This is a genomic window from Streptomyces sp. NPDC056169 (assembly GCF_042268445.1).
Classification (GTDB): domain Bacteria; phylum Actinomycetota; class Actinomycetes; order Streptomycetales; family Streptomycetaceae; genus Streptomyces.
On sequence record NZ_JBHJUO010000018.1, the window covers coordinates 53,557 to 110,650 of the forward strand.

Here is a 57,094-nt window from a genome sequence, read left to right on the forward strand (position 1 = left end):
GTCGACGCTGCTCGCCGCCCTCCTCGGCCGTCTCCCGCTGGACTCCGGCGACACGGTCGTCGGCTCGGGTGTCGTCGTCGGCGAGGTCGACCAGGCCCGCAAGCTCTTCCACGGCACCGAGACGCTCCTGGAGGCGTTCTGCGCGGCCGTGCCCGACACCGAGCCCGCCGAGGTCCGCACCCTGCTGGCCAAGTTCGGGCTGAAGGCGGAGCACGTCATGCGGCCCGCCACCACGCTCTCCCCGGGCGAGCGGACGCGCGCCGCGCTCGCACTGCTCCAGGGCCGGGGCGTGAACCTGCTCGTGCTCGACGAGCCGACCAACCACCTGGACCTGCCGGCCATCGAGCAGCTGGAGTCCGCCCTCGACTCGTACACCGGCACCCTGCTCCTGGTCACCCACGACCGGCGCATGCTCGACGCCGTCCGCACGACCCGCCGCATCGAGGTCGCCGACGGCAAGGTGACCGAGCTCTGATGGCGACCTCATGACGATCTCCTTCGGCTGGGGGCCCGTCGAGGCACGGGCCCTCGCGCCGGCGGCGGCCTGTGTCGTCGTGGTCGACGTGCTCTCCTTCACCACGTCCGTCGGCGTCGCCGTGGAGGGCGGCACCGCCGTCCTCCCGTACCGCTGGCGGGACGCCACCGCGGCGGCGTTCGCGCGGGAGCAGGACGCGGTGCTCGCCGTCGGCCGGCGCGAGGCCACCGAGGCGCACCCGTGGACGCTCTCCCCGGCCGCTCTGCGCGCCGCCCCGACGCCGCCGCGCCTGGTCCTGCCGTCCCCGAACGGCTCCACGATCGCGGCGGAGGCCGCCTCGGGCGGGGCGACCGTGGTCGCCGCCTCCCTGCGCAACCCCACGGCCGTCGCCCGCTGGCTCGCGGACCGGGGATACGGCTCCGCGGACCGCCCGCTCGCCGTGATCGCCTCCGGCGAGCGGTGGCCCGACGGCTCGCTGCGCCCCGCCCTGGAGGACCTGCTCGGCGCGGGAGCGGTGCTCTCCGCCCTCGCGCGTACGGGCGTCCCGACCCCCGAGGCGAGCGCGGCGGCCACGCTCTGGGCGGCGACGGAGGACCCGGTCGCCGCCTTGCACGGCTGCGACTCGGGCCGTGAACTGTACGAGTACGGCTATCCGCAGGACGTGGCCGTGGCCGCCGAGATCGACAGCTCGACGACCGTCCCCGTCCTCGTGGACGGTGCATTCCAGGAGGCAGCACCATGACCGACCTACTGACCCGGCTGACCGCGATGCTGGACGATCTCGACGCGGACGTCGACGAGACGATCGACCTCGCCGACGAGGTCGCCGCCTCGGGCGACGCCGGTCTCCTTCCCCGCCTCCAGGCGGAGCTGGACCGCGCCCTCACCGAGCGGAACGCCTACGCCCGTGAACTCCTCGGCGGCGTCCTCGCCGCCATCGGCGGCCCTGACGCCCTCCCGACCCTGATCCGCGCCTCGGCCGTCGACCTCGGCGACGACCAGGACGGCCTGGCCGCCGAGATCGTCGACCTGGTCCAGGCGGACCCGAAGACGGCCACGCGGGTGCTCCGGCCGCTGACGGAGGACGACGACCTCGACGTCGCCAACCGCGCCGAGTGGGCCCTGCGCTTCGTGCCGTAGGGCTGTGACGTGCGACGAGGCCGCGACCCCGGTGGGGTCGCGGCCTCGGTCGTTCACGCGGTGGGCGGGGTGGGCCCGGAGCGCGCCCTACTTGCGCTTGCCGCCGCCCTCACCCAGGAGACCGGCCTTGCGCAGGGCGTCCGCCATCGCGCTGTTGCCCGGCGCCGGGGCCGACGAGCGGTCCCGTCCGCCCCTCTCGTCCCGGCCGCCGCGCTCGGTCCGACGGCCACCACCGCCACCGCCGGATCCGCCGGATCCACCGCCCTGCCGCTGCTGCGGCGGACGGCCACCCCGGTCGCCGCGGGCGCTTCCGTCGCCGCGCTCGCCCCGCTCGCCCCGCTTGGGCGCGCCGCCCGACGCGTCCGCGCCCGCCTCGTCGTCGAGGCGCAGGGTCAGGGAGATCCGCTTGCGCGGGATGTCCACGTCCATGACCTTGACCTTGACCACGTCACCGGGCTTCACGACGTCGCGCGGGTCCTTGACGAAGGTCTTCGACATCGCCGACACGTGCACCAGGCCGTCCTGGTGCACACCGATGTCGACGAACGCCCCGAAGGCGGCCACGTTCGTGACGACCCCCTCCAGGACCATCCCCGACGCCAGGTCGCCGATCTTCTCGACGCCCTCCTTGAAGGTGGCCGTCTTGAACGCCGGCCGCGGGTCGCGGCCGGGCTTCTCCAGCTCGCGCAGGATGTCCGTCACCGTCGGCAGACCGAAGCTCTCGTCGACGAAGTCGTCGGCGCGCAGCGACCGCAGCGTGCCCGTGTCGCCGATCAGCGCGGCGACCTGGCCGCCCGTCGTCTTCGCCATCCGGCGCACCACCGGGTACGCCTCCGGGTGCACCGACGAGGAGTCGAGCGGGTCGTCGCCGCCCCGGATGCGCAGGAAGCCCGCGCACTGCTCGTACGCCTTCGGGCCGAGCCTGGCCACGTCCTTCAGCGCCTTGCGGGAGCGGAACGGGCCGTTGGCGTCGCGGTGCGCGACGATGTTCTCGGCGAGACCGGTGCTGATGCCGGAGACCCGCGAAAGCAGCGGCGTGGAGGCGGTGTTGACGTCGACGCCGACGCCGTTCACACAGTCCTCGACCACGGCGTCGAGCGAGCGCGAGAGCTTCACCTCGGCCAGGTCGTGCTGGTACTGGCCGACGCCGATCGACTTCGGGTCGATCTTCACGAGCTCCGCCAGGGGATCCTGGAGGCGCCGCGCGATCGAGACGGCGCCGCGCAACGACACGTCGAGGTCGGGGAGTTCCTGCGAGCCGAAGGCGGAGGCCGAGTAGACCGAGGCGCCGGCCTCCGAGACCATCACCTTGGTCAGGTTCAACTCGGGGTGCTTGGCGAGGAGTTCGGTCGCCAGCTTGTCGGTCTCGCGGGAGGCCGTGCCGTTGCCGATCGCGATCAGCTCGACCGCGTGCTGCTTCGCGAGACGCGCCAGCCGGTCGAGCGCCTGGTCCCACTTGTTGGCGGGGACGTGCGGGTAGATCGTGTCGGTGGCCACGACCTTGCCGGTCGCGTCGACGACCGCGACCTTCACGCCGGTGCGGAAACCGGGGTCGAGGCCCAGCGTCGCCCGGGTGCCGGCGGGTGCGGCGAGCAGCAGGTCCCGCAGGTTCGCGGCGAAGACCCGGACGGCCTCGTCCTCGGCGGCCGTCCGCAGCCGCAGCCGCAGGTCGATCCCGAGGTGCACCAGGATGCGGGTCCGCCAGGCCCAGCGGACCGTGTCCTGGAGCCACTTGTCGCCGGGGCGCCCCCGGTCGGCCACGCCGAAGCGGTGCGCGACGATCCCCTCGTACGAGGACGGTCCCGGCGTCTCGGACGGCTCCTCCGGCTCCAGGTCCAGGCTGAGGACGTCCTCCTTCTCGCCGCGCAGCATGGCGAGCACGCGGTGCGAGGGCAGCGCCGTGAACGGCTCGGCGAAGTCGAAGTAGTCGGCGAACTTCGCCCCGGGCCCCTCCTTGCCGTCGCCCTGCCCGTCCCGAACCTTCGCGACCAGCCGGCCCCGGCCCCACATGCGCTCGCGCAGCTCGCCGATCAGGTCGGCGTCCTCGGAGAACTTCTCGGTGAGGATCGCCCGCGCGCCCTCCAGGGCCGCGGCGGCGTCCGCGACGCCCTTGTCCGCGTCCACGAAGGCGGCCGCGGCGGACGTCGGCTCCACCGAGGGGTCGCTCAGCAGGCCCTCCGCGAGCGGCGTCAGACCGGCCTCGCGGGCGATCTGGGCCTTCGTCCTGCGCTTCGGCTTGAAGGGCAGGTAGATGTCCTCAAGCCGTGCCTTGGTGTCGGCGGCCCGGATCCGGGCCTCAAGCTCCTCCGTCAGCTTGCCCTGCTCGCGTACCGAGTCGAGGATCGCCGACCGGCGGTCCTCCAGCTCGCGCAGATAGCGCAGCCGCTCCTCCAGGGTGCGGAGCTGCGCGTCGTCGAGCATCTCGGTCGCTTCCTTGCGGTAGCGCGCGATGAACGGCACGGTCGAACCGCCGTCGAGCAGCTCGACGGCCGCCTTCACCTGTCGCTCGCGTACGCCGAGTTCCTCGGCGATCCTTGCTTCGATGGACGTCGTCACGGTGTCCCGACTCGCCTTCTCGTGCCTCAAGCTTGCGAGTGCATTGTGCCGGGTCGGTCACCCGGATGCGGCAACCGACCCGTCCCGCGCGCGTCCCCGCGCCCGCGCCGGCCCCCGCTCAGCCCTTGCCGACGAGGTCCGCGGGGAAGGCGCCCGCGACCGCCGCCGTCATCAGGAAGCCGCGCCCGAGCTCGGTGAGCCGCTCGACCCCGGCCGCGCCGAGGTGCTCGTACGGGGCGGAGTCCAGCCGGTCGGTCCGCTCCTCCAGCTCGTCGCGGAGGGCCGTACCGGCCTCGGTGAGCTCGCCGTCGGCGGCGAGGAGCCCGCGCTCGCGCAGCCGCTCCGCGGCCGCCTCCCAGTCGGCGCGCTGCCAGCCGCGCGAGCCGAGGACCCAGCGCGGGGACATGCCCTTGCCGGTGGCGGTGTGGGAGACGAGGGCCTCGACGGGGTCGAGCCCGGCGGTCAGCAGGGCCGCGAGGTGGCCGTCGCCGCGGTGCTCGCGCAGCAGGGTGGCGGCGTACCAGTAGGCGAGGTGCGGGGCCTCCGGCACCGGCAGGTCCGCGTGGGCCGAGTAGAGCGGCCGGGCGTGCCGGGTGCAGGCCTCCGTGGCGCGCAGGGCGAGCATCGCGGCCTCGGCCATCTCCGGGGAGGAGACGGTGTCGTCGCCCAGGAGACGGCGCAGGGTCGCGTCGACGGTGCGCAGCCGCGCGTCCAGGACGTCGGCGGGGGAGGCGGTCTCCCAGACGGCGGGGAGGTGCCGGGCGAGCAACTCGTGGCTGTAGTTGTAGAAGGTCGCGGCGACCGTGCCCGCACCCACCGCGCCGAGGGCGGCGCTCCGCGCGGCGAGCCGCATCGCACTCCGGTCGGTGAAGCCGAGGGCGCCGAACTCGCGGTCCAGGTCCGGCGAGAAGTAGAGCGTGGAGTGCAGCGGGTTGAGGGCGTTGTGGCAGCGGCGTCCGGCGCGCGGCGGCAGGGCAGTCGTCATGACCCGAAGGTTACCGACTGGTCGGTACGACGGGAACAGGCCGACGGACGGGAACAGGTGGTGACCGACGGGAACAGGCCGACCGACGGGAACAGGTGGCGACCGACGGGAACAGGTGGACCGACGGGACCGCGGCGGCCGATGGCAGAAAAAGTGGGATGTGCGTCGTTGCGGACGCCCCCGGCGCCGCCAAGGATGGGGGCATGACGCAGCGACCCGTACTCGTCGTCCTCTTCGACGGCGTGCAGAGCCTCGATGTCACCGGCCCCTTCGAGGTGTTCGCCGGTGCGGGCCGCGCCGCAGGCGACCCCGCCGCGTACGCGATCCGCACCGCCTCCCTGGACGGCGGACCGGTCCGTACGCACAGCGGGCTGCGGATCCTCCCCGACACCACCCTCGCCGAGGCGGTCGCCGACGGCGCCCCGCACACCCTCGTCGTCCCCGGCGGCGAGGGCACGCGGGACCCCGACCCCGCCCTCGTCGACTGGCTGCGCACGCACGCCCCGGACGCCGGGCGCCTGGTCTCCGTCTGCACGGGGGCGCTGCTCCTCGCCGAGGCCGGGCTCCTCGACGGACACCGGGCGACGACCCACTGGATGGCCTGCGACCACCTCGCCCGCCGCTACCCCGAGGTCGACGTCGAGCCGGACCCCATCTTCGTCCGGGACGGCCGCCTCTCCACCTCCGCCGGCGTCACCGCGGGCATCGACCTGGCGCTCGCCCTCGTCGAGGAGGACCTCGGCCGGGACGTCGCCCTCACCGTCGCCCGCCACCTGGTCGTCTTCCTGCGCCGCCCCGGCAACCAGGCCCAGTTCAGCGCCCAGCTCGCCGCCCAGACCGCCCACCGGGAGCCGCTGCGCGACCTCCAGCAGTGGATCACCGAGCACCCCGGCGCGGACCTCTCCGTCGAGGCTCTCGCCGCCCGCGCCCGGCTCTCGCCCCGGCACTTCGCCCGCGCCTTCCACGCCGAGACCGGCACGACCCCCGGCCGCTACGTCGACCGGGTCCGGCTCGAACACGCCCGCCGCCTCCTGGAGGAGACCTCGCGCGGCGTCGAGGAGGTCTCCCGCACCACCGGCTACGGCACCCCCGAGGCGATGCGCCGCGCCTTCGTCAAGGCGCTCGGCACCGCCCCGGCGGAGTACCGCCGCCGCTTCCACGTACCTGCCGGCTGACCACGCCCACTGCCATCGAAAGGGTTCACCATGCAGATCGCCGTCCTGCTCTACGACCGCTTCACCACCCTCGACGCCGTCGGACCGTACGAGCTCCTGGCCCGCCTCCCCGGCGCCGAGACCGTCTTCGTGGCAAAGGAGGCCGGCCCCGTCCGCAACGACCAGGGCAGCCTCGCCCTCGTCGCCGACCGGACCCTCGCCGAGGTCCCGCACCCGGACATCGTCCTCGTCCCCGGCGGCCCCGACGCGCGGGTGGCCATGGACGACCCGGAGATCCTCGACTGGCTCCGCGCCGCCGACGCCACCAGCACCTGGACCACCTCCGTCTGCACCGGCTCGCTGATCCTCGCCTCGGCGGGCCTGCTCAAGGACCGCCGGGCGACGACCCACTGGCTGGCCTTCGACGAGCTGCGGGCCCTCGGCGTCGAGCCCACCGGCGAGCGGGTCGTCTTCGACGGCAAGTACGTCACCGCCGCCGGGGTCTCCTCCGGCATCGACATGGCGCTGCACCTGCTGGGCCGGATCGCCGGCGACGAGACCGCCCAGACGATCCAGCTCCTCACGGAGTACGACCCGCAGCCGCCGTACGACGCGGGCTCCCCGGAGAAGGCCCCGGCCTCGATCGTCGCGCACTGGCGCGGAACGCCCGTCGAGTCGCTCGCGCGGGACTGAAGCTCAGAGCCAGTACGTGAAGCGGGGCGCGCGGCGCTCCAGGAAGGCGGCGACCCCCTCTGCGATGTCGCCGCTGCCGCGTGCCTGCTCCGCCCAGTGGGCGTCCCGGTCCGTCCGTCCGTCGGCGAACTCCTTGGCCGCGGCCTGGGTCAGCAGCGAGCGCGAGACGAGCACCTGCCCGAACTCGGCCACCCGCTTGTCCAGTTCGCCCGCCGGGTGCACCTCGTCCACGAACCCCGTCCGCAGCGCCCGCTCCGTGTCCATCAACTCGCCCGAGAACAGCAGGTACTTGGCGGTCGAAGGCCCCACGAGGGCGGTCAGCCTTCGGGTCGACGAGGACGCGTAGACGATGCCGAGCTTGGAGGGGGTGATCCCGAAGCGGGCGCCCTCCTCGGCGAAGCGCAGGTCGCAGGCGGCGGCGAGCTGACTGCCGCCCCCGACGCAGAAGCCCCGGACCGCCGCGAGCGTCGGTTTCGGGAAGGCCGCGAGCGCCTCCTCGGCCCGTACCGCGAGGCTCTGCTGCTCGTCGCCCGGCTCCCGCAGCGCCGAGATGTCCGCCCCGGCGCAGAAGGTGTCGCCCTCGCCGGTCAGAACGAGGGCCCGCACGGTGCGGTCGGCGGCGAGCCGGTCGAGCACGCCGGGCAGCGCGCGCCACATGGCGGCGCTCATCGCGTTGCGCTTGGCGGGGTTGGCGATGACGACGGTGGCGACCCCGTCGGTGACGCTGTCCTTCAGCTGCGGCTCCATGGGCCGGATGCTATCCGCCGTACCGAACGTACGATCAGGAAGGGCCGCCGGATCCGGGGCCTTCAGAAAGCGCGCAGGAGCAGTCGAACAACTGACGTTGGCATACCCACCCGATCAGAAGGTGGCCGATAAGTGTCGACTTCTGGTCAGTAGGCCGGTCCGCCCGCGCGGATTGCCAAGACTCGATCCGTGGCGAGAATCGAGCACGAGGGTGGGAACCGGACCGTGGACACCCACGGAGGTGTACCCGCCCGGTCACCGTCCTACGAAGGAGTCTGGCGCTTCACCGCACCCGCGGTCGACGTCTCCGTCCCGCAGGCCCGGCACGCCGTACGCGACCTGTTGGTCCGCCAGGGAGTCCCCGTCCATGACGAGATCATGGACGGCCTGCTGCTGATCGTCTCCGAGCTGGTCACCAACGCCGTGCGGCACGCGGCGCTGCTGTCGCCGGAGATAGCGGTGGAGGTCGCGATCGGCCCCGAGTGGATCCGGGTCTCCGTCGAGGACAACCATCCGTACCGCCCCAAGGCACTGGAGGCGGACTACGGACAGACCGGGGGGCGCGGACTGCTCCTGGTCCGGGAGATCGCCCAGGAGGCCGGCGGCGCCTGCGACGTCGAGCACACGGCGAGCGGCGGCAAGATCATCTGGGCGGCGCTGCCCCTGGCCCCGATGGCACCGGGGCCGGGGGGCGCACCTCAGGAGGCGGCGGTCACCAGCCCCCGGACGGACCCGTCAGTTCCCTGACGGCCGGACGCGCCGCGTCGAGCACCGTCATGAACCAGGCGGAGAACGGCGCGGCGGCGTGCCGCTCGGCCAGTTCGGCGGCGGTCACGAAGACGGTGTCCTCGATCTCCTCCGGGTCGGGCCGCGGTTCGGCCTGCACCAGGCCGACGAAGAGGTGGTTGAACTCCTGCTCCACCAGGCCCGAGGCCGGGTCCGGGTGGTTGTAGCGGACGGTGCCCGCCTCGGCGAGCAGCGTCGGCGAGACACCGAGCTCCTCGAAGGTCCGCCGGGCGGCCGCGGCGAACGGCGCCTCGCCCGGGTAGGGGTGGCCGCAGCAGGTGTTGGACCAGACACCGGGGGAGTGGTACTTGCCCAGCGCCCGGCGCTGGAGCAGCAGCCGACCGGACTCGTCGAAGAGGAAGACGGAGAAGGCGCGGTGCAGCTGGCCCGGCGCCTGGTGCGCGGCGAGCTTCTCCGCCGTGCCGATGGTCGTCCCGTCCTCGTCGACCAGTTCGAGCATGATCGGCGCCGGGGCTCCGGACGGCTGGACGCCGTTCGACGTGATCTCCGGCGAGATCTGAGCCACTGTGGCTGGTGTGGTCGGCATACCCGTCCTTCGCTTCGGTCCTCGGCCCGGTGGGGCCACCCCAGTCTGCCGTACAAAAGAGGCTTGTCCCCACTTCGTCGGCCGGACGTCGCCGCTCCCACCGCACCGGAGTACACCCGGCGCGGCGGGAGCGGAAGGGGCTCAGGCGGCCGTCAGACCCCGAAAGCCGCCGGATAGACGAGCGTGCCCGACGGGACGGACGCGGAACCGTCCAGGACGAGCGCCATCATGACCTCGTCCGGAACCTCGAAACCTGGCTTGATTCCATATGCGGACGCCCGTACGAACCCGAACCGCGGGTAGTACTCCGCATGCCCCAGGACGAGGACGAGCGGCTCGCCCCGGAGCCGGGCCGCGTCCAGCACCGCCCGGACGACGGCCTGCCCGGCCCCCGTCCGCTGGTGCTCCGGAGCCACCGAGACCGGCGCGAGCGCGGCCGCGGGGGCGCCGTCCACCCGGCAGCGGGTGATCAGGGCGTGCGCCGCGACCGTGCCGTCCGGGGCCTCCGCCACGTACGACAGGCCCGGCAGCCACGCGTCGGCGTCCCGCCGGAGGGCGTCGACCAGATCGGCCTCCGTCTCCGACGGGGTGTCCACCGACCCGAAGGCCGTCGACACGACCCGCCGGATCGCCGGGGCGTCCTCGGCGGTCTCCTCGCGGACGCGCCAGCGCGGATCGGCCGGCCGCAGGACGAAGCCGGCGTAGCCGTAGTCGGTGCCGTGCTCGCGCCGCAGCGCGATCTCGGCGCGCGCCCCGGCCACGGCCTCGGCCATGCCCGGCACGGTGGTGTCCGCCGCCTCGGCGTGCGCGGCGAGCGGGACGTAGTACTCGTCCCAGTCGCTCTCCGGCTGCGGGACGGTTCCGAGGACGTGGTAGCCGGCCCCGACCGCCGCCGCCGCGTTCCCGGCGACGGTACGGAGGGCGTAGTGCTCCTCCCAGAAGGCGCGGGCCTCGGGGCCCGGCTCCTCGGCGGTCCACACGCACTCGGTGAGCACGAGGGTGCCGCCCGGCGCGAGCAGCCTGCGCCACTCGGCCAGCGCCCGGTCGAAGCCGAGGACGAAGACCGAGCTCTCGGCCCAGACCAGGTCGAAGGAGCCGTCGGGGAACGGCAGTGCGCCCATGTCGGCGCGGAGGGTGCGGATCGAGCCGTCGAGCCCGCGCGCGGCGGCGGACTCCCGCAGCTCGGCCAGGAACGGCTCGTGGGTGTCGACGGCGGTCACCTCGGCGCCCGCCTCGGCGGCCAGGAGCAGCGCGGAGCGGCCCGGGCCGCAGCCGAGGTCGAGCACGCGCGGGCGCTCCGGAAGCCGCCCCCCACGCCCCTGGGGGGACCCCCACGCGAGCGCGAGGAGCCGACGGGTGGTGGTGTCGGAGCCGGGGCCCTGCCGCGGAAGACCGTGGTGCAGGGCGAAGAAGGAGTCGTGCAAAGCGTTGTCGGACAACGTGGGAAACCCTTGTGTGAGAGGGCCCCGGCCGACGACGTGACGTACCGGTGGGAAGACCGGGATCAGGTCAGCCGGTGACCCGGAAGCCGAAGCTGGACCGGGCGCTGCCGCACTGGGCAGCCTCCATCGCGACGGTCATCAACCTCAGCTCCTCTCTCCACGGGTGCGTTCGAAAAGGCTAACAGGCCGGGTGCCTCAGAGGCAGAGCTTGGCCTCGTGCTGTGCGTGGCCGGCCGGCTCCAGCTGGAAGGTGCAGTGCTCCACGTCGAAGTGGGAGCCCAGGCACCCCTGGAGGTCGTGCAGCATCTTCTCGTGTCCGACCGAGTCCAGCGCGCCCTGGTCGACCACCACGTGGGCGGAGAGCACCGGCATGCCGGAGGTGATCGTCCAGGCGTGCAGGTCGTGGACGTCCTCGACGCCGGGCAGCGCCAGTATGTGGGCCCGTACCTCGGCCATGTCGACGCCCTTGGGCGCCGCCTCCAGGAGCACGTCCAGGGTCTCGCGCAGCAGCTTGAGCGTCCGGGGCACGATCATCAGGCCGATCACGATCGAGGCGATCGGGTCGGCGTACTGCCAGCCCGTGGCCAGGATGATGCCGGCCGCGATGATCACCGTCACCGAGCCGAGCGCGTCCGCGAGCACCTCCAGATACGCCCCGCGCACGTTGAGGCTGTCCTTCTGTCCCCGTGCGAGCAGGGAGAGGGAGATCATGTTGGCCACGAGGCCGACGACGGCGAAGGCGATCGTCAGGCCGCCCTTGGTCTCGGCGGGCTGGACGAACCGCTGGATCGCCTCGTACAGCACGTAACCGCCGACGACGAGCAGCAGCAGACAGTTGGCGAGCGCCGCCAGGATCTCGGCCCGGGCGAATCCGAAGGTGCGGTTCCCGGACGGCGGCCGGTTGGCGAAGTGGATCGCGAGCAGCGCCATCGCGAGGCCGACGGCGTCCGTCGCCATGTGGGCCGCGTCGGCGATCAGCGCGAGCGAGTCGGCGACCACACCGCCGATGATCTCGATCACCATCACGGAGAGCGTGATGCCGAGCGCGATCCGCAACCGGCTCTTGTGCGCGGCCCCCGCGGTGCCCGTGGGGGGCGCTCCGCCGTGGCTGTGCCCGTGGTCGTGTCCAGCCCCCATGAGATGGCCTCCCGATCGCGTCGTTCCGTCTGCCCCAGGTGGCAAGTGAACTACGGGTGGGGGGTATGTGCAACACGGTACTGAACACCGTTGTCATATGCTCTGACCTGCGACGATGCCATCAGGACCGGCCATGGCGGGAAACGCTCGGCAAGGGCTCTCCGGGTGGTCTCCGGCCGGGGGCCGCGGTGCGGGCGGCCGATCGCCCATGATGATCTTCACGGGGGACGGCGCACCCGTGAGGCCACGGGTGGGCCCGGGGGAGTCCTGCCCGCGAAGCCTCGGTGAACTCACGCTCCGTTCATCCGATAGCCTCAGCCGACGTGCCGCCGCCCGGCGCCGGGCCGCACCGCCGCGCCCCGGGCCGCCACGGCCCGCAGGCCCCTCGTCAGCTCCAAGGAGTGAGTTCGTCTGTCGACCGCCATCCTCACCGGCCCGCCGGCACCCGGATCCTCGCTCGACGCTGATCTGCGGTCGCTCGGCTTCGACGTCCGGATCGCCACCGGCGCCGAGGAGACCGGCTCCCTGCTGGCAGCCGTCCCGGCGGGCGAGCGCGTCGCGCTCGTCGACCCCCGGTTCGTCGGCCACCTGCACGCCCTGCGCCTCGCGCTCACCGACCCCCGGTTCCCGGCCGCGGCCGCGCCCGGCGCGCTCACCGCGCAGAGCGAGGCCCGCCCCGCGCTCACCCGCGCGCTGACCACCGCGACCGCCGTGACCGTGCCCGCGGGGGCCGCCGGCGCCGACGGCCCCGCCGACGACCTCACCGGCACGGTCGCCGCCGCCCTCGACGCCGACGGCGTCGCCGTGCACCGGCCCCAGCTCGGCACCCTCGTCGCCACCGTGCCCACCGACGCCGAGGCCCGCCACGAGGCGCGCGCCGCCGTCGCCGCCGTCGACGAGGAGGCCGTACGCCTCCGCTCGGCCGTCAAGGCCCAGGACGGCTTCTTCACCACCTTCTGCGTCAGCCCGTACTCCCGCTACCTCGCCCGCTGGTGCGCGCGCCGCGGCCTGACCCCCAACCAGGTCACCACCGCCTCGCTGCTCACCGCGCTGATCGCGGCCGGCTGCGCCGCCACCGGCGAGCGCGGCGGCTACGTCGCCGCCGGCGTCCTCCTCCTCGTCTCCTTCGTCCTCGACTGCACCGACGGGCAGATCGCCCGCTACTCGCTGCAGTACTCGACGCTGGGCGCCTGGCTCGACGCGACCTTCGACCGCGCCAAGGAGTACGCCTTCTACGCGGGCCTCGCCCTCGGCTCCGCCCGCAACGGCGACGACGTCTGGGCCCTCGCCCTCGGCGCCATGGTCCTCATGACCTGCCGGCACATGGTGGACTTCGCGTTCTACGAGGCCACCCACGACGCCACGGCGGGCACGAGCCCCTCCGCCGCCCTCTCCGGCCGCCTCGACAGCGTCGGCTGGACCGTCTGGGTCCGCCGGATCATCATCCTGCCGATCGGCGAGCGCTGGGCGATGATCGCCGTCCTCACCGCCGTCACCACCCCCCGGATCGTCTTCTGGGCGCTGCTCGCCGGCTGCGCCTTCGCCGCCTGCTACACCACCGCGGGCCGCGTCCTGCGCTCCGTGACCCGCAAGGCGAAGCGGACCGACCGGGCCGCCCGGGCGCTCGACGACCTCGCGGACTCCGGCCCGCTGGCCCGGATCGCCGGCCGGATCTTCGGCGGCTTCGGGCTCGGGCTGCTCCCCGGCTTCGTCCTCGCGCTGATCGCCACGGGCATCCTGCTCGCCGCGGTCCTCGGCCGCCCCTTCGGGGACCCGCAGACCGTCGTCGCCGCCGCCCTCTCCGTGGTGTTCGCCGGCGTGGCCGTCCGCCGCCCCCTCAAGGGCGCCCTGGACTGGCTCGTCCCCCCGCTCTTCCGCGTCGCCGAGTACACCACCGTCCTCGTCCTCGCCGCCCGCTCCGACGCGGCGCACGCCCTCCCGGCGGCGTTCGGGCTGGTCGCGGCGGTCGCCTACCATCACTACGACACGGTGTACCGCATTCGCGGTGGCACCGGCGCGCCGCCCACGTGGCTGGTGCGCGTCACCGGCGGACACGAGGGGCGCACGCTCCTGGTGGTCGCTCTCGCCGCCCTCCTGGCGGACCGCGGTGACGACTTCACCCTGGCACTGACCGCCCTCGCGGTCGCCGTCGCGCTCGTGGTGCTCGTGGAGTCCATCCGTTTCTGGGTCTCCTCCGGAGCACCCGCCGTTCACGACGAAGGAGAAACAGCATGATCGGCCTCGTACTGGCAGCCGGTGCCGGACGCCGTCTGCGCCCCTACACCGACACCCTGCCGAAGGCCCTCGTGCCTGTCGACGGCGAGACCACGATCCTCGACGGGACGCTGAAGAACTTCGCCGAGATCGGTCTCACCGAGGTCGCGATCGTCGTCGGCTACCGCAAGGAGGCCGTCTACGCCCGCAAGGAGGCCCTGGAGGCGAAGTACGGCCTCACCATCACCCTCGTCGACAACGACAAGGCCGAGGAGTGGAACAACGCCTACTCCCTGTGGTGCGCCCGTGAGGTCCTCAAGCGCGGTGTGATCCTCGCCAACGGCGACACCGTCCACCCGGTCTCCGTCGAGGAGACCCTCCTCGCCGCCCGCGGCAACGGCCAGAAGATCATCCTCGCCCTCGACGCGGTGAAGAGCCTCGCCGACGAGGAGATGAAGGTCATCACCGCCGAGGGCAAGGGCGTCCAGCGCATCACCAAGCTGATGGACCCGGCGACCGCCACCGGCGAGTACATCGGCGTCACGCTCATCGAGGCCGAGGCCGCCGAGGAGCTCGCCGACGCCCTCAAGGCCACCTTCGAGCGCGACCCCGACCTCTACTACGAGGACGGCTACCAGGAGCTCGTCAACCGCGGCTTCACCGTCGACGTGGCCCCCATCGGCGACGTCAAGTGGGTCGAGATCGACAACCACGACGACCTCGCGAAGGGCCGTGAGATCGCGTGCCAGTACTGACCCGGCTGATCCCGTCGCCGGTCGTCGTCGACATCCGCCGAGGAGCGCTGGACGACCTCTCCGCGCTCCTGGCGGACCAGCGGATCTCCAGCAACGGCAAGATCGCCGTCGCCATCAGCAGCGGCTCGGGCCTGAAGCTGCGTGACCAGTTCGCGTCCGAGCTTCCGGGCGCGGACTGGTACCCGGTCTCCGGCGGCACCATCGACGAGGCCGTGAAGCTCGCCGACGCCATGCGCGGCAAGCGGTACGACGCCGTGGTCGCCCTCGGCGGCGGCAAGATCATCGACGTGACGAAGTACGCGGCGGCCCGGGTCGGCCTGCCGCTGGTGGCCATCGCCACCAACCTGTCGCACGACGGGATCTGCTCGCCGGTGTCCACCCTGGACAACGACAACGGGCGCGGCTCCTACGGTGTGCCGACCCCGATCGCGCTGGTCATCGACCTCGACGTGATCCGGGACGCCCCGGTGCGCTTCGTCCGCTCCGGCATCGGCGACGCGATCTCGAACCTCTCCGCCATCGCCGACTGGGAGCTCTCCCACCAGGAGACGGGCGAGCCCGTCGACGGGCTCGCGGCCGCCATGGCCCGCAGCGCCGGCGAGGCCGTGCTCCGCCACCCCGGCGGGGTGGGCGACGACGACTTCCTCGTCACGCTCTCCGAGGGCCTGGTGATGTCCGGCATCGCCATGTCCATCAGCGGTGACACGCGCCCCTCCTCGGGTGCCTGCCACGAGATCAGCCACGCCTTCGACCTGCTCTTCCCGACGCGGGCCGCGAGCCACGGCGAGCAGTGCGGTCTCGGCGCGGCCTTCGCCATGCACCTGCGCGGCGCCCACGAGGGCTCCGCGCTGATGGTCGAGACCCTGCGCCGGCACGGGCTGCCCGTCCTGCCGGAGGAGATGGGCTTCAGCGTGGACGAGTTCGTCCAGGCGGTGTCCTTCGCCCCGCAGACCCGGCCGGGCCGGTTCACCATCCTGGAACACCTCGACCTGTCCGACGACGAGATCAGGGACGCGTACGCCGACTATGCAAAAGCCATCGGTAGCTGAGCTCCGACCGGTCGTCCACCCTCCGGGTGTGAAGGACCGGCGGAGCGGTGAGCACTGGGGCGGCCGCCTGTACATGCGGGAGATCTCCCTGCGGATCACGCGGCGGCTGGTGACCACGAAGGTCACGCCCAACCAGCTGACCTACCTGATGACCGTCTTCGGCGTGCTCGCCGCTCCGGCCCTCCTCGTGCCGGGCATCCCTGGCGCCGTCCTCGGCGTCGTGATGGTCCAGATGTACCTGCTGCTCGACTGCGTCGACGGCGAGGTGGCCCGCTGGAAGAAGCAGTTCTCGCTCAGCGGCGTCTGGCTGGACCGGGTCGGTGCGTACCTCTGCGACGCGGCGGTGCTCGTCGGCTTCGGCCTGCGCGCCGCCGATCCGTGGGGTACGGGCCGGATCGACTGGCTGTGGGCCTTCCTCGGCACCCTCGCCGCCCTCGGCGCGATCCTGATCAAGGCCGAGACCGACCTCGTCGGCGTCGCCCGGCACCAGGGCGGACTCCCGCCGGTCAAGGAGGCGGCCGCCGAGCCGCGTTCCTCCGGCATGGCGCTGGCCCGCAGGGCCGCCGCCGCGCTCAAGTTCCACCGCCTGATCCTGGGGATCGAGGCCTCCTTCCTGATCCTGGCCCTCGCCATCGCGGACCAGATCAGGGGCGACCTCTTCTTCTCCCGGCTCGGCGTCGCCGTCCTCTGCGGCATCGCCCTGCTCCAGACCGTGCTGCACCTGGTGTCGATCCTGGTCTCCAGCAGGCTGAAGTGAGGTCGGCCGTGAGTTCTCCGCTCAAGGTGGGGGCCGTCGTCATCACGATGGGCAACCGCCCCGACGACCTGCGCGCGCTCATCGACTCGGTCGCCAAGCAGGAGGGCGACCCGGTCGAGGTCGTCGTCGTCGGGCAGGGCACCCCGGTCACCGGGGTGCCCGGCTGGGTCCGTACCGTCGACCTGCCGGAGAACCTCGGCATCCCCGCCGGCCGCAACGTCGGCATCGAGGCCTTCGGGCCCGGCGGCACCGACGTCGACGTCCTGCTCTTCCTCGACGACGACGGTCTGCTCGCCCACGCGGACACCGCCGAACTGGTCCGCCAGGCCTTCACGGCGGACCCGCGGCTCGGCATCATCGGCTTCCGCATCGCCGACCCCGAGACCGGGGCCACCCAGCGCCGCCACGTGCCGCGACTGCGCTCCGCCGACCCGATGCGCTCCTCGCGGGTGACGACCTTCCTCGGCGGTGCCAACGCCGTCCGCACCAAGGTCTTCGCCGAAGTGGGCACCCTCCCGGGGGAGTTCTTCTACGCGCACGAGGAGACCGATCTCGCCTGGCGCGCGCTCGACGCCGACTGGATGATCGACTACCGTTCCGACATGGTGCTGTTGCACCCCACTACAGCGCCTTCCCGCCACGCCTCGTACCACTTCAACGTGGCCCGTAACCGAGTGTGGTTGGCACGTCGCAATCTGCCCGCACCCCTGGTGCCGGTGTATCTCGGCGTCTGGCTGCTGCTCACCCTGGCACGTCGGCCCTCGCTCTCCGCGCTCAAGGCGTGGTTCGGCGGTTTCCGCGAGGGGTGGACGACTCCCTGCGGGCCGCGCCGCCCGATGAGGTGGCGTACGGTGTGGCGCCTGACCCGGCTGGGTCGCCCCCCGGTCGTCTGACATCGTGGTACCCGACGTGCCGCGCATCTTGAACACGAAAGTTTCGACTGTGAGTGACACACACCAGGGCGGGGCGGTCGCGACGAGCGCGCCCCCGTCCGTCGACGAGGGCCTGGCCCCGGCCGAGCTGGCCGCGAAGTACGGTCTCGCGGTCAGCGGCGCCCGGCCCGGGCTGTTCGAGTACGTACGCGAGCTGTGGAGCCGCCGCCACTTCATCCTGGCGTTCTCCTCGGCCAAGCTGACCGCCCAGTACAGCCAGGCCAAGCTGGGCCAGGTGTGGCAGGTGGCGACCCCGCTGCTCAACGCCCTGGTCTACTACCTGATCTTCGGGCTGATCCTGGGCGCCGGGCAGGGGATGTCCAAGGAGGTCTACATCCCCTTCCTGGTCACCGGCATCTTCGTGTTCACCTTCACCCAGAGCTCGGTCATGGCCGGCGTCCGGGCGATCTCGGGCAACCTCGGCCTCGTGCGGGCCCTGCACTTCCCGCGGGCCAGCCTCCCGATCTCGTTCTCGCTCCAGCAGCTCCAGCAGCTGCTGTTCTCGATGATCGTCCTCGTGGCGATCGTGCTGTCCTTCGGCAGCTACCCGACGCCCCGCTGGCTGCTGGTGGTCCCGGCGCTGTTCCTGCACTTCGTGTTCAACGTGGGACTCGCCATGATCGTGGCCAGGATGGGCTCCAAGACGCCCGACCTCGCCCAGCTGATGCCGTTCATCATGCGGACCTGGATGTACGCGTCCGGCGTCATGTTCTCGATCCCGGTGATGCTCGCCGACAAGCCGGCCTGGATCGCCGACATCCTCATGTACAACCCGGCGGCGGTCTACATGGACCTGATCCGCTTCGCCCTCATCGACGGCTACGGCGCGCAGAACCTGCCGGACCACGTCTGGGTGACCGCCCTCGCCTGGGCGGTCATCGTCGGCGCCGGCGGTTTCGTCTACTTCTGGAAGGCCGAGGAGAGGTACGGCCGTGGCTGACCCGAACCCGAGCAACGTCCCCACCGTCATCTGCGACGACGTCCACATCGTCTACCGGGTCAACACCGGTGGCGGCGGCAAGGGCAGCGCCACCGCGGCGCTCAGCCGGATCGTCGGCCGCGGCAAGGCCGAGGTCACCCGCGGCGTCCGCAAGGTCCACGCCGTCCGCGGCGTCACCTTCACCGCCTACCGGGGCGAGGCCATCGGCCTCATCGGCTCCAACGGCTCCGGCAAGTCCACGCTGCTGCGCGCCGTCGCCGGTCTGCTCCCCACCGAGAGCGGCAAGGTCTTCACCGACGGCCAGCCCTCGCTCCTCGGCGTCAACGCGGCCCTCATGAACGACCTGACGGGCGAGCGCAACGTCATCCTGGGCGGCCTCGCCATGGGCATGAGCCGCGAGGAGGTGCGTGAGCGCTACGACGGCATCGTCGACTTCTCCGGCATCAACGAGAAGGGCGACTTCATCAGCCTGCCCATGCGCACGTACTCCTCCGGCATGGGCGCCCGCCTCCGCTTCGCCATCGCGGCGGCCAAGAACCACGACGTCCTCCTCATCGACGAGGCGCTCGCGACGGGTGACCGCAAGTTCCAGATCCGCTCCGAGGAGCGCATCCGCGAGCTGCGCAAGGAGGCCGGCACGGTCTTCCTCGTCAGCCACAGCAACAAGTCCATCCGGGACACCTGCGACAGGGTGCTCTGGCTGGAGAAGGGGCAGCTCCTGATGGACGGCCCCACGGACGAGGTCCTCAAGGCGTACGAGCGGGAGACCGCCCGCTAGAGGCCGATCCGAGCTGTGCGGAACCCCTGCCGATGTCATCCGGTAGGGGTTCTTCCGCCCTCCCGTCGCCCGCCGCCACCCTTGCCGGACGGTGCTTCGCACCGGCCCCTTTCTTCCCCGCGCGTCGTGTTGCCACCTGGAATGTTCATGCGGTCAACATCGGGCAGGATGATCCCCATGGCAGCGATCTCGGGGGGAAAGACCTACCACCACGGCGATCTGCGGAACGCGCTGATCTGCGCCGCCGTCGACCTGGCCACCGGCGGAGGCCCCGAGAGGGTGGTGCTGCGCGAGGCCGCCCGCAGAGTCGGTGTCTCGCCCACCGCCGCCTACCGGCACTTCGACGGACGCGGCGAACTGCTCCGTACCGTCAAGGCCCACGCCCAGTGCCTGCTCGCCGACTCCATGGAGCGGGCCGCCGCCCGCGAGCCCGGCGCCGACGACCCCGCCCTGGCCGCCGAGCGCAGGCTCGTCGCCCTCTGCCGGGGGTACGTCGGCTTCGCCGTGGAGCAGCCCGGCCTCTACCGGGCCGCGTTCTGCGTCGCCCGACCCGCCGAGGCCGACGAGCCGGCCTCCGGGCGGCAGCCGGCCGAGCCCGAGATCCGCGCGTTCACCCTGCTCAGGGAAGCCCTGGAGGGGCTCGCCAAGGCCGGTGGGCCCCGGCCCGGCTTCCGGCCCGCCGCCGGTGCCGCCGCGTGGTCCGCCGTACACGGGCTGTCGCTCCTGCTGCTCGACGGCCCGCTGCGGCGCCTTCCCGCGCAGCGCAGGGACGACGTCGTCGAGTCCACGCTGGCCATGGTGGTCTCCGGCACGCGTGTCCTCTGATCCCGGACCGTCCTCGAACTCCCTTGCTGTGTACGAGGGTTGGCGACCCGTACGGATGAAGTCCCGGATCCCTGCCACCCCGGAACGTCGACGGCCCTCGTACAACGTAAGCTGGACCGGTCTGTTTCGAGGCAAGTAGGGCGATACCCCACGGCCATCGGGTCGCCGGGAGACGGCCCGGCGGGCAGGAGTAGGCGGCGTGTCCGAAATAGGATGGATTGGATCGGCAGTGTAGAACGGGAGTCGTGACGGCCATGACGCAGAATCTCCAGCTCCACGAGGGTGTCGCCGTCCCCCCGTCGGGCAGCGCCCAGTGACGGGAACCCGGCAGGTGCGCCCCGACGCCTCCACGCGCACCACACTCGGCAAGGCCGCGGACGAGAACTTCCCCGTGGCCCCCTTCTTCCTGCCCCGGGCCTGGCGCGACGACCTCATGGCCGTCTACGGGTACGCCCGCCTCGTCGACGACATCGGCGACGGCGACCTCGCCCCCGGCGGCGCCGACGCCCGGCACCTCGGCCTCGGCCCCGAGGAGGCGGAGGACCGGATCGCCCTCCTCGACGCCTTCGAGGCCGACCTCCGGCGCGTCTTCGACGGCACCCCCCGCCACCCCCTGCTGCGCGCGCTCCAGCCGACCGTCCGGCGGTGCGGCCTCACCCCCGAGCCCTTCCTCGGGCTGATCGCGGCCAACCGCCAGGACCAGCTGGTCCGGCGCTACGAGACGTACGACGACCTCCTCGCGTACTGCGAGCTCTCCGCGAACCCCGTCGGGCGCCTCGTCCTCGCCATCACCGGCACCGACACCCCGGAGCGGATCCGGCGCTCCGACGAGATCTGCACCGCCCTGCAGATCGTCGAGCACCTCCAGGACGTTGCCGAGGACCTCGGCAACGACCGGATCTACCTGCCCGCCGAGGACCTCAAGCGGTTCCACGTCACCGAGGACGACCTCGCCCGGCCCACCGCGGGCGCCTCCGTGCGCGCCCTGATCGCCTTCGAGGCCGAGCGGGCCCGTGAACTCCTGCACGCGGGCACCCCGCTCGTCGGCAGCGTCCACGGCCGGCTCCGCCTCCTCCTCGCCGGATTCGCCGCCGGGGGCCTCGCGGCGCTCGACGCGGTCGCCGCCGCCGGATTCGACGTCCTGCCCGGTCCGCCGAGGCCCACCAAGCCGAGCCTGATGCGCCAGGCCGGAGCGGTTCTGCTCCAGGCGCGGAGAGAGGGGTGAGCGCCACCGTGGAGGGACAGCTCCAGCCGACCGCACCGGTCCAGGCCGCCTACAGCTACTGCGAGGCGGTCACCGGGCAGCAGGCCCGCAACTTCGCCTACGGGATCCGGCTGCTGCCGACCGAGAAGCGCCAGGCGATGTCCGCGCTGTACGCGTTCTCGCGGCGCGTCGACGACATCGGCGACGGCACGCTCGCGCCCGAGGCCAAGCGGGAGCGGCTCGAAGCCACCCGCGCGCTGCTCGACCGGGTCCGCGCGGGCGAGGTCGACGACGACGACACCGACCCCGTCGCGGTCGCCCTCGCCGACTCGGCCCGCCGCTTCCCGATCCCGCTCGGCGGTCTCGACGAGCTCATCGACGGCGTCCTCATGGACGTCCGAGGCGCGACCTACGAGAGCTGGGACGACCTCAAGGTCTACTGCCGCTGCGTCGCCGGAGCGATCGGCCGGCTCTCGCTCGGCGTCTTCGGCACCCAGCCCGGCGCCCAGGGAGCCGACCGCGCCCCCGAGTACGCCGACACCCTGGGGCTCGCGCTCCAACTGACCAACATCCTCAGGGACGTCCGCGAGGACGCCCTGAACGGGCGCACCTACCTGCCCGCCGACGACCTCGCCAAGTTCGGCTGCGGGGAAGGCTTCGGCAGCGAGACCCCGCCCCCCGGCGCCGACTTCGCCGGGCTCGTCCACTTCGAAGTCCGGCGCGCCCGCGCCCTGTTCGCCGAGGGCTACCGGCTCCTGCCGATGCTCGACCGGCGCAGCGGCGCGTGCGTCGCCGCCATGGCCGGCATCTACCGGCGGCTGCTCGACCGCATCGAGCGCGACCCCGAGGCCGTGCTCCGCGGCCGGGTCTCGCTGCCGGGCCGGGAGAAGGCGTACGTCGCCGTGCGCGGCCTCTCCGGGCTCGACACCCGGCACATCGCCCGACGTACGGTCAGGAGGCGTGCCTGATGCGCCCGTGCGCCCCCGTCCGCCGGGCAACCCGGAGCGCTGCCCCGGCGTCCCTGCCTGCGGCACCCCTGCCGACCGACGCGACCCGAACGGAGGCCGTGTGACGACCGAAGGAACCGAGCGGCACCCCCGGCAGCCCCACGCCGTCGTCGTCGGCGGCGGGCTCGCCGGGATCACGGCCGCGCTCCAGCTCGCCGACGCCGGCGTCCGCGTCACCCTGCTCGAAGGCCGGCCCCGCCTCGGCGGCCTCGCCTTCTCCTTCCGCCGCGGCGACCTCACCGTCGACAACGGCCAGCACGTGTACCTGCGCTGCTGCACCGCCTACCGCTGGTTCCTCGACCGGATCGACGGCGCCCGCCTCGCCCCCCTCCAGGACCGCCTCGACGTCCCCGTCCTCGACGTCGCGCACCCCCGCGGCCCCCGGCTCGGCCGGATCCGCCGCGACAACCTCCCCGTACCGCTGCACCTCGCACGCAGCCTCGCCACGTATCCGCACCTCTCGCTCGCCGAGCGGGCCTCCGTCGGCCGGGCCGCGCTCGCCCTGAAGAAGCTCGACCCCGCCGACCCGGCGCTCGACGGCATCGACTTCGCCACCTGGCTCGGCCGCCACGGACAGTCCCCGCGCACCATCGAGGCGCTCTGGGACCTCGTCGGCATCCCGACCCTCAACGCCCCCGCCCCGCAGGCCTCCATGGGGCTCGCCGCGATGGTCTTCAAGACCGGCCTGCTCTCCGAGCCCGGCGCCGCCGACATCGGCTGGGCCCACGTCCCGCTCGGCGAACTCCACGACACCCGGCCCGCGAAGGAGCTCGACGCCCTCGGCGTCCGCACCCTGCTGCGCACCAAGGCCGAGCGGATCTCCCGTACCGACGACGGGCGTTGGGCCGTCGAGGTGCCGGGGGAGACGATCGACGCCGACACCGTCGTCCTCGCCGTACCGCAGCACGAGACGCACGGCCTGCTGCCCGAAGGCGCCCTCGACGATCCCGACCGGCTCCTCGACATCGACACCGCGCCCATCCTCAACCTGCACGTCGTCTACGACCGCAAGGTGCTGAAGCGGCCGTTCTTCACCGCGCTCGGCTCCCCGGTGCAGTGGGTCTTCGACCGCACCGACTCCTCGGGACTGCGGGGCGGCGGCCAGTACCTCGCCGTCTCCCAGTCCGCCGCCCAGGACGAGATCGACGAGCCCGTCGCCGCCCTGCGCGAGCGCTACCTCCCGGAGCTGGAGCGGCTGCTGCCCGCCGCCCGCGGCGCCGGGATCCGCGACTTCTTCGTCACCAGGGAGCGGACGGCCACGTTCGCCCCCTCCCCGGGCGTCGGCCGGCTCCGCCCCGGCGCCCGCACCAGGGTCCCCGGCCTCTACCTGGCCGGATCCTGGACCGCCACCGGCTGGCCCGCGACCATGGAGGGCGCCGTCCGCAGCGGTTTCAGCGCAGCGGGCGCCGCGCTCTCCACCCTCGGCCGCCGTCATGACCATCCGCTGCAGGAGGCGGCATGACTGTGAGTACCGGAACAAGAGGAGAGACCGTGCCGACTGTGCCGCCGGGTAATCCGGCCGTCGACACCGCGGACGTGTCCGCACTGCTGGAACGGGGGCGGACCCTGTCCACCCCCGTACTGCGGGCGGCCGTCGACCGCCTCGCAGCGCCCATGGACACCGTGGCCGCCTACCACTTCGGCTGGATCGACGCCCTCGGCAACCCCGCCGACGGCGACGGCGGCAAGGCGATCCGCCCCGCGCTCGCCCTGCTGTCGGCCGAGGCCGCGGGCGCCGCGCCCGAGGTAGGGATCCCCGGCGCCGTCGCCGTGGAGCTCGTCCACAACTTCTCGCTGCTCCACGACGACCTGATGGACGGCGACGAGCAGCGCCGCCACCGCGACACCGTGTGGAAGGTGCACGGGCCCGCCCAGGCCATCCTCGTCGGCGACGCCCTCTTCGCCCTCGCCAACGAGCTGCTGCTCGAACTCGGCACCGTCGAGGCCGGCCGGGCCACCCGCCGGCTGACCACGGCCACCCGCAAGCTCATCGACGGGCAGGCCCAGGACATCTCGTACGAGCACCGCGAGCGGGTCACCGTCGAGGAGTGCCTGGAGATGGAGGGCAACAAGACGGGCGCCCTGCTCGCCTGCGCCGTCTCCATCGGCGCCGTCCTCGGCGGGGCCGACGACCGCACCGCCGACAAGCTGGAGGAGTACGGCTACCACCTCGGCCTCGCCTTCCAGGCCGTCGACGACCTCCTCGGCATCTGGGGCGACCCGGAGGCCACCGGCAAGCAGACCTGGAGCGACCTGCGCCAGCGCAAGAAGTCGCTGCCGGTCGTCGCGGCCCTCGCCGCGGGCGGAACCGCCTCCGAGCGGCTCGGCGAGCTGCTCGCCGAGGACGCCAAGTCCAACGACTTCGACACCTTCTCCGAGGAGGAGTTCGCCTTCCGGGCCGCCCTCATCGAGGAGGCCGGAGGACGCGAGTGGACCTCCCAGGAGGCCCGCCGCCAGCACGCCGTCGCGATCGCGGCCCTGCACGAGGTGGACATGCCCGCCCGCGTGCGGGAGCAGCTCACCGCGCTGGCCGATTTCGTGGTCGTACGGAAGAGATGATCACCATCACCCTGATATGAGTTCGCGGTCGCCGGCCGGTGCCTTCCGGCGCCGGCCGACGGCAGACCCGTAGAAGCAGAAGTAACCGACTGCGCAAAGGGGAAGCCATGACAGCGACGACCGACGGAAGCGCCGGGGCCGTGGGCCCCCGGGCCGCCGCGGCCAGCACGACGCACGACACCGACGCCTCCGCGTCGGGCCTCGACGAGACCGCCGCACGGGCCGCGGAACGCGCCGTCGAGCACCTGCTCGCCCGCCAGGACCCGGCGGGCTGGTGGAAGGGCGACCTGGAGACCAACGTCACCATGGACGCCGAGGACCTGCTCCTCCGCCAGTTCCTGGGCATCCTCGACGCCGACACGCTCCGTGCCGCGGCCCTCCACATCCGCCGCGAACAGCGGGAGGACGGCGCCTGGGGCACCTTCTACGGCGGACCCGGCGAGGTCTCCGCCACCGTCGAGGCCTATGTGGCACTGCGGCTCGCCGGGGACCCGCCCGAGGCCCCGCACATGGCCCGCGCCTCCGCCTGGGTCCGCGCCCGGGGCGGCATCGCCGCCGCCCGGGTCTTCACCCGGATCTGGCTGGCCCTCTTCGGCTGGTGGCGCTGGGAGGACCTGCCCGAGCTGCCCCCCGAGCTGCTCTTCCTGCCGAAGTGGTTCCCGCTCAACATCTACGACTTCGGCTGCTGGGCCCGGCAGACGATCGTGCCGCTCACCGTGGTCTCCGCGAAGCGCCCGGTCCGCCCCGCGCCCTTTCCGCTCGACGAGCTGCACACCGATCCGGCGCGCCCGAACCCGCCCCGGCCCCTCGCCCCGGCCACCGGCTGGGACGGGATCTTCCAGCGGCTCGACAAGGCACTGCACGTCTACCACCGGGTCGCCCCCCGCGCGCTGCGCGGGACCGCGATGAAGACGGCCGCGCGGTGGATCATCGAGCGCCAGGAGAACGACGGCTGCTGGGGCGGCATCCAGCCCCCCGCCGTCTACTCGGTCATCGCCCTGCACCTCCTCGGCTACGACCTCCAGCACCCGGTCATGCGCGCGGGCCTGGAGTCCCTCGACCGGTTCGCGGTCTGGCGCGAGGACGGCTCCCGCATGATCGAGGCCTGTCAGTCGCCGGTCTGGGACACCTGTCTCGCCACCATCGCGCTCGCTGACGCCGGGCTCCGTCCCGACCACCCGGCCCTGGTGAAGGCCGTCGACTGGATGCTGGACGAGGAGATCACCAAGGAGGGCGACTGGGCGGTGCGCCGCCCCGGACTCCCGCCGGGCGGCTGGGCGTTCGAGTTCCACAACGACAACTACCCCGACATCGACGACACCGCCGAGGTCGTCCTCGCCCTGCGCCGGGTCGACCACCCCGACCCCGCCCGGGTGGAGGCGGCCATCGCCCGGGGCGCGCGCTGGACGGTCGGGATGCAGTCGCGCAACGGCGCCTGGGGAGCCTTCGACGCCGACAACACCAGTGTGTTCCCCAACAAGCTGCCGTTCTGCGACTTCGGCGAGGTGATCGACCCGCCGTCCGCCGACGTCACCGCCCATGTGGTGGAGATGCTCGCCTACGAGGGGCAGGCCCGGCACCCCCGGACGCGCCGGGGAATCGAGTGGCTCCTCGCCGAACAGGAGCCGAACGGTGCCTGGTTCGGCCGCTGGGGCGTCAACCACGTCTACGGGACGGGGTCGGTGGTCCCGGCCCTCACCGCCGCGGGGCTGCCCGGCTCCCATCCGGCGATCCGCCGGGCCGTCGCCTGGCTGGGCTCCGTACAGAACGAGGACGGGGGCTGGGGCGAGGACCTCCGCTCGTACGAGGACGCGGAGTGGATCGGCCGCGGCGCCTCCACCGCCTCCCAGACCGCGTGGGCGCTCATCGCCCTCCTCGCGGCGGGGGAGCGCGACTCCGAGCCCGTCCGGCGGGGCGTCGCCTGGCTCACGGAGACGCAGCGCGAGGACGGCTCCTGGGACGAGCCGTACTTCACGGGCACCGGCTTCCCCTGGGACTTCTCCATCAACTACCACCTCTACCGGCTGGTCTTCCCGCTCACGGCGCTCGGCCGCTACGTGTACGGGGATCCCTCGCCGCAGTCGGCCCGCTCGACCCGTTCCGCCCATCCGGCGCGCTCCTCCCGGCCGACCGCCGAGGAGGGCTGATGGCCCGCGAGCCGGGCCCGGGGCCGACCCCCCGCCCCGGCACCGCTCCGCCGCTGCTGATCGCCTGCGCGCTCGGCATCGAGAAGCTCGCCCTGCGCAGCGGGGACCGGGGCGGGGCCCCCGGACCGGTCACCGTGGTGCGTACGGGCATGGGACCCGCCCACGCCCGCCGCGCCGTGTCCCGGGCGCTCGGCGAGGAGCGGTGGGCGGACGCCGCCGTCATCGCCTCCGGCTTCTGCGCGGGGCTCGCCCCGGGCATGCACCCGGGGGACCTGATCGTCGCCGAGGAGACCCGGGACGCCGACGGCACGACCCCCTGCGTGGGCACCGAGCTCCTGGTGAAGGCGCTGGTCAAGGCCGTGCCCGGGCGGACCGTCCACACCGGCCCGCTGACCGGCTCCGACCACGTGGTGCGCGGGCCCGAGCGGGTCGCGCTGCGGGCCACCGGCGCGATCGCCGTCGACATGGAGTCCGCGGCGACCCTGCGGACCGCGCGGGAGGCCGGCCGGCTCGGGGCTGGGCCGGACGCCCGCCCGGTTGCGGCCGTCCGGGTGGTCGTGGACGCTCCAGAACATGAACTGGTCCGGATCGGCACGGTACGCGGGGGAATATCGGCCTTCCGTGTTCTCCGTGCCGTCCTTCCCGCATTCTTCGAATGGCACCGTTCTTTGCTGCTCCCCAGGAGGTGAGCGAGTTATGGCCATGCCGCTTCGTCAGTCCATCAGGGTCGGGACCTACCTCTTCGAACAGAAGCTCCGCAAGCGGGACAAGTTCCCGCTGATCGTCGAGCTGGAGCCGCTCTACGCCTGCAACCTCGCATGCGAGGGCTGCGGAAAGATCCAGCACCCGGCGGGTGTCCTCAAGCAGCGCATGCCGGTCGCACAGGCCGTCGGCGCGGTCCTGGAGTCCGGCGCCCCCATGGTGTCCATCGCGGGCGGCGAGCCCCTGATGCACCCTCAGATCGACGAGATCGTGCGCCAGTTGGTCGCCAAGAGGAAGTACGTCTTCCTCTGCACCAACGCGATGCTGCTCCGCAAGAAGCTGGAGAAGTTCACGCCCTCGCCGTACTTCGCCTTCGCCGTGCACATCGACGGCCTGCGCGAGCGGCACGACGAATCCGTCGCCAAGGAGGGCGTGTTCGACGAAGCGGTGGCGGCCATCAAGGAGGCCAAGCGGCGCGGCTTCCGCGTCACCACCAATTCGACCTTCTTCAACACCGACACCCCGCAGACCATCATCGAGGTGCTCAATTACCTCAACGACGACCTCCAGGTCGACGAAATGATGATCTCGCCCGCCTACGCCTACGAGAAGGCCCCCGACCAGGAGCACTTCCTCGGCGTCGAGCAGACCCGCGAACTCTTCAAGAAGGCCTTCGCGGGCGGAAACCGGCGCCGCTGGCGTCTCAACCACTCGCCGCTCTTCCTGGACTTCCTGGAAGGAAAGGCCGATTTCCCGTGCACGGCCTGGGCCATTCCCAACTACTCGCTCTTCGGCTGGCAGCGCCCCTGCTATCTGATGAGCGACGGATACGTCCCCACGTACCGCGAACTCGTCGAGGAAACCGACTGGGACAAGTACGGCCGCGGAAAGGACCCGCGCTGCGCCAATTGCATGGCGCACTGCGGCTACGAGCCCACCGCCGTCCTCGCCACCATGGGTTCCCTCAAGGAGTCCCTGCGCGCGATCCGGGAGACCGTCTCCGGGAACAGCACGTGAGAGCGGGGGAGGTGGGCGGGCGATGAGCGAGGAGTTCGATCTGCGGGCCCTGCTCGCCGAGCGCGGCGGCGAGCGGTACGAACTGCACGCCAAGTACCTCAACCACCAGCTGCCGCGCATGCTCCACACCATCGGCTTCGACAAGGTGTACGAGCGGGCCGAGGGCGCCCACTTCTGGGACGCCGACGGTGTCGACCACCTCGACATGCTCGCCGGCTTCGGCGTGATGGGCCTCGGACGGCACCACCCCGTCGTCCGCAAGGCCCTCCACGACGTCCTGGACGCCCAGCTCGCCGACCTCACCCGCTTCGACTGCCAGCCGCTGCCGGGACTGCTCGCCGAACGGCTGCTCGCGCACAGCCCGCACCTCGACCGGGTCTTCTTCGGCAACAGCGGCACGGAAGCCGTGGAGACCGCCCTCAAGTTCGCCCGGTACGCCACCGGGCGGCCCAGGGTCCTCTACTGCTCCCACGCCTTCCACGGGCTCACCACCGGCTCGCTCTCCGTCAACGGCGAGCGCGGCTTCCGGGAGGGCTTCGACCCGCTCCTGCCGGACACCGCGATCGCCCTCGGCGACCTCGAAGCCCTGGAGCGGGAGCTGCGCCGGGGCGACGTGGCCGCCTTCGTCGTGGAGCCGATCCAGGGCAAGGGCGTCCACGAGGCGCCGCCCGGCTTCCTGCGTGCCGCGCAGGAGCTGCTGCACCGGCACGGCGCGCTGCTGATCGCGGACGAGGTGCAGACCGGCCTCGGCAGGACCGGGGACTTCTACGCGTACCAGCACGAGCCGGGGGTCGAACCGGACCTGGTCTGCGTCGCCAAGGCGCTGTCCGGCGGCTACGTGCCGGTCGGCGCCACCCTCGGCAAGGACTGGATCTTCAAGAAGGTCTACTCGTCGATGGACCGGGTCCTCGTCCACTCGGCGAGCTTCGGATCGAACGCGCAGGCCATGGCGGCCGGGCTCGCCGTCCTCTCGGTCATGGAGAGCGAGGACACCGTCGCCCACGTCCGGCGGATCGGCGACCTGCTGTCCGGGCGCCTCCAGGAGCTCGTACCCCGGTACGAGCTGCTGCACGAGGTGCGCGGACGCGGTCTGATGATCGGGATCGAGTTCGGCCGGCCGACGTCCCTGGGGCTGCGCGGCCGGTGGGCGATGCTCCAGGCGGCCCGCAAGGGCCTCTTCGCCCAGATGGTCGTCGTGCCCCTGCTCCAGCGGCACCGGATCCTCACCCAGGTCTCCGGGGACCACCTGGAGGTGATCAAACTGATTCCGCCGCTGGTCGTCGACGAGGCGGACGTGGACCGGTTCGTCACCGCCTTCACGGCGGTCATGGACGAGGCCCACGGCGGCGGCGGGCTGATGTGGGACTTCGGGAGGACCCTGGTGAAGCAGGCCGTGGCCCAGCGCTGAGCCGGACGGATCCCTGGTCTTTGCCTCTGAGGCAAGAAACTTGCCTCAGAGGCATGATCCTGGCGCAATGGACGCATGGACCACGTCCCCGGGGACACCGCCCCGGACCCCGCCACCCCCGACGTCCTGCCCGACGTCGCCCCGCAGCTGCGGGCCCTGCGCCGCCGCCGGGGACTCACCCTGGAGGCCGCCGCCCAGCGGGCCGGCCTCTCGCCGGCCCACCTCTCCCGCCTGGAGACGGGGAACCGGCAGCCTTCGCTGCCGATGCTGCTCGCCCTCGCCCGTATCTACGGTACGACGGTCTCCGAGCTCCTCGGCGAGACCCCGCCCGAGCACGATCCCGTCGTCCGGGCCGGCCGCTCCGAGCCCGTCGAGGCCGACGGCTGGATCTACCGCCAGGCCGGCGGTGCCGGGCGCGCGCTCCAGTGCCTGCGCGTCCACGTGCCGTACGCCACCCGGGGCGACATCGTGCGCGTCCACCCCGGCGAGGAGTGGATCCACGTCCTGGAGGGACGGGTGCGGCTCGCGCTCGGCGACGCCGTCCACGTCCTCGATCCGGGGGACGGCGCGCACTTCGACTCGCTCACCCCGCACCGCATCGGCGCCGCCACGTCCGGCGGGGCCGAGCTGCTCTTCGTCCACACCCTGATGCAGAGTCCCGTCGCCGAGCTGTGTCTCGGCGACGGAACCCCGCACCGACGCTGACCCCACGTGCCCCTTCGTCAGAAAAGGACCGAGATGTCCGAGAAGTCACGACCTGTCACCGGCGAGGAGCGCGGGGAAGGCAAGTTCCCCAAGGGGCTGGTCCTCCGTCTCTTCGCGTACCTGATCGCCGGACACCTCTTCGCCGGTTTCCTCTACCTGCTCTTCGCGATGGGCGCGAAGAGCTAGGAGCGGTCCGCGCCTACGCCTCGACGAGGAAGCGCTCCCGCAGCCGCTCACGGGTCTCCGGGGCCAGCTTGAGCCCCTCGGTCAGGTAGGTCTCCACCGAGCCCCAGGTCGCGTCGATCGTCTCGAACGCGGCCCGCAGGTACTCCACCCGCGCGTCGAAGAGCGGGCTCAGCAGCTCCATCACCTCGGGCGACATCGCGTCCGCGGCGGTGGAGCTGCGGCGCACCTTGTAGCGGCGGTGCGGGTCGTTCGACTTCACGTAGTCGGCCTCGATCGCCTCGCGCTCGACGTCGAGGGCGAGCAGCGTGATCGCGATGGAGAGGCCCGCGCGGTCCTTGCCCGCGGCGCAGTGCATCAGGGCAGGGACGCTCTCCTCCGCCATGGAGTGCAGGATCCGGCTGTGCTCCGAGGTCCGCTCGACGATCATCTTGCGGTACGAGTCGGACATCCGGGCGGCCGCCTTGCCGTCGCCCAGGATCTCCCGCAGCTGGGCGATGTCGCCGTCGCGCACCAGCTTCCAGAACTCCTTGCCGTCGGCCGGGTCGTTGAGCGGTATGTTCACGTTCCGCACGCCGGGGAGCTCGACGTCCGCGCCCTCGACCTTGCGGTCGGCCTCGTTGCGGAAGTCGAAGACGGTGTGCAGGCCGAGCGAGGCGAGGAAGGCGGCGTCCGCCTCGGTGGCGTGGGCGAGGTGGCCGCTGCGGAAGAGGCGCCCGGGTCGCACGGCGCGCCCGTCCGTCGTCGGCAGGCCGCCCACGTCCCGGAAGTTGCGGACCTCGGCCAGCTCGGGTTCGTTCGCTTCGGTGGGCGGGACCTGCGGCAGCTGCTGCGTCACGGATGCTCCTGGGGGTCGACGTTCGGGGGCCCGATGCGAGATCGGTGCCTAGGACAATCATCCAGGTGGGAGGGGGTCTGCGCACCCCCTCGGACGGGAATGGGCGATCTGTCCGAAATGAGGGGTAAGGGGGAACACGCCCTGTTTACAGGTGAGATGGGCCGAGCCGCGTGAGCAGGGTCATAGAAGTGACGGATCGTGGCCGAAGGCCCCCGGCAATTGCCGTACGGAAAAAGGAAATCGAAGGACCGTCATCGACGGAGGGTGACCGGAATTCCGCCCGGAATGCGGCCCGTGTAATGCCGGGGGAAATCTGCGGCTTGTTCGCTCCGACCCCGCTCGTCTAGCGTCACCGTCAATCCGGTCGGACCGCCGAATCCTGCCACCGTCCGGAATCCGCACTCATCCCATGCGTGGCAGGAGCGGGGGACCCAGGAAGTACGCCGGTCCCGCGACACAGGACGGCTCGGGGTGAAGCCGCGCGAGAACGCGGCCGGGCATCTCCAGTCCGAACCCGACAGCTCACCTCGTAGGCGCCGGAGAGGAATTCGCCATGCCCGCGAAGGGTAAGCACCGCCGTACCAGGACCAACCCGCTCACGCGTGGACTCGTCGCCGCCGGTACCGGAGGCGCCGTCGTCGCGCTTCCGCTCCTCGGTGCCACCGGGGCCCACGCCGCCGAGCAGGCCGCCCCGGCCGCCGTCCCCGCCCAGGCCGTCAGCGCCGCCGCCCAGGTGAAGGCGCCCGCCGCCCTCCAGGCCGCGCCGACCGCCGCCGCGAAGGCCGCGCCGAAGACGTACTCCGTCGTCAGCGGCGACTACCTGTCGAAGATCGCCGGCGAGCACCACCTCGCGGGCGGCTGGCAGAAGCTGTACCAGGACAACCGCCAGGTCGTCGGCGAGAACCCCTCGCTGATCCTGCCCGGCATGAAGCTCACCCTCGGCGCCAAGAACACCGCGCACGCCGCCCCCAAGCACGTCGCCCCGAAGAGCGCCGCGCCCAAGGCCGCCGCCGAGAGCACGCAGAGCTCCGAGAAGAACGGCGACACCTCGCGCGCCTCGCGCAGCAGCCAGCGCTCCGCCGCCCCGGCCGCCGCCTCCGCCGAGTCGCAGAGCTCGCAGTCCTCGCAGTCCTCGCAGACGTCTCAGTCGTCTCAGTCGTCTCAGTCGGCGGGTGCCGATACCTCCGCGTCCGGCTGGGTCACGCCCGTCGCCGGCGGCGGCTTCTCCACCCCGTACCGCGCCTCCGGCTCCATGTGGTCCTCCGGCTACCACACCGGTGTCGACTTCATCGCCTCCTCCGGCACCACCGTCCGCGCCGTCGGCGCCGGCACGGTCGTCTCCGCCGGCTGGAGCGGCGCCTACGGCAACGAGGTCGTCATCCAGCACGCCGACGGCAACTACTCGCAGTACGCCCACCTCTCCTCCCTCTCCGTCTCGTCCGGCCAGACCGTCAGCGGCGGCCAGCAGATCGGCCTCTCCGGCTCGACCGGCAACTCCACCGGCCCGCACCTGCACTTCGAGATCCGTACCTCCCCGAACTACGGCTCCGACGTCGACCCGCTGGCCTACCTGCGCCAGCACGGCGTCTCCGTCTGACACGCACGCTCCCCGGCGGCCCGGCACACCTGTGCCGGGCCGCCGGCGTATTCCGGCTTGGGAGAATCTTTATCGGTGGCATATGTCACCCGACGTCAACCCTTCCTTACGGTCGCGTAGGTCACATCCGAAAGGGAAGGATGTGCTCCCGTGGCAGACGATTCGAGATCAAGAGACAAGAACGCATTCGGGTCGTACGCGGCGATCGGTGACAGCTTCACCGAGGGTGTCGGAGACCCCGGACCCGACGGGACGTACGTCGGCTGGGCGGACCGCTTCGCGGTCCTGCTCGCCGACGAGCTGCCGGAGCACGACGACTTCCGCTACGCCAACCTGGCCGTACGCGGGCGACTGCTCGACCAGATCGTGGCGGAACAGGTCCCCCGGGCGAAGGAACTCGCCCCCGACCTGGTGACCTTCTGTGCCGGCGGCAACGACATCATCCGGCCCGGCACGGACCCCGACGACGTGGCCGAGCGCTTCGAGCGCGCCGTCGCGGACCTGACCTCCGCCGTCGGCACGGTCATGGTGACCACCGGCTTCGACACCCGCGACATCCCCGTGCTCCGGCATCTGCGCGGGAAGATCGCCACGTACACCGCCCACGTCCGGTCCATCGCGGACCGCTACGACTGCCCGGTCCTCGACCTGTGGTCCCTCAAGTCCGTGCAGGACCGGCGGGCCTGGGACGACGACCGGCTGCACCTCTCGCCCGACGGCCACACCCGCGTCGCCCTGCGCGCCGCCCAGGTCCTCGGCCTGCCGGTGCCCGCCGACCCGGACCAGGCGTGGCCGCCGCGCCCCCCGCGCGGCACGCTGGAGGTGCGCCGCGACGACATCCACTGGGCCAAGGAGTACCTCGTGCCCTGGATCGGGCGCAGGCTGCGCGGCGAGAGCTCGGGCGACCACGTCGAGGCCAAGCGCCCCGACCTCATGCCTCTCTGAGCAGCGACGGGCCGCCGGCCGGGATCCGCTCCAGGACCCCGCCGGCGAACACGTCGTACAGCGGCAGCGTCTCCAGGTGGACGTAGCCGATGTGACAGTCGCAGACGCCGAGGGGGCAGGCCCGGGGACGCAGGGCGGCGCGGTACGAACCGTCGTACAGATTGCCCAGCTCCGCCTTGACGAAGTGGCAGCGCCGTACCGTCCCCTCGCCGTCCACCGAGATCACCGACTCGCCCGTACGGCACGGCAGCCCCGCCGAGCGGTGCGGCCGTCTGCTGTAAGGGAAGAGCGGATCGATCCCCGTCCACTCCTCGGCCTCCGCGTCCGTGTACGTGTGCCCCTCGGCCGCGTTCACCCAGAGGTAGACGTGCGGCGGCAGGTCGGCGCGCAGCCGGCGGGCGTCGTCCCGGTGCTCGGGCAGGCCGACCACACCGACGCTGAACCGGATGCCCCCGTCCGTCAGCTCGCGGCACTTGCCGAGGAAACGCTCGTACGGCGTCTGGCCCGGGTGGTACGTGCACCACAGGGCGACGCTCGCCGGGTCCGCCTCCGCCAGCCAGTCCGTCCGGCAGCTCAGATTCGTCTGGATCGCCACCCGCTCGACGTGCGGCAGTCGCGACAGGTCGACGAGCGCCCGCCGGTACCAGGAGCGCACGAGACCCTCGCCCCACGGGGTGAAGAGGATCCGTAGCCGGTCGCCGGTCTGCCCGGCGGCCCACCCGGTGAACCGGTCGAGCGCGGCCCGGTCCGCGCGCAGCTGCTCGCGGCTGTCCCGGCGCTTGGCGAAGGGACAGTAGGGGCAGTCGAAGTCGCAGGAGGCGAGCGGGCCGCGGTAGAGCAGCGTCAGATCCATGCCCGCCCCTACTTCGGCTCGTACGCGGCCATGGCGGCCCGCACGTCGGGCGAGAACAGCTCCGGGCCGAGCCCGTCCGAGTACGCGAGCCCCTCAGGCGAGAGCCGGAGCAGCCCCGCGGGGGCGTCCGCGTCGAGCCAGCCGAGGGCCTCGAACCGGGCCAGCTCCACGGGGAAGTCCGTGAACGGCGAGGAGCCGAACCGCTCCTCGTAGCCGGTGACCGGCATGCCCTCCGCCTGGAGCAGCGACTGGAGCAGATGGCGGCGGCGGGCCTCCTCCGCGTCGACCCACCGGCCCACCTCGACGCGCGAGAAGTCCTCGGTCTCCGTGTAGGCGTCGATGATCGAGCGGATCTCGCGCATGTCGACGGCGTAGTCGAAGGAGTAGTGCAGCGCCGACGTGTACGAGCGGGCGCCGCAGCCCAGACCGATCATCCCGTCCGTCTGGCAGGCGTAGTCGTCCGGGCCGAGGGGAGCGGCGTCCGTCCGCCGGAACATCCGCATCGACACCTGCTCGTACCCCTGCGCGCGGAGGTGGTCCCGGCCGTACCGGTAGAGGCGCAGCCGCCGCTCGTCCCACTCGCGGTCGGCGTCGGGGGAGATCCGGCCGAGGCCGGTGAGCGGGCGCACGTACAGCGGGTAGAGGTACAGCTCCTCGGGCTGCCAGGCGAGCGCCGCGTCGAGCGAGGAGCGCCAGGACTGCTCGGTCTGTCCGTCGATCCCGTAGATGAGGTCGATGTTGAGGACGGGCACGCCGGTGTCCCGGATCCGGCCGAGGGCGGCCTCGACGTCCGCGCGCCGCTGCGGCCGGACCGCCGCCCGGGCCTCCGCCTCCACGAAGCTCTGCACCCCGATGCTGAGACGGGTCGCGCCCCGCTCGGCGAGGACCGCGAGCCGGTCGGCGGTCGCGGTCGCGGGGGAGGTCTCGACGGAGAGCGGCACCGCCCGCAGGTCGACCCCCATCCGCTTCTCGGCGATGTCGCACAGCCGCTCCAGCTCGCCGGCGGTGAGGAAGGTGGGCGTGCCACCGCCGAACGCGGCCGTCGCGAACCGCACCGGAGCGCCGTCCCCCCGGGGGTCGCCGAGCGCCTCGCGGACCGCCGTGGCCTGGCGGTCGAGGGCGTCGAGATAGCGGGTGGTCAGCTCGTCGGGCGCGCCGATGCGGGTGAAGAGGTTGCAGAAACCGCAGCGGACCTCGCAGAACGGTATGTGCGCGTAGAGGGAGAGCGCGTCCTTCGGCTCCGCCTCCCAGAGGGCGCCGAGGGAGGGCCGGTCGGGGAGCGCGCGGTACGCCGTCTTGTGCGGATACGCGTAGACGTAGCTGCGGTACGGGTGGGGGGTGGTGGTCTCGCTCATGCCGTCGCCTCCAGCGCGGGGCCGTCCAGGACGAACTGCGCGTACGGCACGGTCCACACGACCTCGTGGCCGAGCCGGTGGCCGGTGTGGCCGTCCTCCCCGTACGCGGTGCCGTGGTCCGAGCAGACGATCGCGAAGCAGGGGCGCCGGCTGCTCATCGCGGCGAAGAGCCGTCCGATGTGCCGGTCGACGTATTCGAGGGCCGCCGCGTGGGTGGCCCGGGAGTCCCCGGCCTCGCGGGTCGCCCCCGGCAGATGGAACCAGTTGGGCTGGTGCAGCGCGGACACGTTGACGAAGAGGAAGAGCCGCCGTTCGCGGGGGAGCGCGGCGACGACCTCCTCGGCGCGGTCCACCTGGGACGCGAAGGACGTCGGGGACGCGACGCCGAAGGACGGCTCCCAGTGACTCTCCTGGAACAGGCCGGGGAGGACGGAACCGAGCGGCGGCTGCTTGTTGAAGAAGCCCACCCCGCCGACGCAGACCGTCCGGTAGCCCTCGCCCGCGAGCCCCGAGACGAGGTCCGGGGTGTCGTGGACGTACGTGCCGTCGGCGGTCGACTCGCTGCCCGCGAACCGGGCCGCGAAGAGGCGGGGATGCGGCCCGGGAGCGGCCGGGGTCGGCAGGAAGCCCGCGAAGATCGCCTGGTGGGAGGCGTATGTGAAGCTGCCGGGCGCGTGCCGCCGCTCCCAGACCCCGCCCGGCAGGTGCCGGGCCAGGTGCGGGATGCGACCCTCGGCCGCCAGCTCGGCCGCCACGTCGTACCGCAGCGTGTCGAGGGTGACCAGGAGCAGGTCGTGGCTGCCGACGATCGCGTTCATGTCGGGCTGATTCACGTGGTGCTCGTTCCTGTGGTGCGGGGGGTCGCGTGGGTGAGGCGGGGGTCGGCGTGGGTGTGGCGGGCGTCGGTGGTGTGGGGGAACTGAGCGGCGACCTGCGCCGCGTACGTGTCGAGGCCCTCGGCGCCGCTGCCCGGCAGTCCCGTGAGCCTCGGCAGCAGATCGCCGAAGGCGTTGACCTCGCCCACCGCGAAGCGGCGCCAGCCGGTGGCGGGCAGCAGGTCGACGCCCACGCACCGGGTGCCGGGGAAGGCGGCGGCGGCCCGCTCGCACACGCCCAGCGCGTCCTCCCACCGTCCGCCTGCCGCGGCGATCGCGGCCCGGGCCGCGGCCAGGTCGCCCCGGGCGCCGCCCAGATGCAGATTGGTCATGGGGGAGCGGCTGGTGCGGACGACGGCATGGGTGGCCCGGCCGTCGATCACCACCACTCGCAGGTCGGCGGCCCGCCCGTCCTGCGTGGCCTTCGGCAGCCAGCGCTCGACGTGCAGCCCGTCGGGGGCGAGGGCGTCCACGATCGCGGCGATCTCCCGCTCGCTCGTGTAGCGCCGTACTCGCAGGGAGTTGAAGAGGCGTCCGTCCGGGCCGCGCTCCACCGAGGTGGTCGCCTGGATCCTGCCCGCGCCGTTCGTCTCCACCGCGAGCACCCCCGAGGCGGACGAGCCGTGTGCGAGCTTCACGAACATCCGCCGCAGCCCGGCCGTGTCGAGCAGCGACCGGAGGTCCGTCCAGCCGCCCACGGCCGGTGCGTCGGGGCCGGAGGTCGGCGAATCGGGCACCGGCACACCGGCCGCCCGCAGCCGGCCGTGGCTCAGCCGCTTGTCGAACAGGACCGCGAGCTCGCCGGGGTCGTCGACCAGGGACGCACCCGCCTCCGCCACGGCCCCCGAGAGCTCGGAGACGGCGGCGGTGAACCGGGTGTACCAGTGACCGGAGCCCTCGACGCGGGCCGGGTCGTCGACCCCGCGCAGCAGCCGGTCGGCCTCCGGATCCTCACCGGGGGAGTCGATGCGTACGGTCTCGCCGGCGGCGAACCGCGCCCGGCCGCCCAGCACGTCAGGCCAGGACACCACCCGCGCCCCGGGGAGCCCGGCGGACCGCAGCGCGTCCTGGAAGAACGCGACGCGGCGGCCCGCCGGATCGCCGACCACGACGAGGCGCGGGGCGGTGGTCATTCGGCTACCGCGACGTACCGGTAGACCCTGTCGCCGTCGTCCTCCGCGTCCTGCGGGTCATCGAGGTCGACCGTGACGCCGTGCGGGGCGAGCGCGGCCCGGACCCGCTCACGCATGGCCTCCGACAGGTAGTGGTGGGAGAGGTCGAGGTGGGTGAGGTGGGTCAGCGGCTGCCCGTCGAGGAGGGCCGCCGCGCCCTCGTCGGTCAGGACGCCCATGGAGAGGGCGAGCCGCTCGATCCGGGCGACGACCGGGGCACCGGCCACGGCCGCGGCGACCTCGTCCTGGATGACGCTGTTGCACAGGCCCAGGCGCCGCAGGGCGGGGAAGCCCGTGCCGGCGAGCAGGGGAGCCAGGTCCTCGACGGTGCTGTCGCCGCCGTACTCGTCGGTGCCGAGCCAGAGTTCCAGGTTCTCCAGGGCGGGCAGCTCGCTGCCGGCGATCCCGCGCACGACCTCGGCGTGCAGGCCGCCCGTCTCGACGACCAGGGTCTCCAGGGCGTCGTGCCGGACCGAGGGGAAGGCCAGCGCCGTGCCCCCGCGCACCCCGAACTCCCGCAGGGCGGGGTAGGCGGCGAGCAGCGGCGTCACATCGGACTGGATGATCCACGAGATCTCGCAGTCCTCGCCCGTCATGTCGCCGAGGAACACCGCGCGCAGGCCGGTGAGCCGGTCGGCGGCGGCGACCAGCGCCGCGACGATGGGGGCGGACGAGTCCTCGTACGCCTCGTCCCAGCCGCCGACGACCAGCGCGCGCACCCGCGCGGGATCGACCGTCTTGAGGAACCGCTCGAACTGCGGCTCCCAGAGCTCGTCCTCGGGCTCGCTGTACGTCGGGGCGGAGATCCGCCAGGCGACGGCGGCCGCGTCGGGCAGCGCGGCGGGCGCGGTCCCGTCCGCGTCGGCACTCGGGAAGTCGAACACGGGAAGGCCGTGGAAAACCTGCTGGTATTTCCCGATGGTCATGGCGGTGCTCCAGACAACGGACGACGTTGATCGGCTGATGCCAAGAGTTCTACCAAGCGGCACCGACAACGCCGTTCGCCGGGGGCCGCTCCACCGGGCTCGGGGCGAGGATCCGACCGATTGTCAGACCCGGCCTCTAGCGTCGTTCTCGTGTTCGGGCGAAGCGCGCCGAACGGGGAGGGGAGAGCCATGTACCGGCAGGGAGACGTGCTGATCGCGCCCGTCGACGAGACGGCCGTACCGGCCCGGGCGAAGGCCGCGGCGGGGGAGCCGAGGGACGCCAGGGGCCGCTTGGTCCTCGCCCTCGGCGAGGTCACCGGGCACGCCCACGCGATTCCCGGACCCGGGCGGCTCGTGCGGGAGTCGGGGCCCATCGGCCCGCTGCTGCTCGAACTGCCCGAGGGCGGCCGGGTGGTGCACGAGGAGCACGCCCCGATAGCCCTGCCCAAGGGCTGGTACCGGGTCGTGCGGCAGCGGGAGTACGTGCCCGGCGCCTACCGGATCGTCGCGGACTGACGACCCGACGGGCGTGAAGGGACGTGAGGGGCTCGACATGGGCAAGGACGAGGACTCGGGGGACATCGGCATGAACATGAACCGCACCACCGCACAGGACACGTGGCGGGCCGTCGCCGCGGCCACCGGACCGGCCGATCGCGCCGCCGCCGAGGCCGGCATCCGGCTCGCCTACCGCACGGCGGGGCTCGCCGAGCCCGCGCGCGTGCTCTGGGCCGACTCGCCGCTCGCGGCGGCAGCGCTCGTCAGGGGGCTTGACGACCCGGGCCGTTCGGTACGGGACGAGGTGCGCACCCGGCCCTGGGCCGATGAGCGGCGGCGCCTCCACGACGAGCTCGGCCCGGCCGGCTGGGCGGCGCACTGGCAGGCGACCGGCGCGGGGCTCTGGGACCTCACGCGGGAGCTCGCCGAGCGGATCCGGGCCGGGGTGACGGAGGCCGCGGCGGAAAGGGTCACCGACGGGACCGCGCGGGAGGCGACCGCCGTGCGGCTCGTGCTGTTCGACGCGGTGCTCGGCCAGCACGACGCCGCCTGGCTCGCCGCGTTCGACGGGCGGGGCGAGCGGCTCGCGGGGCTCGCCGCCGTCGCCCGGCACGCCGGCTGGTGGTGGCCCTACGAGAACGTCGCCGTGGTCTGCGAGCGCCCGGTGGAGCTCCACCGGGACGAGGCCGGGCGCCTGGACCGGGGAGACGGCCCGGCGCTCGCGTACCCCGACGGCTTCGCCCTCCACGCCTGGCGGGGCATGCCGGTGGACGCCGACTTCCTGGCCGATCTCGCCGACCTCACCCCCGAGCTGATACGCGAGGAGGAGAACGCCGAGCTGCGGCGCGTGATGCTGGAGTACTACGGCTACGACCGCTACCTCGCGGAGTCGGGCGCCCGCCACGAGCACCGCGACGAGACGGGCGTCCTGTGGCGCGTCGAACTGGCCGACGACGAGGACGTGGTGATGGTCGAGGTGGTCAACTCCACCCCCGAGCCGGACGGCAGCCACCGCACCTACTGGCTGCGGGTGCCGCCCTCGACCCGGACCGCGCGGGAGGGCGTGGCCTGGACCTTCGGGCTGGACTCCGCCGCGTACGAGCCGCTCGTCCAGACCTGAGCGGGGCCCGGGGCGGGGTCCCGGCTGGTACGGAGAGGTGAAGGGGGCCGCCGGTCAGGAGTGGCGTGCGGGAGGCGACGGCGCCGGGTGCTGGGATGTGCCCGCCGGGGCTCCGGCACCCACCCCTGAAGGGACCGCCTGTGACGACCCGCCAGCACCGGACCGCCCGTACCGCGACGACGACCCGCGCGCCCGTGACGCGCCGCACCGCTCGGCTGCTCGCCGCCACCGCCGTGCTCGGCGGGCTGCTGGCCGGCACGGCGGCCCCCGCCCTGGCCGCCGCGCCCGGGCCGGCCGCTCTCCGCACCGCGGCTCCGGCGGCCGCGCCCGCCACGGTCTCCGTCACCGGGACGGGCCGGGCGTCCGCCGCACCGGACCTGGCGATCCTGTCCGTCGGGGTCGAGGCCGCCCGTAAGACGGCCAAGGAGGCCATGGCGGCGCAGAGCGCCTCGGCCGAGGCGCTCCTCGGCGTGCTGCGCAAGCGGGGGATCGCCGACCGGGACATCCGGACCGACAGCCTCTCGCTCTCCCCGGTGTACACGCAGAGCGCGGACGGGGAGAGCAAGGTGACCGGCTACCAGGCCGGACAGTCCTTCTCCGTGAAGATCCGCGACCTCGACAGCACCGGGCAGGTCATCGGCGCCGTCAACGACGCCATCGGGGACGCGGGCCGGATCAACGGCGTCGTCTTCGACGTCGCCGACCCGTCGGCGCTGCGGACGAAGGCGCGTGAGGCCGCCTTCCAGGACGCGTACGACAAGGCCTCGCAGCACGCGCGGCTCAGTGGACACCGGCTCGGCCGGCTGGTCTCGCTCAGCGAGGGCGACTCGGTGCGTCCCGGCTCCGGCGCGGTGCCCCCGATGGCAGCGGACGAGCCGGGCGTCCCACTGGCCCCGGGCGAGATCGAGGAGCAGGTCACCGTCTCGGCGGTCTTCGAGCTGCTCTGACGCCGCCGAGGTCCGCTCCGGCGGCTACGGGCCGGGCGGCTCCTCCGGCCCGCCGTGATCCCGCGCCCGGTCCCCTTCCCGTGTCCCGTCCTCGTCCGGTGCGCCGCCCCGTGTCTCCTCGGGCAGGTCCAGTCCCAGTTCCCGGGCGAGGGCGGCGTCCGCCCACCGCAGCAGCGTGGCGCGCGAGAGGGAGCCGGCGTACGCCGTCGTCTGGACCGCGAGCCCGTCGAGGAACGCGGTGAGCCGCCAGGCCGCCGCGGTCGGATCCGCACAGCGGAACTCGCCGGCCGCGACCCCCTCCGCGATCACCCGGGCGAGCGCCGCCTTCCACTCCCGGTCCAGCGAGGCCGCGACCTCGCGCAGCTCGGGGTCGCGCAGCGAGGCGGCCCACCCCTCGATCCACAGCCGCCAGCCCTTGGCCTGGCCGGTCGGCGCGTACCAGCGCACGGCGGCGCGCAGCCGGCGGACCGCCGTCGAGCGCCGTCCGAGCAGCTGTCGCAGGCGGGCGAGGTCGCCCTCGGCGGCGTGCGAGAAGGCGGCGCCGACCAGCTGTTCCTTGGTCGAGAAGTGGTAGAGCACGAGGGCGTTGCTCACCCCGAGGGCCGAGGCCACGTCGGAGATCCGGACGGCTGTGACGCCCCGGGCCTCGATCTGTTCGACGGCGGCCCGCAACAGCTCCTCCCGCCGCTCCGCCACGCTCAACCGCACTCTCGCCACGTCGGGCAGCCTACACAGCACATGACGCGGGCATGATCGTCGCGGAGCCCGGCGCGCGGAGCCCGGAGCCCGGCGCGCGGCCTGGGAGCGGCTCGGGCCGGGTCGAACCGGATCGGCCCGGCTCCGACAGCCTCCGACCGGCTCGGACCGGGTCGGGACGGCTCAGTACCAGCCGTAACGCTCGGCGATCAGCGGCAACCGCTCCGCGACCAGCGCGTGCGCCGCGGCGCGCGGGCTCGTGCCGTCCGCCGCCGCCCGGTCGAGCATGCCGCCCACCAGCTCCCGCATGGACCGCCGGACCCGGTCGAAGGCCTGCCCGGCGTCGGCCTCGATGTCGCCGAAGAGCGTCCACCACCACCAGGCGTTGGTGCACGAGTTCACGACCACGTCGGGCAGCACGGTCACCCCGCGCGCGGCGAGGGCCTCCTCGGCCTCCGCCAGGACCGGCATGTTGGCCGCCTCCGCGATCCAGCGGGCCGTGATCCGTCCCTGGTTCCAGGCGTCGATCGCGTACGAGACGGCCGCCGGCACCAGGACCTCCGCGTCGACCGCGAGCCAGGCGTCCCGGGGCTCCTCCCGGTCGCCGGGCCGCAGGGCCGTGCGGTCGACCGCGCCGTGGGCGTCGCGGGCGGCGAGCAGCGCCTCGACGTCGAGGCCGTCGGGGTTCACGATCGTGCCCCGGACGTCGGCGACGGCCACCACCCGCAGCCCGGCCCTGGCCAGGAACCGGGCGGCCGCCCCGCCCATCGTGCCGAGCCCCTGCACCGACACCCGGGTCCCGGCATGCGCCCGCCCGGCCCGGTCGAGGGCGACGAGCACGGACTCGGCGACACCGAGCCCGCCGACCAGTTCGTCGAGCCCGATCCCGTCCACCTCGATCGCGAACGCGTCGGCGAGCCGCTTCCGGGCCGTCGCCTCGTCGTCGAGGAGCGGGTACACCGCCTGCACGGACGAGACCAGCCCGGCCTCGGCCGCGGCCCGGTCCACCAGGTCCTGGGTGAGCCCGAGGTCCTCCCCGGTGGTCCAGAACCGCTCGATGTACGGCCGCATGGCCCGCAGATAGCGCACGAGGACGCCGTACGCCTCGGGGGAGCGGGGATCGCAGTCGATGCCGCCCTTGGCGCCGCCCAGCGGGACGTAGCGGGCCTCGGGGTCGTAGTGCAGGGCCTCCTTCATGGTCATGCCGCGGGCGAGCCCGGTGACCTCGGCCACCGTGCACCCCTCGCGCATCCGCAGGCCGCCGCTGGCCACCCCGCGCACCAGCCGGTCGACGACCAGATGGCCCCGGCGGCCGGTCACGTGATCGGTCCAGTCGACGGACAGCAGGGGGGTGGGGCTCATCGCGGGTCTCCTCGGAGGGGCTGGTGCGGAACGAGGGTTTTACTGAACAGCGATTCAGTATGACCGGCCTTCCCGGCCGTCAGCGGCGCGGGCCGCCCATAATGGAACGACCCCCAGAGATCAGGAGGTCCTGTGACCGGTACCGGCTCCGACCGTTCCCCACGGGCTCGGCTGCGCGCGCTGCGCCCCGAGTCCTTCGGCGCGGACCCCGCGGGCGCGCGCCTCGCCCGCATCCGCCGCTCGCCGAACTTCGCGGACGGGATCTTCCAGAACCCCGAACCGGCCCGCCGCGGGCCCTCGGGCTCCACCCTGGAGTTCGCCAAGATCTACTTCGAGAAGGAAGGACGCGCGCGCCGAGCCCCCACCGGCACGATCCCCGTCCATCCCACCACCGTCGCCGACCTGGCCAAGGCGCCGGTCACCGGGCTGCGCCTCACCTGGATGGGGCACTCCGGCGTCCTCGCCGAGATCGACGGGCACCGGGTCCTCTTCGACCCGGTCTGGGGAGACCGCTGCTCCCCCTTCCCCTTCGCCGGCCCGAAGCGGCTCCACCCGGTGCCCGCGCCCCTCGCGGCGCTCGGCCCGGTCGACGTCGTCGTGATCTCGCACGACCACTACGACCACCTCGACCTGCCGACGATCAAGGCGCTCGCCACCACCGACACCGTCTTCGCGGTGCCGCTCGGCGTCGGGGCGCACCTGGAGCGCTGGGGCGTGGCCGCCTCCCGCCTCCACGAGCTGGACTGGAACGAGTCCACCGAGATCGGCGCGCTGCGGCTCACGGCCACCCCGGCCCGCCACTTCTGCGGCCGGGGCATCCGCAACCGGCAGCACACGCTCTGGGCCTCCTGGGTCGTCCAGGGCCCCGAGCACCGGATCTTCCACAGCGGGGACACCGGCTACTTCTCCGGCTTCAAGGACATCGGCGCCGCCCACGGCCCCTTCGACGCCACCATGATCCAGATCGGCGCGTACTCGGAGTTCTGGACCGACATCCACATGACTCCCGAGGAGGGCATGCGGGCCCATCTGGACCTCCAGGGCGGTGCGGCGTCCGGCGTCATGCTGCCGATCCACTGGGGCACGTTCAGCCTGGCATTCCATGCGTGGGCGGAGCCGGGGGAGTGGACGCGGGACGTGGCGGAGGAGGCTGGCCAGGCGGTGGCGTTCCCGCGGCCTGGTGAGCCTTTCGAGCCGGCGGGGAAGTTGCCGGGGGAGGCGTGGTGGCGGGCTGTGTCCCGTCCGATCGCGCGCCCGTGGCGCCGCCCCCGGGGTGCCGAGATCGAGGCCGAGAAGCGCAGCGACGATCTCGACCTTGCGGGCGAGCGGTGACATCGACCGGGGAAGACCGTGCCGAGGTCGTGCGGATGCTGGAGCGTCTTCCGGCTGAAGGGCGTGATCGTGTGCTGCGGGCCTTGGACGGGGCGCCCCGCGGAGTGCGTTCTGTCGTCGCTCAGCAGTTCAGGCCGTTGCCGACTGCGAGGGGATCGTCGCGAGTTGTGGTCCGAACGCGCATCGTGGACGGCTGAACCGCGGCCTTGAGTACGGGCTGATCGCGGTCTACGACTTACGGGACCTGGCTCACGAGGGCGGCTGTGCCGGTGTGAGCCAGGTCCCGTCCGCGATCGCGAGGTGACGGCGAAGTCCGTCGGTCACTCAGGATCGGCGTAGGACACGTACTTCGGCGACGGCGCGTATCCAGTCATGGTGAACGGCTTGAACTCCTCATCCGTCAACATGCGGTGGACGAATTCGGAGGTGCTCATCCGGTAGGTGTGCCATTCCTCCGTGTGGTCCGTTCGCGCGACGATCGGCCAGTTCTCCGGATCCAGGTCGTTCGCGAGCCAGAAGTACTCGTACCCCTCGGCTGCCGCCCCCGCCCACCTGATGAGCCCCTCTTTCCCGGGGGCGTAGATCCGGTAGGGGTCGTAGACACTCTCGGCCTCGGGAAAGCTATCGAGCGCACGATGGAGCCGCCGCAGGCTGTCGATCACCTCCAGGTGAGTACCGCCCTTCGACGTGTAGAGATACAGAAAGCCATTGAACTCACCCCGGCCGAACACCTCGCACAACTGCTTGAAATCCGCCGGAAGCGGCGTGCCCAGTTCCGACTCCACCGTCGGCCAGTCGACGTGTACGTCTTCCGACCGGCGGCCGACTGCTTCCAGGATCTGCTGGACCCATGACATCTGCACAACGCTCCGCTTCTTGTGGGGGAATCGAAGGTGGCTCCGTCCCCGAGCACGCACCGGTGCTCGGGGACGGAGCCCGTTCTCAGGTTACCGCGACGACCTCTTCCCTCTCATCGAGGTCATGGCACGTTCGGTATCGAAATGGCCTTTGACTGTCCGGTGGTCAGACTGGTCCATCTGATGGAGATGCTGGCCGGGATCGGACTGTCCCCGACGTAGTTGGCATCGGATTGGTAGTAGATCGTCTCACCGGCCTTGACTCGGGCGGCGACCTCGTTCTCGAAGCTCGACATGACCGGGGAGTTCGCCTCGTTGTACAGGGGCACCAGATTGCGCATGTCGGTGCCACTGCCACCGAGTTGCTTGCCGATCAGATGGCCGCGCTGAACGTAGTCGAGTCCCTGCCGGTCAGCATTCTGGCGGCTGTAATAGCCCTTGGGAATCTTCGACCAGTCGATCGGGAACTGGGTACGGGTACCGTAGATCTTCGACGTGACCCCCGGGAACGCGTCCGAACCGTCGTCCTTCTCGTAGTTGTAGTCCCCGGCCGTCAGGCAGGCGCGCCCGCCCTGTGCTCGGCCCTGCCCGTCGAGAGGCAGGTAGTAGATCGCACTCTGGCCCTTGCTGCAGTTGTCCTGCCGCAGAGCCAGGTCGGCGTACGGCCGCCACTCGACGTCCTTGTCCGGAGTGGTGAGGCGTCCGAGGTTGTAGTTGTACTCCTCGCCGATCTCCGACTCACGGGACGCTGTCGACGACCCGTCGAGGTCGAAACCGAGCGTATCGAAGAAGACGTAGGCCGCCGTGCCGATTCCCGACGCCTTGCTGAGGAACCTCAGCGCGCCGGAACCCCCGGACGCCGCCTTGGTGGCGGCGTCGTCCACCTCGTTGGCCGCGCTCTTCAGCCAGTCGCTCGCGGTGTCGGCCACGGTGGAGCAGACGCCGCAGTCGAAGTGTCCGTCGATCTCGACGCTGCTGGCCGGGTTGCCGCCGCCGAAGGCGTACCGGTTTCCGGTGAACGGGTCGTTGCCGAGGTTCATGTCGGCGAGTGCCCCGTTGTACATGTCCCGGGTGGTGAAGCGGTTGAGCCCCGGGTTGTAGTTGCGGAAGCCCATGTCGTAGGTGCCGGACTGGGCGTCCCACCGCTTGGAGTTGAAGCGGTAGGGGTTGTAGGCCTCCTTCGTCGGGTCGGCGGTGTCGGGCTTGTCGATACCGGTGAAGTCGTCCTTGTCGTCCGAGCCGTAGGCGGTGTAGCCGTAGGTGGCCTTGGTGTCACCGTTCTTGTCCGTGAGCGTCTCGACGTCGGTGTGGCTGTTGTAGCCGTAGTAGCCGTCCTCCGACGTGCCGTCGGTGTTGTGCTTGACCTGCGACAGGCGCTCGCCCCACGGGCTGTACTGGTACGACTTGGTGACCTTGCCGGCGACCTCCTCACCGAGCACCTCACCGGAGAGGCCCAGGTAGGTGAAATCGGTCGTCTTCCCGTCCGACGTCTTCGACGACGTGCGGTCCAGCGGGTCGAACGTGTACTTCGTCGACTTCAGTACGCCCGCGCCGTCCGCCTTCTGGGACTCCACGACGTGGTCGAAGCCGTCGTACACGCTCCGCTCGATGACCTTGCCGCCCGCGGTGACCGTCTCGAGACGGCCGAACGGGTCGTAGGTGTAGGTCGAGCTCTGGCCGCCCACGGCGGCACTCTGCAGCCGGTTGCGGTCGTAGTCGTACGTGGTCGTGGTGTTCTTGACCGTCTGGCTGATGACGTTGGCGTTGTCGTCGTGGACGTAGATGTCCGTCCCCGCGCCGTTGCCCGTCTTGACGGTCTTGGTGAGCCGGTCGACCGGGTCGTAGGTGTAGTCCGTCGTGGAGTCGAGGAACGCCGCGTGGTTGTCGGCGTTCATCTTCTTCGCGACGTCCTGCGCCTTGTTGCCGTTGGCGTCGTAGGCGTAGGTGTGGGAGGCGACCAGCGTGCCGTTGGGCTTCTTCTCCGTGGTCGTCTTCTCGGCTCCGTCGAGGAGGTACGTGTGGTCGACGGTGTTGCCGTTGGCCTTGGTCTCCTTCAGCTTCTGGCCGCGGGCCGTGTAGGTGTACGACGACACCTTGGGCGAGGTGTCCGTGGCCGACTTGCCCACGGAGACCGTCTTGACCAGCTCACGCAGGTCGTAGGTGTACTTGGCGAACTGGTCGGGGTGCGTGACGGTGTCGGTCTGGCCGTTGACGTCGTAGGTGAAGGACGTGACCTTCTTCTCCTGGCCGGCCAGCGCCTCGGTCACCTTCTGGACCTGGTTGAGGCCCGTGTACGCGACCGTGTATGCGTCGACCTTCGTGCCGGAGGAGGTGTCGCCGATCGACGTCATGTTGCCGTTGACGTCGTAGGCGTACGTGAAGGAGTTCTTCTCCGTGTCCGTCTCACCGGTGGTGTCCCGGACGAGCTTCACACCGTCCGCGACGACCACGCCACCGCTGCTCTGGGCGAGCTTGAGCTTGGTGTCCTCGCCCTGCTTGAGGCTGTAGGAACCGAGCGACACCCACGTGCCGGCGGACGCGTTCTGGTCCTTCGTCGCCGACGGCTCGGTCGTCGTGCCGTGGGTCAGCGTGTACGTGGCGGCCGTCGCCGCGCCGGTCACCTTCGGGTACTTCACATACGCGGTGTACGTGCCGTCCTTCGGGATGTGCAGGGTCCAGGTGAACGCGTCCGTACCACTGCCCGTTGCGTGCGTGCGGTGGTCGTAGCCGTGCTGCCCGGTGAGGTCGCCCGTTGCCCACGTACCGGTGGAGGAGACGTTCTGGGCGTCCGAGTTGTCGACGAGGACCACGCTCTTGCCGACCGGCACACCGTCGTCCGACTTCGACTTCAGGCTGCCGTCGACGTAGTAGGTCCACGCCATGGTGCGGTCGGAGGATCCGCCCGCCGAGGTGAGCGTGCGCCGCACCTGCTGGCCCATGTCGTTGTAGTCGAACGTGGTGACGATGTCCCACGGGTCCGTGGCGGACTTGGTCCAGCCGTTGTCGAAGTAGGTGTACGTGGTGTCGTTGCGGACCGTCTCACCCTCCGACGGCGGCGAGGAGCTCTTCACCACGCGGCCCACCGCGTCGTAGGTGGTCTCGGTGTAGACGTCCGCCTTGTTGTGACGGGCGTCGTTCGGGTCGTACGGCTGGTACTTCCGCTTCGGACGGTTCAGCTCGTCGTACGTCGTGCGGACCGCGAAGTCGTCGGCGCCGGCCGTGGCCGTGCCGCGCGGGGTGATCACCCGGGTCGTGTTGCCGACCTGGTCGTACTCGAACTTCGTCGAACGCGTCGTGGTGCCCTCACGGGGGACCGTGACTTCGGTCTGCTTGCCGCGCTCGTCGTAGGTGATGGTGGTGGTGTTGTTCTCCTTGTCCGTCGTCGAGACGACGAGGCCGTCCTTGTCGTAGGACTGCTTGGTGAAGTTGCCGGCCGCGTCCGTGACCTGCACGGCCCGGTGGTTCAGGTCGTACAGCGACGAGGACGTGAAATCGTCCGGGTCGGCGGTGGCGTGCTTCTTCGGGTCGATGACCTTGTTGACGTTGCCCACGCTGTCGTAGGCGTAGGTGATCTTGTGGCCCTCGGCGTTCGCGACCGCCGTGAGCTGGTAGATCGCGTCATAGGTGTTCGAGGTCATGTGATCGGTGGCGTCCGACGTCGTCAGCGAGCCCCGGGGCTCGGTGGACGTCTTCAGGTTTCCGACCTTGTCGTAGGTGTACGTCGACGTGCGCGGATCGGTGGTGTTGTTGGCCGGCGCGGTCGCCGACACCACCTGGTCCGCCGCGTCGTAGACCGCCGTGGATACCGCGCCGTTGGGCGCGGTCGACTTGGTCACGTTGTCGTTGGCGTCGTAGACGGGAGCCGGCGAGGTGATCAGCACGCCGGTGGCCTGGTCCTTCGGCTGGCTGGAGACCAGCGGGCGTCCGAACGTGTCGTACGTCTGCGTGGTCTTCTTCCCCAGCGGGTCGACGACCTCGGTGACCTGGCCGCGCTCGTCGTACACGTACGACATCGAGTTGTTCAGCGCGTCCGTGATCTTCGCCGGATAGCCATGGGGTCCGAAGCCGCTGTTGACAGTCGGACGCCCGTTGGCGTCGGTCGCCTTGGTCAGCTGGCCGTAGGAGTCGTACTCGTACGAGGAGGTGTAGTCACCGGCCGTTGTGGTGGCGACGCCCTTGGGGTCGGTGACCGTCTTCAGGTTGCTGAACGAGTCGTACCCGAACTGCCACTTGCGGCCCTCCGGAGAGGTCTTGGTGACGAGGTCCGCCGCGTAGCCGTCCACCCGGGTCCGGTACTCGAATCTCGTCGAGTTCGCCGGGAACACGCCGGGCGCGCAGTCCGAGGACGGCGGGACACCGGCCTTGTTGTTCTCCGCGTCCCGTGACCACAGGGGGTAGCCGGTCTTCTGGTCGTAGCAGTACGCCGCCTTCGCGCCGTTGTTCTCCTCCAGGTAGGTGACGTTGTTGTCCGCGTCCCAGCCCATTTTGGTGACCTGGGAGTTGGCGTTCGTCGTCTGCACACCGCGGCCGAAGTCGTCGATGACGTACTTGGTCGCGTGCGACTCGGCGTCGGTGGCGGTGGTGTCGGTGAACTTGGTGTTGCCGGCGTTCGCGGCGTAGGTGAAGCCCGTGGCGCCCTGGAGACGGTCGGTGATCGTCTTGGTCCACCAGTGGTACTTCGGGTCGTCGCCGGTCTGCGGGTAGTTGTACGTCAGCTGGGTGGCGTTGCCGCGCGGGTCGGTGGCCTTGACCAGCTTGACGTTCTTGTTGCCCTGGGTGGCGTCGTACTCGAAGGCGAACACCTTCGGCTGGGTGGAGCCGGCACCGTTGGTGAACTTGGTGAGCAGGCCCTTGTCGGAGTACTCGAAGGTGGTCTTGCGGCCCCCGATGTCGGCCATCGACTTGATGTGGTCGATGATCTTCGGGTTGTTGCTGTCGGCCTTGGAGTAGTACTCGACCGTCAGCGACTGCCGTCCGGCGGGGTCGGTGATGTACTTGAGGAACTTGGTCGGCTTGTTGTTCGACTTGCGTTCCTCGTAGGTGTACGTCTGCGTGTTGCCGTTCTTGTCGACCAGCGACGTCATGTAGCCGTCGCAGCCGAACAGGAACCGGGTGCCGTCGGGACGGGTCATCGTCCAGGCGTCGGGGACCGGGTCCTTCAGCGGCGTGCAGTCCAGTCCGGCCTTCGCCGTCAGCTTGTAGTGGACGCCCGCCGGGGCCTTCCACGAGCCGTCCGACTGCTCACGGAAGACGTGGGTCGTGCCGTCGCCGTCGGGGAGACGGATCTCGGTCGGGTGCGGCTTCGGATGGAACTCCAGCGGCGCGCCCAGCCGGATCGGGCCGGAGGCCTGGAAGGACCAGCCGTGACCGGAGACGGTGTCGGAGGTGTCGAGGCTGTTGTACGCGAACCGGACGAAGGTGGTGATGCCACGGCCGGGGTTGGTGAACGCGTTGTACGACCAGACCGTATTGCCCGAGGCCAGGTTGTTCATGACGGTCGAGCCGGCGCCGGTGTTCTTGCCCGTGTAGGAGTAGAACTTCTCCAGGCCGAGGCTGTTGGAGGTGGGGTCCTCCACCGCCACGTTCTGCTTCAGGCCCGCAATGCCGGAGGTGCCCGACGTCCACGTGCCGGTCGTCTTGTTGTAGACGTCCCAGGTCAGGACGTAGTCGGTGCGCTTGTTGCCGTTGTCCGAGTTGATCGGGGTCTTCACCACGGCCTGGAGGTCGACGCTGTCACCGGGCGCGACGTTCGCCGGCAGCGCGGTCTGCACCTGGTTGCCGCCGTTGGTGACGTCGGTGCCGTCGGGCAGGGCCCACTTGTAGGTGAGGACGTGGTCGGCCGCGTTCCAGGAGGAGGCGGTGGTGTTGGTGAGGGTGAAGTCGACCGTGTAGTCGGTGTTCGGCGTCATGCGCGCGGGGGTCTGCGGCGCGTAGTACGTCGACTCCGTCGTCGAGTCGATGTACGTGACCACGATGCGCGGACGCAGGCGCTGCTCGGTGCCCTCGGAGGAGAGGAAGAGAGTGCGCTCCTGCGAGGCGGTCTCGTCGGCCATCTTGATGACGACGCCCTGCTGCGAGGCGGGGGTGGTCACCCAGGACTGCGCCAGGGAGGCGACACTCCAGTCGTGGCGGGCCGGGTCGTTCGTCTTCGCGCCCGTGTCGCCCACCACGGCGCCGAAGTCGCCGCCCGGTGCGGTCCAGTTGGCCGTGGCGTTGGCCTTGACCCAGGTGGCGGTGGCCTCGTCGAAGTCACGCGTCAGCGGCCGGAGCTCGTAGACGGCGCCGGTGGTGTCCTGGGCGGTCTGGGTGGACCAGAGGCGGACGTTGGCGTCGAGGACCCGGGCCGTGGCGGGGATGCCGAGGGCCGGGAACTTCAGGACCGCGCGGGTGTCGCCGTAGGTGGCCGAGTTGTTGCCGACGCTGAGCCAGTTCTTCGGCCCGCCGTCGTCGATGGTGTCGTGCGTGAGCGTGGTCCGCAGGGAGGACAGGGTGGTGTCCTGCGTCGCGTCCAGCACCTTGGTCGTCCGGCCGGCCTTGGGCAGGCGGACGAGCTGGGTGGGCGCGGCGACGACCTGGCCGTCCTTCGTCTTGACCGCGACCATGTAGTAGTACGCGCGGCCGTACGGGTCGGGGTCGTTGCCCTTGGTCGGGACGGCCGAGGTGTCCGCGTACGACGTCGTGCCGGGTTCGACCGGGGCGACGAGGGTGGCGGCGGAGGGGGTGAAGGTCTGGCTGATCGAGCGGTGGACCTGGTACTCGACGAGGTCGTCACCGGTCCCGACCGGGTCCTTCTCCTGGTACGCGGACCAGTTCAGCTCGGCGCCGGTGTCGTGGATCGTGGTCGGGGCGGCGAGGTCGACGCCCTGACGGCCGAAGGTCAGGACGAGCCGGGGGTAGTTGGCGGTCTCGCCGCCGTACCCGAACTCGCTGCCCTCGTAGCGCGGACCGCCCTTGGGGCCGTTCGCGGACTCGTCACCGGCCTTGATCACGAAGCCGTTGTTGACGTTCGTGCCGTCGATCCAGGACTGGACGGTCTTGGTGACGGGGAAGGTGTGCCAGGTGTTGAGCTCACCGGGCTGCTTGGTGACGACACCACCCTTGGTGAACCGCACCGCGTCGGCGATCACCGAGGTCGTGGTGGAAGCGGGGCCGTCACCGAGAACGATCTTGCCGAGGGTTCCGGCCTTGAACGGGTGCGAGCCCAGCGTCTTCCACACACCGGCCGTACCGGCCTGCTGGTTGACCGTGTAGGCCTTCGTCCCGCCGTCGTAGGTGACGGTGAACGGCGCGTTCGTCGCACGGTCCGAGGCCGGGACGTTGTGCGCCTCGACCTGGTACGTGCCGTCCTCGGGAAGGCTCGGCTGCCAGGTGTACGAGTCACCCGCGACCGAATCCTTGTTGTACATGTACGTCTGGTTCACCGCGTACTGCGTGTACGCCGTGTTGCCCGACGCCGGCCAGGAACCCACCGCCGCCGTGCGGCCGGCCTCACCGTTGTCCACGAGGACCGAGGTGCCCGACAGCTCACCCGTGATCGCGTTCGCGTTGTTCCAGGTGGCCCCGGACTCGGTCCACGCCTGGGTGGCGCGGTGCGCCTCCAGCTGGACCTCGGTGTCACCCGTGGTGTGGGTCTGGTCGAAGTACAGCCTCAGATCGGCCGAGTCCAGCTTGGTGCCCGCCGGGATGCTGCTGACCGGGAAGCGGATCAGCGCACGCGAGGCGCCCGTGGAGGTGTTGCCGACGGACAGACGCCAGTTGTCGTCGTAGTTGGTCGTCGGACCGTCCGAGGAGATCATCACGTCCTGCGCCGTGGTCGGCGTCGGGGCGATCGAGATCGTCGGGTCGATGGTGACCGGGTACTGCCGCTCCGAGGCGGCCAGCCACTTCGCGTCGGGAGTGACCGTGAGGTTCCAGCCGTGACCGGCCTTCGTCAGCTTCTGGGTGACGTTCCCGCTGTACGCGGAACCGTACGGAGCCTTGACGTCCTTCTTCGCGTCCGTCATGAACGCGGCGGGGATGACGAGGACCGGATCCGCGCCCTCCTCGTAGAAGGAGACCGAGCCGTCCTTGTTCTGCTTCGGCGTCAGCCCGCCCGCGTCCAAGGTGAATGTGAAGGACACCGGACCGGACGGCTTCGCGTCCAGGACGATGTTCTCCTTCACACTCCCCGGACCGACCACGTACGACAGATCCGCACCGGACACCGCGTCCTCGTACGTCACCGTGTCGCCCTTGGCCACCGGCGCGAGCTTCCCCGCGCCCTTCAGACCCAGGGTCACCGCATGTCCGGCTCCGGCCTCGAAGCGGAGCAGCCTGCCGGCGTCCGATCCGAACCAGCTGCGCGCGGCATTGGTCGTGTTGGCGAAGGCGAAACCCTCGGCGGCGGACGGGACGACCGTCGGATCGACGTCCTTCCACGACTTCCCCGCCCGGTAGCCGGTCGGAACCGCCGACACCTCGGCCTGCACGCGCCCGTCGGACAGCATCCAGTACCGCGCGTTCGCCGTCCGCTTCCCCGTCAGCTCGGCGACCCGCTTCGCCTTCGGCGCGGCCTTGCCCTTCGGCAGCCTCTCCCGGCTGGGTATCTCCGGCCGTCCGTCCGGCGCCGGCCTCACGTCCTGCTGTTCATCGTCCGAGAACCAGCCCAGAGCCGTTTCGAAGACACCCTTGCCGTCGTCCTGACCGGGCGGCCCGGGGGGCGGCGACGCATACGCGACCTGCGGCAGTAGCGTTCCCGCCACCGCCGACACCACCAGACAGGAGACATATCTCCTGTAGGAGCTTCGCACCTTGATGCCTTTCCGTGCGGCGGACCGGATCCCGGGCACGCGGAAGGTGCTCCGCACACGGGAAAACGGCACGCCGAATGAGCCCGCCGGATTTTTCCGACGTGCTTGGAGCAGTGCCGCAGCCGTAGGCCCGTACACACGTGAGTCCAAGCTCACGACTACGGCGCACGGATCTTGATCAGTCAGGTAATGGCCTGTCAATTCCCCAGACATATAGGGTCATTGGGTCCCCATGGGTAGGTACTTCGCCTCCATGGGGCGATTTCTTGACTCCGACGGAAATGGTGTTGGGGTTTTGTGCTGGAGCGCCTCGGGGCGGAGGAGGGCTTGTTGATCGTGGGTGAGGCCGGGTTCATCAAGAAGGGCGTCCGTTCGGCCGGGGTGCAGTGGCAGTGCACCGGCACCTCCGGGAAGATCGGTCGTGAGGAGGGGCGGGAGACACGCTCGAAGTAGCATCTCTGCAAGCTTCTCCGGTCGGCACTTCGCAACCTCCGTCGTGGAGCAGTCGGACAGAGGCATCCATGCAAAGAGGGCAGAGTGCGATGAGTGTGGCTGAGAGTTGGTCCCGCGTGATGACTCTTCTTCGGGAGCACGCGCCGGCCGATCACGCGGACCTGCCAGGACCGGCTACTGAGCAGACGCTCGCGGCCGCCGAGGAACGGATGGGGGTCTCGCTCCCTGAGGATCTGCGGACGTGGCTGCTGCAGAACAGCCTGGATCTTCCCGAGGAAGACGTCGACGTGATGTGTTGCGGCTTCGACGGGTTCCCGGACGAGGGAAGCTTCTTTCTGGGCATCCGGGCGATGGAGAAGCTCTACACGAACCGGTCCATGCCCGGTGGATTCGACCCTCCGGACCAGCCGGACAACCCGTTCTGGCGTAATGAGTGGATCCCGTTCCTGTCGGACCAGGACGGCTGGAGGGGAAAGTTCATCGATGCGCGGGACGGGCGTGTCGGCCGCTGGTTCGTGGGTGACTCCACGGTCACGGGCGAGTACGAATCACTGGCCCAGTATTTCGACTCCGTAGCGCACATGTTGACGAAGATCGCCGACGGAAACAATCCGATCTGCAAGGTCGCCGAAGGGCGCCTCGTTTGGTCGTGAGGCGCTTCCCTACCGCATGACGGCCAGCGCTGATCCGTCCCCACCCTGGAACGGCAATGACCTTCGTCAGCGTTGCCGTTCCAGGGTGAGGACGGCCGTGACGATGACGCTCACGCGATGGGGGCTGCAGCGGGCTTTGCGGAGGATCCGCCAGGACTTGAGTCGCGCGATGCTGCGTTCGACCGGTGCTCGTGCCGCTGACAGGGCCCGGTTGATCGTTCGCTGGGTCGTGGTGAGGTCCCGGTTCGGGAGCCATCTGATCGGTGTGGTCACCCAAGGGCCGGCGCCGATATAAGCGCGGTCGGTGAGGATCGGAACACCCTGGCGTTCGCAGATCCGGATGATGCGGTGGATGCGGGCCGCGGTCAGGTGTCGCCGACAACCACTCTCGGTTTGGCTGGCTGGAGTAGCAGATCGCGGGTCGCCGACTGGGTTTGTGCGAACTTGATCCGTGACCGAAGCCCTGACACCTGATAGTGCTTCATATGGACCGACATCCACATGACTCCCGAGGAGGGCATGCGGGCCCATCCGGACCTCCAGGGCGGTGCGGCGTCCGGCGTCATGCTGCCGATCCACTGGGGCACGTTCAACCTCGCCCCGCACCCGTGGGCGGAGCCGGGCGAGGGCACCGTCGAGGCCGCCGCCGGGGCAGGGCAGCGGATCGCCCTGCCCTGTCCGGGCGAGCCCTTCGAGCCGGGCGCCGAGCGGCTGCCCGACACCACCTGGTGGCGGGCGGTCGCCCAGGCCCCCGCGGGTGGCTGGGGAGGTTCCGCTCTCACCGACGGTCACGGGCAGTGCGTACCCGAGTCCGGCGTGAACGCGCATCCGGGTACCGGGCGGACGCCCGGGGGGCCGGGCACGGACACCGGTCGAGGCGCACCGGAGGCCGCGCACACGACGTGACGCGGGCGCGGGCCGGGCGGTCCGCATCTCCTCCGGGGCATTCCGGTGGGGAACGATTTCCGCAGAGGGCGGAGGC

General features: G+C 71.7%; 47 protein-coding genes, 2 pseudogenes and 1 riboswitch (1 of these 50 cut by a window edge). Of the genes and pseudogenes, 32 read left to right on the forward strand and 17 right to left on the reverse strand.

Features of this window, described 5'->3' with window-relative positions:
* The 3 genes in view from ACFC0G_RS28410 to ACFC0G_RS28420 are tightly spaced (at most 10 nt apart) and all read left to right on the forward strand, a layout consistent with a single transcriptional unit that may run on beyond the window.
* On the forward strand, positions 1-475 hold the end of the coding sequence (locus tag ACFC0G_RS28410; protein WP_376408199.1) for an ABC-F family ATP-binding cassette domain-containing protein. 1,163 nt of this gene lie to the left of the window's left edge; 475 of the gene's 1,638 nt are visible here — the last part of the coding sequence; the start codon falls outside the window, past its left edge; its stop codon occupies positions 473-475.
* Between the two features lie 10 nt (positions 476-485).
* Positions 486-1,217, forward strand: coding sequence for a 2-phosphosulfolactate phosphatase (locus ACFC0G_RS28415; RefSeq protein WP_376408201.1), 732 nt, complete (start codon positions 486-488; stop codon positions 1,215-1,217).
* Positions 1,214-1,615 carry a hypothetical protein gene (locus tag ACFC0G_RS28420; RefSeq protein ID WP_376408204.1) on the forward strand — a complete coding sequence of 134 codons (402 nt, stop codon included), beginning with the start codon at positions 1,214-1,216 and terminating at the stop codon, positions 1,613-1,615. Before ACFC0G_RS28415 ends, ACFC0G_RS28420 begins: the two co-directional genes overlap by 4 nt.
* A gap of 87 nt (positions 1,616-1,702) precedes the next feature.
* Here ACFC0G_RS28420 and ACFC0G_RS28425 read toward each other — a convergent pair whose 3' ends face one another.
* On the reverse strand, positions 1,703-4,171 hold the full coding sequence (locus tag ACFC0G_RS28425) for a Tex family protein (protein WP_376408207.1): 2,469 nt from the start codon (positions 4,169-4,171) through the stop codon (positions 1,703-1,705).
* Between the two features lie 118 nt (positions 4,172-4,289).
* Positions 4,290-5,156: a hypothetical protein gene (locus ACFC0G_RS28430; RefSeq protein WP_376408209.1), complete on the reverse strand. Its 867-nt coding sequence runs from the start codon at positions 5,154-5,156 to the stop codon at positions 4,290-4,292.
* Positions 5,157-5,359: 203 nt separating this feature from the next.
* Between ACFC0G_RS28430 and ACFC0G_RS28435 the strand changes: the two genes are divergently transcribed.
* Together ACFC0G_RS28435 and ACFC0G_RS28440 are read left to right on the forward strand one after the other, a co-directional pair.
* Entirely contained in the window at positions 5,360-6,331 is a 972-nt protein-coding gene (locus ACFC0G_RS28435; protein ID WP_376408211.1) for a GlxA family transcriptional regulator, read from the forward strand.
* A gap of 30 nt (positions 6,332-6,361) precedes the next feature.
* Positions 6,362-7,003, forward strand: coding sequence for a DJ-1/PfpI family protein (locus ACFC0G_RS28440; RefSeq protein WP_376408213.1), 642 nt, complete (start codon positions 6,362-6,364; stop codon positions 7,001-7,003).
* Positions 7,004-7,006: 3 nt separating this feature from the next.
* Here the strand turns inward: ACFC0G_RS28440 and ACFC0G_RS28445 are convergent, their stop codons facing one another.
* Positions 7,007-7,750 (reverse strand): enoyl-CoA hydratase/isomerase family protein, encoded by a 744-nt coding sequence (locus ACFC0G_RS28445; RefSeq protein WP_376408216.1) that lies wholly within the window; start codon positions 7,748-7,750, stop codon positions 7,007-7,009.
* A gap of 225 nt (positions 7,751-7,975) precedes the next feature.
* Between ACFC0G_RS28445 and ACFC0G_RS28450 the strand changes: the two genes are divergently transcribed.
* Positions 7,976-8,497 carry an ATP-binding protein gene (locus ACFC0G_RS28450; RefSeq protein WP_376408542.1) on the forward strand — a complete coding sequence of 174 codons (522 nt, stop codon included), beginning with the start codon at positions 7,976-7,978 and terminating at the stop codon, positions 8,495-8,497.
* Here ACFC0G_RS28450 and idi read toward each other — a convergent pair.
* The 3 genes from idi to ACFC0G_RS28465 form a co-directional block, all read right to left on the reverse strand.
* Positions 8,463-9,083 carry an isopentenyl-diphosphate Delta-isomerase gene (gene idi, locus ACFC0G_RS28455; protein ID WP_376408218.1) on the reverse strand — a complete coding sequence of 207 codons (621 nt, stop codon included), beginning with the start codon at positions 9,081-9,083 and terminating at the stop codon, positions 8,463-8,465. The two genes, ACFC0G_RS28450 and idi, sit on opposite strands and share 35 nt — an antisense overlap.
* A 152-nt stretch (positions 9,084-9,235) precedes the next feature.
* Entirely contained in the window at positions 9,236-10,522 is a 1,287-nt protein-coding gene (locus ACFC0G_RS28460; RefSeq protein ID WP_376408221.1) for a GNAT family N-acetyltransferase, read from the reverse strand.
* 198 nt (positions 10,523-10,720) lie between these two features.
* Entirely contained in the window at positions 10,721-11,662 is a 942-nt protein-coding gene (locus ACFC0G_RS28465; protein ID WP_376408223.1) for a cation diffusion facilitator family transporter, read from the reverse strand.
* Positions 11,663-12,073: 411 nt separating this feature from the next.
* Between ACFC0G_RS28465 and ACFC0G_RS28470 the strand changes: the two genes are divergently transcribed.
* From ACFC0G_RS28470 to ACFC0G_RS28555, 18 genes are all read left to right on the forward strand, one after another.
* Positions 12,074-13,897, forward strand: coding sequence for a DUF5941 domain-containing protein (locus tag ACFC0G_RS28470; RefSeq protein ID WP_376408545.1), 1,824 nt, complete (start codon positions 12,074-12,076; stop codon positions 13,895-13,897).
* Positions 13,894-14,631 carry a sugar phosphate nucleotidyltransferase gene (locus tag ACFC0G_RS28475; RefSeq protein ID WP_376408225.1) on the forward strand — a complete coding sequence of 246 codons (738 nt, stop codon included), beginning with the start codon at positions 13,894-13,896 and terminating at the stop codon, positions 14,629-14,631. The genes ACFC0G_RS28470 and ACFC0G_RS28475 overlap by 4 nt, the downstream gene beginning before the upstream one ends.
* Positions 14,619-15,680 carry an iron-containing alcohol dehydrogenase family protein gene (locus ACFC0G_RS28480; RefSeq protein ID WP_376408227.1) on the forward strand — a complete coding sequence of 354 codons (1,062 nt, stop codon included), beginning with the start codon at positions 14,619-14,621 and terminating at the stop codon, positions 15,678-15,680. Before ACFC0G_RS28475 ends, ACFC0G_RS28480 begins: the two co-directional genes overlap by 13 nt.
* Positions 15,658-16,437 (forward strand): CDP-alcohol phosphatidyltransferase family protein, encoded by a 780-nt coding sequence (locus ACFC0G_RS28485; protein WP_376408230.1) that lies wholly within the window; start codon positions 15,658-15,660, stop codon positions 16,435-16,437. The genes ACFC0G_RS28480 and ACFC0G_RS28485 overlap by 23 nt, the downstream gene beginning before the upstream one ends.
* Positions 16,438-16,484: 47 nt before the next feature.
* Complete coding sequence (locus ACFC0G_RS28490; RefSeq protein WP_376408548.1) at positions 16,485-17,330, forward strand: glycosyltransferase family 2 protein; 846 nt, start codon at positions 16,485-16,487, stop codon at positions 17,328-17,330.
* Between the two features lie 49 nt (positions 17,331-17,379).
* Entirely contained in the window at positions 17,380-18,309 is a 930-nt protein-coding gene (locus ACFC0G_RS28495) for an ABC transporter permease (RefSeq protein WP_376408232.1), read from the forward strand.
* Entirely contained in the window at positions 18,302-19,087 is a 786-nt protein-coding gene (locus ACFC0G_RS28500; protein ID WP_024757946.1) for an ABC transporter ATP-binding protein, read from the forward strand. The genes ACFC0G_RS28495 and ACFC0G_RS28500 overlap by 8 nt, the downstream gene beginning before the upstream one ends.
* Before the next feature lie 177 nt (positions 19,088-19,264).
* The gene (locus ACFC0G_RS28505; RefSeq protein WP_376408234.1) at positions 19,265-19,912 is read left to right on the forward strand and encodes a TetR/AcrR family transcriptional regulator; all 648 of its coding nucleotides are present in this window, start codon (positions 19,265-19,267) and stop codon (positions 19,910-19,912) included.
* Between the two features lie 313 nt (positions 19,913-20,225).
* On the forward strand, positions 20,226-21,137 hold the full coding sequence (hpnC, locus tag ACFC0G_RS28510) for a squalene synthase HpnC (protein ID WP_376408237.1): 912 nt from the start codon (positions 20,226-20,228) through the stop codon (positions 21,135-21,137).
* Positions 21,134-22,084, forward strand: coding sequence for a presqualene diphosphate synthase HpnD (gene hpnD, locus ACFC0G_RS28515; protein ID WP_376408239.1), 951 nt, complete (start codon positions 21,134-21,136; stop codon positions 22,082-22,084). Before hpnC ends, hpnD begins: the two co-directional genes overlap by 4 nt.
* 100 nt (positions 22,085-22,184) lie before the next feature.
* Positions 22,185-23,585 (forward strand): hydroxysqualene dehydroxylase HpnE, encoded by a 1,401-nt coding sequence (gene hpnE / locus ACFC0G_RS28520; protein WP_376408242.1) that lies wholly within the window; start codon positions 22,185-22,187, stop codon positions 23,583-23,585.
* Positions 23,582-24,682 carry a polyprenyl synthetase family protein gene (locus ACFC0G_RS28525; RefSeq protein ID WP_376408244.1) on the forward strand — a complete coding sequence of 367 codons (1,101 nt, stop codon included), beginning with the start codon at positions 23,582-23,584 and terminating at the stop codon, positions 24,680-24,682. The genes hpnE and ACFC0G_RS28525 overlap by 4 nt, the downstream gene beginning before the upstream one ends.
* Before the next feature lie 107 nt (positions 24,683-24,789).
* Positions 24,790-26,829, forward strand: coding sequence for a squalene--hopene cyclase (shc, locus tag ACFC0G_RS28530; RefSeq protein ID WP_376408246.1), 2,040 nt, complete (start codon positions 24,790-24,792; stop codon positions 26,827-26,829).
* Positions 26,829-27,518 (forward strand): 1-hydroxy-2-methyl-2-butenyl 4-diphosphate reductase, encoded by a 690-nt coding sequence (locus ACFC0G_RS28535; RefSeq protein WP_376408248.1) that lies wholly within the window; start codon positions 26,829-26,831, stop codon positions 27,516-27,518. The genes shc and ACFC0G_RS28535 overlap by 1 nt, the downstream gene beginning before the upstream one ends.
* Before the next feature lie 7 nt (positions 27,519-27,525).
* Positions 27,526-28,548, forward strand: a complete 1,023-nt coding sequence (gene hpnH, locus ACFC0G_RS28540; RefSeq protein WP_376408250.1) for an adenosyl-hopene transferase HpnH — start codon at positions 27,526-27,528, stop codon at positions 28,546-28,548.
* Between the two features lie 22 nt (positions 28,549-28,570).
* Positions 28,571-29,956: an aspartate aminotransferase family protein gene (locus ACFC0G_RS28545; RefSeq protein ID WP_376408252.1), complete on the forward strand. Its 1,386-nt coding sequence runs from the start codon at positions 28,571-28,573 to the stop codon at positions 29,954-29,956.
* 75 nt (positions 29,957-30,031) lie between these two features.
* Complete coding sequence (locus ACFC0G_RS28550) at positions 30,032-30,661, forward strand: helix-turn-helix domain-containing protein (RefSeq protein ID WP_376408255.1); 630 nt, start codon at positions 30,032-30,034, stop codon at positions 30,659-30,661.
* 33 nt (positions 30,662-30,694) lie between these two features.
* Entirely contained in the window at positions 30,695-30,847 is a 153-nt protein-coding gene (locus ACFC0G_RS28555; RefSeq protein ID WP_376408258.1) for a DUF6126 family protein, read from the forward strand.
* 13 nt (positions 30,848-30,860) lie between these two features.
* On the opposite strand, the gene ACFC0G_RS28560 is transcribed toward ACFC0G_RS28555, so the two are convergent.
* Positions 30,861-31,682: a tyrosine-protein phosphatase gene (locus ACFC0G_RS28560; RefSeq protein WP_376408261.1), complete on the reverse strand. Its 822-nt coding sequence runs from the start codon at positions 31,680-31,682 to the stop codon at positions 30,861-30,863.
* A gap of 393 nt (positions 31,683-32,075) precedes the next feature.
* Positions 32,076-32,231: riboswitch (cyclic di-AMP (ydaO/yuaA leader) on the forward strand.
* A gap of 4 nt (positions 32,232-32,235) precedes the next feature.
* Between ACFC0G_RS28560 and ACFC0G_RS28565 the strand changes: the two genes are divergently transcribed.
* Entirely contained in the window at positions 32,236-33,279 is a 1,044-nt protein-coding gene (locus ACFC0G_RS28565) for a peptidoglycan DD-metalloendopeptidase family protein (RefSeq protein ID WP_376408264.1), read from the forward strand.
* Between the two features lie 150 nt (positions 33,280-33,429).
* Entirely contained in the window at positions 33,430-34,224 is a 795-nt protein-coding gene (locus ACFC0G_RS28570) for an SGNH/GDSL hydrolase family protein (RefSeq protein ID WP_376408267.1), read from the forward strand.
* Here ACFC0G_RS28570 and ACFC0G_RS28575 read toward each other — a convergent pair.
* From ACFC0G_RS28575 to ACFC0G_RS28595, 5 genes are read right to left on the reverse strand one after another with little or no spacing between them, the layout of a single operon-like run.
* Positions 34,211-35,077 carry an STM4011 family radical SAM protein gene (locus ACFC0G_RS28575; RefSeq protein WP_376408269.1) on the reverse strand — a complete coding sequence of 289 codons (867 nt, stop codon included), beginning with the start codon at positions 35,075-35,077 and terminating at the stop codon, positions 34,211-34,213. The genes ACFC0G_RS28570 and ACFC0G_RS28575 overlap by 14 nt on opposite strands.
* A gap of 8 nt (positions 35,078-35,085) precedes the next feature.
* Positions 35,086-36,432, reverse strand: coding sequence for an STM4012 family radical SAM protein (locus tag ACFC0G_RS28580; protein WP_376408272.1), 1,347 nt, complete (start codon positions 36,430-36,432; stop codon positions 35,086-35,088).
* The gene (locus ACFC0G_RS28585) at positions 36,429-37,250 is read right to left on the reverse strand and encodes an STM4013/SEN3800 family hydrolase (protein ID WP_376408551.1); all 822 of its coding nucleotides are present in this window, start codon (positions 37,248-37,250) and stop codon (positions 36,429-36,431) included. The genes ACFC0G_RS28580 and ACFC0G_RS28585 overlap by 4 nt, the downstream gene beginning before the upstream one ends.
* 11 nt (positions 37,251-37,261) lie before the next feature.
* Entirely contained in the window at positions 37,262-38,440 is a 1,179-nt protein-coding gene (locus ACFC0G_RS28590) for an STM4014 family protein (RefSeq protein ID WP_376408275.1), read from the reverse strand.
* Positions 38,437-39,405 (reverse strand): STM4015 family protein, encoded by a 969-nt coding sequence (locus ACFC0G_RS28595; protein WP_376408277.1) that lies wholly within the window; start codon positions 39,403-39,405, stop codon positions 38,437-38,439. Before ACFC0G_RS28595 ends, ACFC0G_RS28590 begins: the two co-directional genes overlap by 4 nt.
* Positions 39,406-39,594: 189 nt before the next feature.
* Between ACFC0G_RS28595 and ACFC0G_RS28600 the strand changes: the two genes are divergently transcribed.
* From ACFC0G_RS28600 to ACFC0G_RS28610, 3 genes are all read left to right on the forward strand, one after another.
* Positions 39,595-39,921: a hypothetical protein gene (locus ACFC0G_RS28600; RefSeq protein ID WP_376408280.1), complete on the forward strand. Its 327-nt coding sequence runs from the start codon at positions 39,595-39,597 to the stop codon at positions 39,919-39,921.
* A 76-nt stretch (positions 39,922-39,997) separates the two neighbouring features.
* The gene (locus tag ACFC0G_RS28605; RefSeq protein WP_376408554.1) at positions 39,998-41,023 is read left to right on the forward strand and encodes a DUF6745 domain-containing protein; all 1,026 of its coding nucleotides are present in this window, start codon (positions 39,998-40,000) and stop codon (positions 41,021-41,023) included.
* A gap of 140 nt (positions 41,024-41,163) precedes the next feature.
* Positions 41,164-41,970, forward strand: a complete 807-nt coding sequence (locus tag ACFC0G_RS28610; RefSeq protein WP_376408283.1) for an SIMPL domain-containing protein — start codon at positions 41,164-41,166, stop codon at positions 41,968-41,970.
* 24 nt (positions 41,971-41,994) lie between these two features.
* Here ACFC0G_RS28610 and ACFC0G_RS28615 read toward each other — a convergent pair whose 3' ends face one another.
* Complete coding sequence (locus ACFC0G_RS28615) at positions 41,995-42,687, reverse strand: TetR/AcrR family transcriptional regulator (RefSeq protein WP_376408285.1); 693 nt, start codon at positions 42,685-42,687, stop codon at positions 41,995-41,997.
* Between the two features lie 162 nt (positions 42,688-42,849).
* Positions 42,850-44,028 (reverse strand): Glu/Leu/Phe/Val dehydrogenase dimerization domain-containing protein, encoded by a 1,179-nt coding sequence (locus tag ACFC0G_RS28620; RefSeq protein WP_376408288.1) that lies wholly within the window; start codon positions 44,026-44,028, stop codon positions 42,850-42,852.
* A gap of 132 nt (positions 44,029-44,160) precedes the next feature.
* Between ACFC0G_RS28620 and ACFC0G_RS28625 the strand changes: the two genes are divergently transcribed.
* A complete protein-coding gene (locus ACFC0G_RS28625; protein ID WP_376408290.1) occupies positions 44,161-45,360 on the forward strand; it encodes an MBL fold metallo-hydrolase in 1,200 nt (399 codons plus the stop codon).
* A 320-nt stretch (positions 45,361-45,680) separates the two neighbouring features.
* Here ACFC0G_RS28625 and ACFC0G_RS28630 read toward each other — a convergent pair whose 3' ends face one another.
* Entirely contained in the window at positions 45,681-46,217 is a 537-nt protein-coding gene (locus ACFC0G_RS28630; protein ID WP_376408292.1) for an SMI1/KNR4 family protein, read from the reverse strand.
* Between the two features lie 122 nt (positions 46,218-46,339).
* Positions 46,340-54,013: a DNRLRE domain-containing protein gene (locus ACFC0G_RS28635; RefSeq protein ID WP_376408556.1), complete on the reverse strand. Its 7,674-nt coding sequence runs from the start codon at positions 54,011-54,013 to the stop codon at positions 46,340-46,342.
* Positions 54,014-55,548: 1,535 nt separating this feature from the next.
* Here ACFC0G_RS28635 and ACFC0G_RS28640 point away from each other — a divergent pair.
* Positions 55,549-56,112: an SMI1/KNR4 family protein gene (locus ACFC0G_RS28640; RefSeq protein WP_376408295.1), complete on the forward strand. Its 564-nt coding sequence runs from the start codon at positions 55,549-55,551 to the stop codon at positions 56,110-56,112.
* A 66-nt stretch (positions 56,113-56,178) separates the two neighbouring features.
* On the opposite strand, the pseudogene ACFC0G_RS28645 reads toward ACFC0G_RS28640, so the two are convergent.
* A pseudogene (locus tag ACFC0G_RS28645) lies at positions 56,179-56,577 on the reverse strand (transposase family protein); the annotation flags it as partial.
* Positions 56,578-56,598: 21 nt separating this feature from the next.
* Between ACFC0G_RS28645 and ACFC0G_RS28650 the strand changes: the two are divergent.
* Positions 56,599-57,018: pseudogene (locus tag ACFC0G_RS28650) on the forward strand (MBL fold metallo-hydrolase); the annotation flags it as partial.
* Between the last annotated feature and the right edge of the window lie 76 nt (positions 57,019-57,094).

Excerpts from the sequence above, each read along its gene's own strand:
- ACFC0G_RS28415 (WP_376408201.1), top strand. The coding sequence starts at position 486 with ATGACGATCTCCTTCGGCTGGGGGCCCGTCGAGGCACGGGCCCTCGCG.
- ACFC0G_RS28420 (WP_376408204.1), top strand. The coding sequence starts at position 1,214 with ATGACCGACCTACTGACCCGGCTGACCGCGATGCTGGACGATCTCGAC.
- ACFC0G_RS28430 (WP_376408209.1), bottom strand. The coding sequence starts at position 5,156 with ATGACGACTGCCCTGCCGCCGCGCGCCGGACGCCGCTGCCACAACGCC.
- ACFC0G_RS28435 (WP_376408211.1), top strand. The coding sequence starts at position 5,360 with ATGACGCAGCGACCCGTACTCGTCGTCCTCTTCGACGGCGTGCAGAGC.
- ACFC0G_RS28440 (WP_376408213.1), top strand. The coding sequence starts at position 6,362 with ATGCAGATCGCCGTCCTGCTCTACGACCGCTTCACCACCCTCGACGCC.
- ACFC0G_RS28445 (WP_376408216.1), bottom strand. The coding sequence starts at position 7,750 with ATGGAGCCGCAGCTGAAGGACAGCGTCACCGACGGGGTCGCCACCGTC.
- idi (WP_376408218.1), bottom strand. The coding sequence starts at position 9,083 with ATGCCGACCACACCAGCCACAGTGGCTCAGATCTCGCCGGAGATCACG.
- ACFC0G_RS28465 (WP_376408223.1), bottom strand. The coding sequence starts at position 11,662 with ATGGGGGCTGGACACGACCACGGGCACAGCCACGGCGGAGCGCCCCCC.
- ACFC0G_RS28475 (WP_376408225.1), top strand. The coding sequence starts at position 13,894 with ATGATCGGCCTCGTACTGGCAGCCGGTGCCGGACGCCGTCTGCGCCCC.
- ACFC0G_RS28485 (WP_376408230.1), top strand. The coding sequence starts at position 15,658 with ATGCAAAAGCCATCGGTAGCTGAGCTCCGACCGGTCGTCCACCCTCCG.
- ACFC0G_RS28490 (WP_376408548.1), top strand. The coding sequence starts at position 16,485 with ATGGGCAACCGCCCCGACGACCTGCGCGCGCTCATCGACTCGGTCGCC.
- ACFC0G_RS28505 (WP_376408234.1), top strand. The coding sequence starts at position 19,265 with ATGGCAGCGATCTCGGGGGGAAAGACCTACCACCACGGCGATCTGCGG.
- ACFC0G_RS28525 (WP_376408244.1), top strand. The coding sequence starts at position 23,582 with ATGACTGTGAGTACCGGAACAAGAGGAGAGACCGTGCCGACTGTGCCG.
- shc (WP_376408246.1), top strand. The coding sequence starts at position 24,790 with ATGACAGCGACGACCGACGGAAGCGCCGGGGCCGTGGGCCCCCGGGCC.
- ACFC0G_RS28535 (WP_376408248.1), top strand. The coding sequence starts at position 26,829 with ATGGCCCGCGAGCCGGGCCCGGGGCCGACCCCCCGCCCCGGCACCGCT.
- hpnH (WP_376408250.1), top strand. The coding sequence starts at position 27,526 with ATGGCCATGCCGCTTCGTCAGTCCATCAGGGTCGGGACCTACCTCTTC.
- ACFC0G_RS28545 (WP_376408252.1), top strand. The coding sequence starts at position 28,571 with ATGAGCGAGGAGTTCGATCTGCGGGCCCTGCTCGCCGAGCGCGGCGGC.
- ACFC0G_RS28550 (WP_376408255.1), top strand. The coding sequence starts at position 30,032 with ATGGACCACGTCCCCGGGGACACCGCCCCGGACCCCGCCACCCCCGAC.
- ACFC0G_RS28555 (WP_376408258.1), top strand. The coding sequence starts at position 30,695 with ATGTCCGAGAAGTCACGACCTGTCACCGGCGAGGAGCGCGGGGAAGGC.
- ACFC0G_RS28565 (WP_376408264.1), top strand. The coding sequence starts at position 32,236 with ATGCCCGCGAAGGGTAAGCACCGCCGTACCAGGACCAACCCGCTCACG.
- ACFC0G_RS28575 (WP_376408269.1), bottom strand. The coding sequence starts at position 35,077 with ATGGATCTGACGCTGCTCTACCGCGGCCCGCTCGCCTCCTGCGACTTC.
- ACFC0G_RS28580 (WP_376408272.1), bottom strand. The coding sequence starts at position 36,432 with ATGAGCGAGACCACCACCCCCCACCCGTACCGCAGCTACGTCTACGCG.
- ACFC0G_RS28585 (WP_376408551.1), bottom strand. The coding sequence starts at position 37,250 with ATGAACGCGATCGTCGGCAGCCACGACCTGCTCCTGGTCACCCTCGAC.
- ACFC0G_RS28590 (WP_376408275.1), bottom strand. The coding sequence starts at position 38,440 with ATGACCACCGCCCCGCGCCTCGTCGTGGTCGGCGATCCGGCGGGCCGC.
- ACFC0G_RS28595 (WP_376408277.1), bottom strand. The coding sequence starts at position 39,405 with ATGACCATCGGGAAATACCAGCAGGTTTTCCACGGCCTTCCCGTGTTC.
- ACFC0G_RS28600 (WP_376408280.1), top strand. The coding sequence starts at position 39,595 with ATGTACCGGCAGGGAGACGTGCTGATCGCGCCCGTCGACGAGACGGCC.
- ACFC0G_RS28605 (WP_376408554.1), top strand. The coding sequence starts at position 39,998 with ATGAACCGCACCACCGCACAGGACACGTGGCGGGCCGTCGCCGCGGCC.
- ACFC0G_RS28620 (WP_376408288.1), bottom strand. The coding sequence starts at position 44,028 with ATGAGCCCCACCCCCCTGCTGTCCGTCGACTGGACCGATCACGTGACC.
- ACFC0G_RS28630 (WP_376408292.1), bottom strand. The coding sequence starts at position 46,217 with ATGTCATGGGTCCAGCAGATCCTGGAAGCAGTCGGCCGCCGGTCGGAA.
- ACFC0G_RS28635 (WP_376408556.1), bottom strand. The coding sequence starts at position 54,013 with ATGATCTCCTCGGACGGTCCGACGACCAACTACGACGACAACTGGCGT.
- ACFC0G_RS28640 (WP_376408295.1), top strand. The coding sequence starts at position 55,549 with ATGAGTGTGGCTGAGAGTTGGTCCCGCGTGATGACTCTTCTTCGGGAG.